Raw genomic sequence first — 55,320 nt, forward strand, 5'->3', positions numbered from 1 at the left:
CGGCATCGTTCAAGCGGTAGGTCTGCGCCATCAGGTCGCTGGTCTGCTGGTAGAAACCGGCCCACGGCGCGTCAAGGCTCTCGGCCACTACCACCTGGTCCTCGAACAGGGTCGCCGCCTGCTTGACGGTGGCCTGGCTGGCCTGGGCGCTGCTGGCGAGCGCAAGCTTGAGCCCGGCATCGGTTGCCAGGGCGTCATCCAGGCGAATGGCGTAATCGGCGGACAAGCGCTCCAGGCGCTGCAGCAGGTCTTCGAAACGCGCGCTGCCCGAGGAGTCCATGAAGCCACGTCCCAGGGCCACCGCGCCCATTGCCCGACCCTCACCGATGGCCTGGGTCACCTGGGCCGTGGCATTGCCGAGCAGCTCGCTCAACTGACGCACCGAGGCCTGGCTGTCCTGACTGAGGCCCGACTGACTGGCCACCAGCTTGCCCAGCACCTGGGCCTGGGCCAGCAACTTGTCGAACAGCGCCGCCTTGTTCTGCAGCGAACTTTCGTCACGGGCACTGGCGAAGGCCTCGGCCAGCTCGACACGCTTGGCCTCGAACGCAGGGTCGCTACCCTTGAGGCCATCGAGCCGGGCCTGGACCTTGTCCTGCAGCGCCGCGATACGGCTTTCCACATCGCCGGCCTGGCCCGACTGGCCCAGCACGGCGTTGATCTGCAGCAGGTTGCCAAGGGTCTCCAGGTCGCCGCGCAATGTCAGGCTCTCGGACAACGGCGCCAGCCCCTGCAATTCGCCACGGGTGGCCTGGAGCTGGTTGTAGGCGTCGCGTACCAGATAAAAGCTGGTGACCAGCATGGGCAGGAAGAACAGGACGCTGATCAGGCTGAACTTCATGCCGAAGCTCAGCCGGTTCATCAGTGCGATGGCCGGATAGAGCAGACGCTTCACAGGTCACCTCCTTGAATTCTTGTTGTTCTGCGGGGTAGCACTAGGCCATCTAGGGCCAGTGGCTTTGTATAGCGCAGATTGGAATCAAGGTTTGTAACTTATGGTTAAGCGCGGTTCGGTAGGAGCGGCTTTAGCCGCGATGCAGGCACCGCGGAGCCTCGCATTCAGACCAGCACGGTCCACAGGGCAAAGCAGGCATACCACAACACCGCGCAGCGCAGCAGCAACTCCCACAGGCTGTCCAGCCGCTCCAGCCCGCGCTGGCGGTCCTCTTCCTCGGGGATATCGTCGGCCACCCGGCCAACCTTGGCCACCAGGTGTCCGGCGCTGACATGCCAGTCGAGCAGTTCGTGCAGCATCACGCGGGTCACCGCGACGAAGTTACCGACCAGGGCGAAGCTCACCGTCATCACCCGTACCGGCAGCCAGTCCATGGCGTGGCGCAGTTGCCCGGCCAGGCTCTGCAAGGCCGGTTGGCGGCTGTTGTCCATGGTCAGCGCCAGCAGGCGGTAGGCCAACGCCGCCGCCGGACCGAGCAGGAAGTACCAGAAGATCACCGCGAAGAAGCTCTGGTAGGCCTGCCACAGCAGGTGGCCCTGAACCCGCTTGATCAAGCTCTGGGCATCGTCGGCGGCCAGCCCCAGGTCGCGCTCGGCCACATGCAGCGCGGCCTGTTCGTCACCCCGGCGCCAGGCGTCGCGAAACGGCCCCAACGCCGCCTTCACATCGCCGCGCCCCAGGCTGTAGACCAACACCAGCAAATGCACCGGCAGCGCCAGCAAGCCGTAGGCCACCGGCTCCAGCACATGCAAAAGCAGCACGAGCAGCGCCACCGGCGCCAGGATCAGGATGCTCAGCGTCCACCACGGGTGGACCTTGCCGCTGCGCTCCAGGCGCACCAGCTCGCCCAGATAGAAGCCGTCGCGCTGCAACCGCTGGCGCAGGGCCGAGAACTTCTCGACCCACAGCGCCAGCACCAACACCAGAAAACTCATGCCTTGTCCTCGTTGCGTTGCAGCGCGGCCCGATAGCGCGGCCAGTCGAAGGCCGGGCCCGGGTCGGTCTTGCGCTGCGGGGCGATATCGTTGTGGCCACAGATGCGCTGGGCGTCGATCACCGGCCAAACCGCGCGGATCTCGCGGGTCAGCCGCTCCAGCGTGGCGTACTGGGCATCGGTGTAGGGCAGCTCGTCGGTGCCCTCCAGCTCGATGCCGATGGAAAAATCATTGCAGCCCTCGCGCTCGCCGAAGCGCGACACGCCGGCATGCCAGGCACGATCGAGCAACGAGACGAACTGGGTCACCGCGCCATCGCGCTCGACGAACAGGTGCGCCGAGACGGTCAGGTGGTTGATGGTCGCGAAATACGGGTGCTCGTCCGGGTCCAGGCGGTTCTGGAAGAACTGTTGCACCTTGCCGGTGCCGAAGCAGGCCGGAGGCAGGCTGATGTTGTGGATGACCAGCAGCGCAATGGCCTCACCTTCGGGGCGGGCGTTGAAGTTCGGCGAGGGGCAGTGGCTGACGCCGGTGAACCAGCCGGTCGCGCGGTCCAATTGCATGGTGCAGATCCTGAAATGACGCCCGAGACAGATGGTCAGTATGCCGTGGGTGGCCAGTGCTTGCATGTAAATGATTGTGCAGGAAGCTTCAGCTTTGCTGCGCCTGCTGCCCACGCAATTGCTCCAGCACCGCCTCCAGCGCCCGCTCGAACAGCAGGCCATCGTCCAGCAAGCGTACCTCGCCACGGCGCAGGGCCATGGCCAGGCCCATGCGGTTCCATTCGCGTACCTTCATGCCGGTGCGGTTGCTGAAGACCAGCCGGTCGTTGCTGTCGATACGTGCCACCAGCTTGCAGCGCATCGCCTCGTCGTCGTCCATCACCTCGACCCAGGTGCCGACCTGCAACCGCTGTACCTGATGAACGGCAGGGTCATGCTCGTCGAGCGGCAGGCCAGCGTCCAACTCGGACTCATCGCTGACGACCAGCACGATATCGTCCTCCACCCACACTTCGTCCAGCGCGGCATCCGCCTCCGGCGTGCCGCCACAGGCGCGCTGGTGCAGCTTCTCCAGTTGCAGGAAGAAATCACGGGTGGCGGCGGAGTCCAGCGCCACCCCCGCCAGGCCGTCGCGCAGCGCCTTGAGCAGGCCCGGCACCTGCTCCAGCAGGCGCTGCGGCTCACGGTACGGGGCAATGCTGACCAGCAGGTCGTCCACCGTCGCCAGGGCCTCGGCCCAGGCTGGCGAAGCCTCACCCTGCTTCAGCCAGGCCAGCAGCAGCACCTGGCTCCAGGATTGCACCAGCATCTGCACCACCACCTGCGGCAGCACGCGGCCATGCAGGCGGTCGTTCAACTCCTGCTGCACACGCTGGCGGGCCAGCAGCGTACGGGCACGGCCCTCCTCGGCGTCACGGGTGCGCTGCTCGAGCAGTTCGTTGCGCCGACGTTCATCCTGGCTGAAAGCGAGAAACTCATCGAGCAGCTCGTCGAACAGGGCGCAATCGTCGGAAAAGTCATTGAGCAGGCGCTGCACGATACGTTCGACGCGCAGGTGCAGGCTGTCGCGCAGCCCCTCGGCCTCAGTCTCCCAGCCAATGGCCGCGGCGGCGATTTCGTTGAGCAGGCGGCGCGCCGGGTGGCTGCCACGGCTGAACATGCCCTTGTCGATCAGCGCCACCTTGAGCACCGGGATATGCAGGCGCACGATCAACGCGCGCAGGCTGGCCGGCAGGTTGTGGTCACCCTGGATGAAGGCGAACAGCAGGTCGACCAGGTTGATCGTGTCTTCGTCGTCGGTGGCAATGCGCCGCCGCGTGCCGCTGCGCACGCTGACCCGCAACAGCAGTTGCTCCAGCTGCTGGCCGAGGTTGAAGTCATCCGGCTCGCCAGGGGCCGGCACATAGTGCTGCAAGTGGGTGAGCAGGCGCAGCAGGTCGCCGGTACTGGTCGGCTGGGCCGCACCGGCCGCCTGCAAACGCGGCGTGACCCGCCCGCGCACCGGCGCCAGCAGTGCCTGCACCGAGGCGAAGAACGCCTGGCCGGCGGAGTCGGGCAGGCCGCCCGGCATGACGCTGGCCGTCACGCGCCTGGCAATGCCGCGCCGGTCCTCGGCACGGCGCCGTGGCGCGGGCAGCAGCTCCGGCAGCACGCCGGCACTGGCGAGCAACTGGCTGGCCTCGCCGTAGAGCAGGTCGAGGTCGCGCAGCACATAACGCTCGTACAGCTTGAGCAGCACCATCTTGACGTTGGCGCCAACCCCCAGGTTGCGCCCGGCATCCAGAAAGTAACCGCAGAGGTTGCCTGGGCCGAGTGGGTTGTGCGCGGTTTCCAGCGGCACTTCCAGCAACGTGGTGAAGCGCAGGTTCAGTTGATCGAGCAGAAACCCATCACGCGACAGCACCCGATCGACCATGGCCTGCACGGCCACGGTGCGCTCCAGCGCCGACCGGTCCTGGGTCTGTGACCTGACCAGGGCCTCGAGCCCACCGCCCTGGCCGATACGGGCAAAGGCGTCGTAGAAGGTGTCGAGGAACCCGCGCTCGATGCTCTTGCGCTTCAGGCGCAGGTCACGCATGGCTTCGAAGTACAGGTTTTGGTCGAGGCGGCCACTGGCCTTGTCGGCCATTTCGAAAAGGGTGTCGTCGGCATTGTCGAACAGCGCCTGCAAGCCCTGGCGCAATTGCAGCGCGGCCTTGTCGCGCACCTGCAGGAGCAGGACTGGAAGGCATGGCGAGGGCGCGCGCGCACCCCGGTCGATGGCAGCCGCCAAGGGCACCACCTTGCCTTCATCATGCATCCCGGACTCCTTGCTGGATGTTGCGTTGTTCGACTGGAAGAGAAATCGTCAAAGCTATGACGCCAATTACAAGGCGCTATTATCGGTGAAAATTCTGACAGCTGCTAGCACGCCTTTCGCACGCCTCAACGGACAATGCATTTGCCCAATTGCTCAAACCGCCTGACCAAAGGTCATCGGCACGGCAGCTGTACACACCGCCCCCCTGCCCTATAATCGCCGGCACCTAGCTTGTGGAGCCGACCATGCCGAACCTACGCCTCGCCGACCTGACCGCCGAAATCGAAGCCAACGTGCGCCGCGCGCTGCTCGAGGACATCGGCAGCGGCGACATCACCGCCCAGCTGATCCCGGCAGAGCGCCTGGCCAAGGCGACCATCATCACCCGCGAGGACTGCGTGATCGCAGGCACCGCCTGGGTCGATGCGGTGTTCCGCCAGCTCGACCCGCGGGTGGCGGTGCACTGGCAGGTGGCCGATGGCGAGCGCGCCACCGCCAACCAGGCGCTGTTCCACCTCGAAGGCCCGGCACGCTCGCTGCTCAGTGGTGAACGCTCGGCCTTGAACTTCCTGCAACTGCTCTCGGGGGTGGCAACCCGCGCACGCTTCCTGGCCGACCTGGTCGAGGGCACCCAGGTACGCCTGCTCGATACCCGAAAGACCCTGCCGGGCCTGCGCCTGGCGCAGAAGTACGCGGTTACCTGCGGCGGCTGCCACAACCACCGCATCGGCCTGTACGACGCGTTCCTGATCAAGGAAAACCACATCGCCGCCAGTGGTGGCGTGACCGAGGCCGTGGCGGCGGCGCACCGCATCGCCCCGGGCAAGCCGGTGGAGATCGAGGTGGAAAGCCTGGACGAGCTGCGCCAGGCGCTGGCGGCGGGCGCCGATATCGTCATGCTCGACGAACTGAGCCTGGATGAAATGCGCGAAGCGGTACGCATCACCGCGGGCAAGGCCAAGCTCGAGGCCAGCGGCGGGGTCAACGAGACCACCCTGCGGGTGATCGCCGACACCGGTGTGGACTACATCTCGATCGGTGCGATGACCAAGGATGTGAAGGCGGTGGACCTGTCGATGCGGCTCAGCCTGTAAGCTGAATCGCAGGCACAAAAAACCGGCCAGATGGCCGGTTTTTTTATCGCGGGGCCAGCCCGCTCCCACGTTCTGTGCAGGAGCGGGCCGGCCCGCAAAGGCTGGATCAGTGCGCGGCGTTGGCCAGGCCGTCCAGGTAACGCTCGACGTCCAGGGCCGCCATGCAGCCGGCGCCGGCCGAGGTGATGGCCTGGCGGTAGACGTGGTCGGCCACGTCGCCGGCGGCGAACACGCCCTCGACGTTGGTGGCGGTGGCGTTGCCTTCACGGCCGCCGTGGACCACCAGATAGCCGTCCTTCAGGGTCAGCTGGCCTTCGAACAGCGAGGTGTTCGGGGTGTGGCCGATGGCGATGAACACACCGTCGACCTTGAGTTCGTCGAAGCTGCCGTCGTTGTTCTTCAGGCGCGCACCGGTCACGCCCATGTTGTCACCCAGTACTTCGTCCAGGGTGGCGTTGAGCTTGAGTTCGATCTTGCCTTCGGCGACACGGGCGTGCAGCTTGTCGATCAGGATCTTCTCGGCGCGGAAGGTGTCGCGACGGTGTACCAGGGTCACCTTGCTGGCGATGTTGGCCAGGTACAGCGCCTCTTCCACGGCGGTGTTGCCGCCGCCGACGACCGCCACCGGCTTGTTGCGGTAGAAGAAGCCGTCGCAGGTGGCGCAGGCCGACACGCCCTTGCCCATGAAGGTTTCTTCCGACGGCAGGCCCAGGTAGCGGGCGCTGGCGCCAGTGGCAATGATCAGCGCGTCGCAGGTGTAGGTGCCGCTGTCACCGCGCAGGGTGAACGGCTTGTTGGCCAGGTCAACGGCGTTGATGTGGTCGAAGACGATCTCGGTCTCGAAGCGCTCGGCGTGTTCCTGCATGCGCTGCATCAGGGCCGGGCCGGTCAGGCCGTGGGGGTCGCCCGGCCAGTTGTCGACTTCGGTGGTGGTGGTCAGCTGGCCGCCCGCCTGCATGCCGGTGATCAGCAGCGGCTTGAGGTTGGCGCGGGCGGCATACACCGCGGCGCTGTAACCGGCAGGGCCGGAACCGAGAATGATGACGCGCGAATGACGTACTTCGGACATGTCGAACTCCTGTCGAGCGGGCCGCACGGGGCCGGCGTCGGTGCGCCGGTTGCGCCAGCTGGAATTAAAAGGGACCCACGCAGCACTTGGGGAAGGCTACAACGCGTTGGTCCAAAACCAAAAAAGTTGAGCGCACTGTAGCGAGGCCGCAGAGATTAAGGAAATATCCTTCGACAATCCACCTTATAGACAGTCTCTATTCGCCAAGGAAACCGATAGGCATTGTGCCGGCGCTTTGTTACACGCCGTTTCCCGAAGGCGCGGCGCCTTTCGTCGGCGCGCCAAACTCGGTAAGGTCAGCGCGTTTTCCTCAAGCGGAGCATTCCGATGCAAGCCCCCGTCCTGTCCGGCCCGCAGTACCTGCGCGAAGGCCTGAAACTGGTCCTGAGCCCCAGCCTGCGCCTGTTCGTGCTGTTGCCCCTGGCGGTCAACCTGCTGCTGTTCGGCGGCCTGATCTACTTTGCCGGCCACCAGTTCAGCCTGTGGGTCGATGCGCTGATGCCCACCCTGCCCGACTGGCTGGGCTTTCTCACCTACATCCTGTGGCCGCTGTTCGTCGCCCTGGTGCTGTTGATGGTGTTCTTCACCTTCACCCTGCTGGCCAACGTCATCGCCGCGCCGTTCAACGGTTTCCTGGCGGAAAAGGTCGAAGTGGTGGTACGCGGCCAGGACAACTTCCCGCCCTTCAGCTGGAGCGAGCTGATGGCCATGGTGCCACGCACCCTGAGCCGCGAGATGCGCAAGCTCGGCTACTTCCTGCCACGGGCCATCGGCTTGTTCATCCTGTCGTTCATCCCGGTGGTGAACGTGATCGCCGCGCCGCTGTGGCTGGTGTTCGGTATCTGGATGATGGCCATCCAGTACATCGACTACCCAGCGGACAACAACAAGATGAGCTGGCAGGACATGCTCGCCTGGCTGCGCGCCAAGCGCTGGCAATCGATGGGCTTTGGCGGGATCACCTACCTGGCGCTGATGATTCCGGGAGTCAACGTGCTGATGATGCCGGCGGCGGTGGCCGGGGCGACGTTGTTCTGGGTGCGGGAACGCACTTGAAAGGACCGGGGGCGCGTTGCGCCCCTTTCGCCGGCAAGCCGGCTCCCACAGGCACAGCGCAACCCTCTGTAGCAGCCGTCTCGCCGCAGCAGCTAAAGCAAGACGCTGAACGGATCAGTGGCTCAACTGGCTGGAAAACTGCCCCACCGCATCCACCACCTTCTTCGCTCCTTCCTGGATCTCGACGATCACCCCGCCGGTATCGGCGGCCAAGGCCAAGCCTTGCTCGGCCTGGCGCTTGCTGGTGTCGATGATGTCCACTGCGGCCTGGGCCAGCTGTTCGTTCTGCTGCACTACCTTGGCGATTTCCTCGGTGGCGCTGCTGGTGCGCGAGGCCAGTTGGCGCACTTCGTCGGCGACCACGGCGAAACCACGGCCCTGTTCGCCGGCGCGGGCGGCTTCGATGGCGGCGTTGAGCGCCAGCAGGTTGGTCTGCCCGGCGATGTCACTGATGGTCTTGATGATCGCGCCGATCACCTTCGACTGCTTGTCCAGTGCCTGGATACCCTCGGCGGCGTCCTGCATCGAGCCCTCCAGCCCACGCATCACCTCGACGGTCTGGGTTACCACGTCGGTGGCCTTGCGCGCGCTGTCGTCAGTTTCCAGCGAGGTGGTGTAGGCGATGTCGGCGGCCTGGGCCACGGCCAGTTCCTGGTTGACCTGGTCGGTGATCACGGTGGCGAACTTGACCACTTTGTAGAGCACGTCATGGGCGTCGATGATCGGGTTGTACGAGGCCTCCAGCCACACCACACGGCCATGGGCATCGATGCGCTTGAAGCGCTCGGCAACGAATTCGCCGCGGCGCAGCCTGTTCCAGAACTCCTGGTAGCCCGCCGAGTTGGCTTCTTCCGGCTCGCAGAACATGCGGTGCGACTTGCCACGGATCTGTTCGAGGGTGTAGCCCATGGTCTGCAGGAAGCGGTCGTTGGCGGTCAGCACCTGGCCTTCGAGGTTGAACTCGATCACCGCGGTGGAGCGCATCAGGGCCTTGATCAGGCTCTCATGCTCGCGGGACGTCTCGATGGTGCGGGTCAGGTCGCTGGAATGCAGAGAGAAGTACTTGATGCGCCCGTCACTGTCCTTGACCGGTTGCAGGATCGAGCGCAGCCAGGCCTCTTCGCCGTTGCCACGCAGCAGGCGGAAGGCGCCGTTGAGGTGCTCGCCCCGGGTGATGGCGTGCTTCATGCGCTGATAGAAATCGAGCTTCTTCACATGGGCCGGGACGATCTCCTCGATATTGCGCCCGATGAGCTGCTCGGCGCGGTAGCCCATTTCGGCCTCGAAGTTGCCGTTGACCGACTCGATGCGCCCCTGTGGGTCGAGCTGGAGCACCAGCATCTCGCTGTCGAGGCTGTTCTTGACCTGCTCGATGGACATCAGTTCTTCGCGCAGTTGCTGGATTTCTTTCTTCAGTTTGCTGTTGAACATGGCCGCTCTCCCGGAGCGAATTCCCGTAGTCGAATGCATCTGCATCGGCTGCGTCCCGAGAGTTCTTGAGTGCGTTGCAAGGAAATATTCATACGGATGGAACTGCCGGAAATCAGGCGTCATCCGCACGTCACAAAGGCGTCATATGGCCGCAATGGGGGCGTCGGACACTTTTTGCCATGAACACACCGTCCTTGCGCATCACCCTGGTCAGCGAAACATTCCCACCCGAGATCAATGGCGTGGCCAACACCCTCGGCCGCCTCAGCGAGGGGCTGCGCCAGCGCGGGCATCAGGTCGAACTGATCCGCCCGCGACAGGCCGCCGACAGCGCAACGGGCAACGATGACGAACTGCTGCTGTGCCGTGGCTGGCCATTGCCCGGCTACCCCGGCCTGCAGTGGGGCGAAGTGTCGATGCACAAGCTTTGGCGCCGCTGGCGTCGGCAGCGTCCGGACGTGCTGTACATCGCCACCGAAGGTCCCTTGGGCCTGAGCGCCCTGCGCGCCGCCCGGCGCTTGGGCGTGGCGGTGGTCAGTGGTTTTCACACCAACTTTGCGCAGTATTCGGGGCAGTATGGCCTGGGGCTGCTGTCGCGACTGCTCACCCACTACCTGCGCTGGTTCCATCGGCGTACCGCCATCACCCTGGTGCCCAGCATCAGCCAGCGCCTGGAACTGCAACGCCGCGGCTTCGAACGTCTTGGCCTGATGGCCCGCGGGGTCGATGCCGGCCTGTTCAACCCGACGCGGCGCAGCCAGGCCCTGCGCGAGCAGTGGGGGCTGGGCGTGGATGACCTGGCCGTGCTGCACGTCGGGCGCCTGGCCGCGGAGAAGAACCTGGCCTTGCTGCGCCCCTGCATGGAAGCCCTGCGCAGGGCCTACCCACACAGGCGGCTGCGCCTGGTGATCGTCGGCGATGGCCCACTGCGCGGCCAGCTCGAACAGCAGTTGCCCGATGCGGTGTTCTGCGGTGCGCAGCGCGGCGAGGTGCTGGCCGAGCACTATGCCAGCGGCGACCTGTTCCTGTTCCCAAGCCTGACCGAGACCTTCGGCAACGTGGTGCTCGAGGCGCTTGCCTCGGGCCTTGCCGTGGTCGCCTACGATGAAGCCGCCGCCGCCCAGCACATCCGCCACGGCCACAGCGGCGCGCTGGCCATGCCGGGTGATCAGGCGGCGTTCATCGACGCCGCCTGCTGGTTGCTGGAGGAAAGCGAAACCCTGCGCCGGGTGCGCCTCAATGCCCGCCAGCACGCCAGCCGCCAGGGCTGGCCGGCGATCATCGAACAGTTCGAGGGCTACCTGTACGATGCCTGCCGCGGGTTGCAGGCTACCCGCGAACAGTCGCCGCCGCTGGTGATCAAGCCAGGGTCGTCAGCGCCTCACGGCTGAACGGCAGCACGTCCGCCTCACGCCCCTCGCGAACCTTGCGCGCCCATTCGGCATCCACCAGCAAGGCGCGGCCCACGGCCACCAGGTCGAACTCCTGGTCCTGCAAGCGTTGCAGCAAGCCTTCGAGGCTGGCCGGCTTGGCCACCTTGTCGGTGGCGACCATGAACTGCAGGAACTCGCCATCCAGGCCGACACTGCCCACGGTGATGGTCGGCTTGCCGGTGAGCTGGCGGGTCCAGCCGGCCAGGTTCAGCTCGCTGCCCTCGAATTCCGGCTCCCAGAAGCGCCGGGTAGAGCAGTGGAAGATATCCACACCCGCGTCGCACAAGGGCTTGAGGAATGCCGCCAGGGCCTCCGGGGTCTGTACCAGGCGTGCGTTGTAGTCCTGCTGCTTCCACTGCGAGAAGCGCAGGATGATCGGGAAGTCCGGGCCGACGGCTGCGCGCACGGCCTGGATCAGTTCGATGGCGAAACGCGAGCGTCCGGCCAGGTCACCGCCGTATTCGTCGTCGCGACGGTTGCTGGCCTCCCAGAAAAACTGGTCGATCAGGTAACCGTGGGCACCGTGGATTTCCACACCGTCCATGCCGATGGCCTGGGCATCGCGCGCGGCCTGGGCGAAGGCGGCGATCACCTCGCGAATGTCGTCGTGGCTCATCTCCTGGACCAGTACCTGGCCATCCTTCTCCTTGCCGCTCGGGCCGTAACCCGGCACCTCGGCATCCGGCTCGGTGCCCAGGCGGCGCACACTGCCCACGTGCCACAGTTGCGGCACGATGCGCCCGCCTTCGGCATGGACCGCGTCGACCACACGCTTCCAACCGGCCAGGGCATCTTCGCCATGGAAGCGCGGCACATTGGGGTAGCCATTGGCGGCCTTGTGCCCGACCGTGGTGCCTTCGGTGATGATCAACCCGACACCGGCGGCGGCGCGGCGACGGTAATAGTCGACCACTGCGTCATGGGGTACGCCACGGGGGCAGAAGGTGCGGGTCATCGGTGCCATGACCACGCGGGTCGGCAGATCGAGGGTGCCGAGGGTGAAGGGCTGGAACAGAGGGTTGCTGGACATGCGGCGCTCCCGACGGGTGAGGAAATGCGCCTGAGCTTAGGGGCCGCCTGGCGGATGGCCCAGCATTATTGATTGCAGTGATCGGCCGTCATCGTTGTGAGCGGAGCGAATTGCAACAGGAAATTTATTTTCAGAAAGGGCTTGAATTCGTCCGGCGCTTGCCTGACTTTAGAGTCAAGAGGCGCAGGAAAACCAACGTCCTCAGTGGCCTAGGCGCGCCTCTCGCGAGCAAGCTGAATAAGGATTGAATCATGCAAATCCAGGTCAACAGCAGCAACCATATCGAAGGCAACATCCGTCTCGACCAATGGGTCCGCAGTACTCTGCAAAGCAGCCTCGAACGTTACGAGGACGACCTCACCCGCATTGAAGTCCACCTGCGTGACGAAAACGGCGCCAAGCCCGGTCCCCACGACAAACGCTGCCAGATGGAGGCTCGCCCGAAGGGTCACCAACCGATTTCCGTGACCCACACCGCCACTTCGCTGGAACATGCCGTCGATGGCGCCGCCAGCAAACTGAACCACGCCCTGGAACACTTCTACGGCAAGCTGCGCAGCAAGCGCGGCGCCCTGGAACTGAGTGATCCAGACGCCTGACCGGCAACGGGTCAGACGAAAACGCCCGGCCTTGCGCCGGGCGTTTTCGTTGTTCACCGATCAGCGGGCCTGAACCAACCTCGGCCGAGTCCGGTCAACTTCTGCAATCATTCACTGCAGAACCCGACCATGAACAATCCCTTTGATCAGATCAGCGCCGCCTTCGCCCCGGAGTACCGGGTCAACCTGAGCATCGAGCGCCTGGACGGCAGCATCATGCTGACCCTCTCCGACGACAGCGGCGTGGTTGCCAAGCGCCTGATCAGCCAGGCCCAGCGCAACGACCCGGTGCGCCTGCAACGGGTCATCGACAGCATCCGCCTGGGCCTGGCCATCGAGCTGGGGCAGAACCCGCTGGAAGTGCTTGCCGCCCTGACCCGCCCCGCGCAGGGCGAGCGCCGCTTTCCTGCCGCCGGCCTGGCCAACTGAGGGCTATTTGCCCTCGTCCACTTCCTTGCCGCTGGCATCCAGCGCCTTGGTCGACGGGTAGCGGTACGATGCATAGCGCACCACCAGGATGGCGAAGGCCAGCAGCAGGATACCGCCACACACGTACAGCAAGCCGACATCCGGCGCCTTGTGGTGCGAGACATCGCCGATCAGCAAACGCGTGAGCGCGGTGATCGCCACGTAGAGCAGGAAGCGGATCGGCATGTGGTTGGTCTTGAAGTAGATCCCCACCATCGCCCCCAGCTCCAGGTAGATGAACAGCAGCAGGATGTCATCGACGCTCACCCCGCCCTTGCCCAGCATGTCCAGGAAGGTCACCACCGCCGCATAGGCGGTGATCGCGCCGATACCGAACAGCGCCAGGTAGTGGAAGGCCTCCACACACAGGTTGCCCAGCGAGTCGGCGGAGCCGTGCAGGCCCTTGCGCAGCTTTTCTGCCCATTTGATGTTCACGATGTTCGATTCCTGATACTGAAGGTCTGGTGCCATGCAGTTAAAGGGCCATGGCTCCTGTCTTGGAAGGCGGTCGATTGCCGCAGGGCACCTGTGGGCTACGCTGATTTTCAGTTTGCCTGGCCATCATTGCGGTTGCACGGTGATGGCCTGGCGATGTACTGTATAAAAGTACAGTTGTCCGCAACCCAATCAGCAAAAAGGCACAGAGGTGATGAATGGCCGTCGAAGTGGTGTACCGCAGCAGCCGCGACCCGGAGCGCTTGTTCATGGATAAGGCCGAAGCAGACCGTCACGACAAGATGCTCGAGCTGGCCGAACGCCTGGCCGAGGTACTGCACAAGGCCGTGCCTTCGATGAGCGAGCAGCAGGTAGAGGAAGCCGGCATCTACATGGCCAAGAACCGCGATGTGTTCGCCCGGGCATTCAAGAGCCAGCCCGATGCGCTGGCGGAGCTGCTCGAAGGCGGCGCGGTGGAATGACGCCATCGCGGGGCAAGCCCGCACGGCCCGCATCCATGGAAAATCTCGTGGGTGCGGGCTTGCCCCGCGAAATGGCTTTCAGCCGTACAGCAACCTTTCCGCCAGCATCTGCGCCACCCGCGCCGGCGAACGTTTCTCCGCCTGGGCATGGGCGAATACTTCGGTCAGCCGCGACGGTATCCGCGCCAGGTGCGCGGTAATGGTCCCCAGCCCCTCGCCCCGATGGGTCAGCGCCACATAAATCAGCCCACCGGCATTGATCACGTAATCCGGCGCATACAGGATGCCCCGGTTCTCCAACTGGTCGGCCACCTGCAGCGTGGTCAACTGGTTGTTCGCCGACCCCGCCACTGCCGCGCAACGCAGTTGCATCACGCTCTGCCCGTTCAACACCGGCCCGACGCCACACGGCGCGAAGATATCGCACGGCGTGCTGATCAAGGCCTCATGGGCCACCGGGTGCGCATTGAGCTGCTCCACCGCCAGGCGCACCTTGCCGGCATCCAGGTCGCTGACCAGCAATTCGGCACCCGCCGCATGCAGTTGCTCGGCCAGCGCATAGCCGACGTTGCCCAACCCTTGCACCGCCACTCGCAGCCCCTCCAGGTTGTCACTGCCAAGCCTTGCCATCGAGGTGGCGCGGATGCCGGCGAACACGCCCAGCGCCGCATGGGGCGAAGGATCGCCCGAGGCGGTGGTACTGGTGACATAGGGGGTGGCCTGGGCAATGCAGTCCATGTCGAGGGTCGAGGTGCCGCTGTCCACGGCGGTGATGAAACGCCCCTGAAGCGTGTCGACGAAGCGCCCGAACGCCTCGAACAGCGCTGCACGGTTTTCCACATGCGGATTGCGCACGATCACCGCCTTGCCACCGCCCATCGGCAGGCCAGCCAAGGCCGCCTTGTAGCTCATGCCCTGGGCCAGGCGAATGGCATCGGTCATGGCGCTCTCGTCGTCGGCATAGGGCAGGTAGCGACAGCCGCCCATGGCCGGGCCCAGTTGTTCGCTGTGAATCGCCACCACGGCCTTCAAACCCGTGGGCGGGTCGATGAACAGGTGCAGTGACTGGGTGCGGGTGCTTTGCATGAGCGCGAACATCGACGGGCTCCCCCGAGAGGTGCTCCTACCAGTATAAACAGGTCAAGGCCGCACACCGCGCGGGCGGACCACTGGACGAAAAGCCGCGCCAGGGCTACAAGTTAAGCGTGATGGAGAAGCCCCATGAACCCACGCCAAGCCTGCCTGGCCTGCCTGGAACGCGAGCCGGTCGCCCTGCTGGAAGCCGCGCTGTGGATCGCCGCCGAGCATGACCGCACTGTCGAGCCCGCGGCCAGCCTGGCCAGGCTGCATGAGCTGCAACGCGAAGTCAGCACCAGCCTGCCGATGCTGCCGGTCAACGAACTGGCCCAGCCCTTGCTGCGTCAGCTCAACGCACTGGGCTACCAGCAGGACGAGTACCACCCGTTGCGCCCACACGTGGCCTTGATGGACAAAGTGCTGCAACGCCGGCGTGGCCAACCTCTGTTGCTGGCGATCCTTGCTCTGGAGCTGGCTAGCCGCCTGTCGATCCCCCTGGAGGGCGTGAACTTTCCCGGCCACTTCCTGCTGCGGGTGCCCGGTGCCGATCACCTGCTCGACCCTTGCGGCGGCCGGCGCCTGTACCCCAACGACTGCCGCGAGCTGCTCGCCCGCCAGTTCGGCCCACAGCTGCCGCTGACCGCCGAGCACCTGCGCAGCGCCTCGCCGATGCAGATGCTCCAGCGCCTGTCGCGCAACCTTCGCCAGTTGCATATCAGCAACGACAACGACCTCGCGGCGCTTATCGACGCCGAGCGGGTCATGCAACTGGGCCCGGTGCAGGTCGGCGACTACCTGGCGCGGGCCACGTTGTACCAGCACCTGGATTGCCCCCAGGCAGAGCGCTTCGACCTGGAGCACGCCCTGCTGCTGACCGACGACCCGGTGCAGCGCCTGAAACTCACCGAACGCCTCGGCCAACTGCCCAACGGCAAACGCTCAATCCACTAATGCCTCGCCCTTGACCGTCGCTTCGCGCGGCTGCGGTGCGCGTACCCGGCTGATCAGCAGCGCGCCGAGCAGCGCCGGCACGGCGCAGAAGAAGAAGATCTGCTCCACTGGCATGTGCAACGTCAGCAGCAGGCTGCCAAGCAACGGTCCGAGGATCGAGCCGAAGCGCCCGACGCCCAGGGCCCAGCCGGTACCGGTGGCGCGCACCTGGGCCGGGTAGAAGTTGCTGACGAAGGCATTGAGCGTCAACTGCCCACCGATGATGCAGAACCCTGCGGCGAACACACTGGGCACCAGCCAGCGCGGGTCGTCATGGTTGAGGCCGACCAGCACGCTGAACAGCGCCGCCCCCAGCAGCACGCCCGCCAACAAGTGGGCCTTGTTCGCCATGCGGTCGGCGCACCAGGCCAGGCACACCGCGCCGAAGGTGCCGGCGAACAGGAACAGCGAAGTCACCAGGTTGGCCTGGTTCAGCGCCAGCCCGCTTTCCTGCAGCAGCGACGGCAGCCAACTGATCATGAAGTACAAGAGGATCAGGCTGACAAAGAAGGTGCTCCACAGCAGCAGCGTGGGCCGGGCGAACCCCTCGCGAAACAACGCCACCACGGTGAGCTTGCTGTCCGCCGGCTCGTCGGTGGCGATGCGCGCCGCCGGTACCTGCCAGCCCGGCAGCAGGCGAGCGCTGACCCGCTGCAGCCGCGCATAGGGCGGGGCGTCGCGCAGCAGGCGCGGCAGCGACTCGGGCAGGAACAGCGCCAGGAACGGGAACAGCAGCAAGGGCGCCACGCCGCCGGCAAGGAACACTGCCTGCCAGCCGTAATGATCGATGAAGCCCGCGGCGACGAAGCCCCCAGCAGCGCCACCCAGCGAGAAACCGCAGGCCGCCAGGGTGACCATCAAGGTGCGCAGTCGGGGCGGCGCGTAGTCGGCCATCAGCGCCATGGCGCTGGGCATCGCGCCGCCCATGCCGATACCGCAGAGAAAGCGCGCCAGCATCAGGCTGTCGAGGGAAGTGGCGAACACCATCAGCAGCGTCAGGCTGGCATACAGCAGCACGCAGCACAGCAGCACCCGGCGCACGCCGAAGCGGTCGGCCAGTGGCGTCACCGCCAGCGAACCGACCGTCAGCCCCAGCAGGTTGGCGCTGAACACCGGCCCGAAAGCGGCCTTTTCCAGGCCCCAGTCCTGGGCCAGCGCGGGGATCACATAGCCCAGCACCTGGGCGTCATAACCATCGGTGACCAACAGCAGGATCAACAGCAGCAGCAGGCGCCACTGGTAGGGTGACACCGGGCGCACGTCGAGCGCCGCGCGAAAGCTGGCTATCTGGTTGTGCATCGCAAGGTCCCTGTCTTTTGTTGTTATGGGTGCAGGTGCGGGCGGTGGCGATCAGTCGGGCGTGTCGGGCTGCCTCGCCGGGTGGGCCTGATGGAAGGCCGGGTGCTGCTCGGCCAAGGCGGCCACCCGGCGAATGCGCGGGTAGCCACCGAGGTCGATGTTGAAACGCTCGGCCGCGTACAGCTGCGGGATCAGGTAGACGTCGGCCAGGCCGGGTGTCGCCCCGAAGCAGAAGCCGTCATCGCCGATCAGTTGCTCCACCGCCGCCAGCCCCTGGCTGATCCAGTGGCCGATCCACTGGTTGACCTGGCCCTCGTCGTGCCCCAACTGACGCAGCTGGTTGAGCACGCTGACGTTGTGCAGCGGGTGGATATCGCAACCGATGATCGCCGCCACGCCGCGCACCCTGGCCCGGGCTTCGGGCGCACGGGGCAGCAGTGGCGTTTGCGGGAAGGCTTCCTCCAGGTATTCGATGATCGCCGGCGACTGCACCAGCAACTCGCCAGCGTCAGTACGCAGGGCCGGCACCCGCCCTTGCGGATTGAGCGCCAGGTAGTCCGCGCCGCGCTGCTCGCCCTTGAGCAGGTTCACAGGCTCGGCCTGGTACTCCAGGCCCTTGAGCGCCAGGGCGATGCGCACCCGATACGAAGAGGTGGAGCGGTAGTAGGTGAACAGTTCCATCGCCCTGCCCTCCTCAGCCGGCCGCGACGATGGTGCCACGGCATTCGCCGAAGCCGATGCTGGCCACGCCATCGCGCACGCAACGGGCGCGCAGGATGATCTCGTCGCCGTCCTCGAGGAACTTGCGCACTTCGCCGCTGGCCAGTTCAACTGGGTGCTTGCCGCCTTCGGTGATCTCCAGCAGGCTGCCGAACGAGCCTGGCGCCGCGCCCGACAGGGTGCCCGAGCCGAACAGGTCGCCCGGTTGCAGCTGGCAGCCGTTGACGCTGTGGTGGGCGACCATCTGTGCCACGGTCCAGTACATGCTGCGGGTGCTGCTCAACGTGAGGCGATGCGCCGGCAGGTTCTGCTCGCGCATGCGTTCGGTCAGCAGCAGCACTTCCAGTTCGATGTCGAAGGCGCCGGCGGCCTGGTCGCGCTTGTCCAGCAGGTACGACAGCGGCTGCGGGTCACCCTCCGGACGGGCTGGCTGGGCGCAGCGGAACGGCTCCAAGGCCTCGGCGGTGACCACCCACGGCGACACCGTGGTGATGAAGCTCTTGGACAGGAACGGGCCCAGCGGCTGGTATTCCCAGGCCTGGATATCGCGTGCCGACCAGTCGTTGAGCAGGCAGTAGCCGGCCACGTGTTCGGCGGCGTCACCGATCGGGATTGGCTGGCCCATGTCGTTGCCCTGGCCAATCCAGATGCCCAGTTCCAGCTCGTAGTCCAGGCGCGCGCAAGGGCCGAAGCTCGGTTCGGTCTGGCCCGCCGGCAGGGTCTGGCCCTTGGGGCGGCGCACGTCGGTGCCGGACGGGCGGATGGTCGAGGCGCGGCCGTGGTAGCCGATCGGCACGTGCTTGTAGTTGGGCAGCAGCGGATTGTCCGGGCGGAACAGCTTGCCGACGTTCTTGGCGTGCTCGATGCCGACGTAGAAGTCGGTGTAGTCACCGATCTTCGCCGGCAGGTGCAGCTGGCATTCATCAGCCGGGTACAGCGCGGCCTTCAGGGCCGCCTGGTGCTCGCTGCCCTCGCCCAGCAGTGCCAGCAGGCGCTCGCGCAAGGCGACACGGGCCTCGCGGCCAAGGGCGAAGAAGGCATTCAGCGCACCACCGACGGTGGCTTCGACCGCAGCCTTGGCCGCCCCCTCGAACAACCCGGCGGCCAGCACGGCCTCGAGGTCGAGGATCGCGTCGCCGATGGCCACGCCGCAACGTGGCGCCTGCCCTGGGCGGCTGAAGATGCCCAGGGGCAGGTTCTGCAACGGGAAGTCGCGGTGCCCGTTGGCGTGCTCGACCCAGCTACGGGCAATGGCGGTGTGGTTCATCGGTTATCTCCGGTTCGGGTTGAAGGTGCTCGGCAAGGTGGCCCAGCAACTATCGTAGTCGGCCTGCAACTGCGGGCTTTCGAGGGCCTGGCGGCTCGGGCGCAGCACCTGGCTGGTCTCGAACATGAAGGCCATGGTGTTGTCGATCTTGTGCGGCGCCAGGTCCACCGAGATGGCCTTGTCGCAGGTCTCGGCGTCGGGGCCGTGGGCGCTCATCACCCCATGCAGCGAAGCGCCGCCGGGCAGGAAGCCTTCGGCCTTGGCGTCGTAGGCGCCCTGGATCAGGCCCATGAACTCGTTCATCAGGTTGCGGTGGAACCATGGTGGACGGAAGGTGTTCTCGGCCACCATCCAGCGCGGCGGGAAGATCACGAAGTCCATGTTGGCCATGCCATGCACGCTGGTGGGCGAGGTCAGCACGGTGAAGATCGACGGGTCGGGGTGGTCGAAGCTGACCGTGCCGATGGTGTTGAAGCGGCGCAGGTCGTATTTGTACGGCACGTTGCTGCCGTGCCAGGCGACCACGTCCAGGGGCGAGTGCTGCAGCTCGCAGGCCCAGTGTTCGCCGAGGAACTTCTGCACCAGCTGCACCGGGCCGGTGCTCTCTTCGTAATGGGCGACCGGGGTGAGGAAGTCACGCGGGTTGGCCAGGCCATTGCTGCCGATCGGGCCAAGGTCCGGGATGCGCAGCGGCGCGCCGTGGTTCTCGGCAATGTAGCCACGGGCCTGGGCATCGAGCAGTTCGACCCGGAACTTCATGCCCCGCGGGATCACCGCAATCTCCAGCGGCTCGACCTCAAGCACGCCCAGTTCGGTGGCGATGCGCAGACGGCCTTGCTCGGGCACCAGCAGCAACTCGCCGTCGGCGTTGAAGAACACCCGCTCCATGGAACGGTTGGCGCGGTAGATGTAAATGCTCACGCCGGCCGGTTTTTCCGATGCCGAGTTGGCCACCATCGGCAGCCAGCCGTCGATGAAGTCGGTCGGTTCGGAAGGAATCGGTTGCGGGCTCCAACGCAGGCGGTTGGGGTTGATGGCGCCCAGCGCGCCGGTCAGCGGCTGGCGCTCCAGGCGCTCGAAGCGCGGGTGCAGGGCCGAGGGGCGAATGCGGTACAGCCAGGTACGGCGCAGCTCGCTGCGGGTCATGGTAAACGCGGTGCCCGACAGCAGCTCGGCGTACAGGCCATAGGGAGCCTTCTGCGGCGAGTTCTGCCCGACCGGCAGGGCGCCGGGCAGGGCTTCACTGGCGAATTCGTTGCCGAAGCCGCTCAGGTACTCGAGTTCAGGGGATGTGTCGCGGGTCATCGGTGCCTCCGGGCTGCTGGGAGCCGTTTCGGGCAGCTGGCTGCGGAGCCCGATCCTGAAACCGGCACCAAGGGCGGCAGCGCGTCTGCATTGTTTTTATCGTAATCAGATTACGAATAACGTAATTTGCCCGCGCGCAGGCGTCAAGCTATAAAGGCGCCACCCCATGAAATCTGCATAGAAGTCCCCCATGGCCAAAGCCAGCAGCACCGACAACGGCAAACAGAAGGTCCGCTCGGCGGAAGTCGGCACCGACATCCTCAAGGCCCTGGCCGAACTTTCCCCCTCCACCTCGCTGTCGCGCCTGGCCGAGCATGTCGACATGCCTGCGAGCAAGGTGCACCGCTACCTGCAGGCGCTGATCGCCAGCGGCTTCGCCGAACAGGACCCGGCCACCAACCACTACGGGCTGGGGCGCGAGGCGTTGCGGGTGGGCATGGCGGCCCTGGGTAGCATCGATGTGCTGAAGGTGGCGGCGCTGCCACTGTCGCAATTGCGCGACGAGTTGAACGAAAGCTGCTTTATCGCCGTGTGGGGCAACCAGGGCGCGACCGTGGTGAGCATCGAGCCAGCGGTGCGGGCGGTCACGGTGGTGACCCAGATCGGCTCGGTGCTGCCGTTGCTCAGCTCGTCCACCGGGCTGGTGTTCGCCGCGCACCTGCCCGAGCGCGAGACCGTGGAGCTGCGCGACCGGGAACTGACAGCGCTCGGCCAGTCGGCTGACGACTATGCCGCCCTGCTCGAACAGATCCGCCAGCGCGGCCTGCACCATGTGCACGGTTTGCTGATGCCGGGGGTGGACGCGCTGTCTGCGCCGGTGTTCAACGCCATGGGCCAGGTCGCCGCAGTGATGACCGTGGTCGGTCCGACCTCGATCTTCCACGCCGACGAGCACGGCCCGGCCGCCCGGCGCCTGCTCGCCGCCACCCAGGCCACCAGCTGGCGAATGGGATACGGCGCGGATCAGTGAAAGGGCTTACAAAGCATTACGGACTTTTCCTGCGAGAGCGGCCTATAGTCCGCCTCGCACTTTTACTCGAAACGTAAAGGTGAATGTCATAAGCGGCTATTTTTCCCACGGGATCATGCGCTTATTCTGATCTCACTGGCCGGCACGAAGGGCTCTCCCCCCTGCTTTTCGCGCCCGCCCAGGTTCACCGACGTTGATTTTGAAGCTCCTTGATCTAACGTCTCGATTGGCCGCTGCGATTGCAGCGGCCTTTTTTATTTCTGCAAGAATCGCAAGATCGGCGCCAGGCTCATCACCGGCAAGCCGACCACAAGCTGGTGCGATCCCCGTGGGAGCCGGCTTGCCGGCGAAAGGGCCGCAGCGCGGCCCCGGCATTGTTCAACCCAACGGATACTTCTGCAGGTTCGCCATCATCTGCTGCAACGCCTGCAGGCTGTCCTGCGGGTGCCCCGCCCCCTCGAAATCACCAATCCGCGCCCAGTTGTCCGCCACCTGCTCGGGGGTGAACCCTTCACGCGGATCGAAGCCCACGCCCTGGCTACGCTCCCAGCGCACCTTGCCCACCCAGCCGCCGCCCACCTCGAACAGCTCGCCGCTGTCCTGGCACTGCTCGCTGCCCAGGTACACCACCAACGGGCTGATCAGCTCGGGCTGCAGCCGCTCGAAAACCTGCGGCGGGATCAGCCCTTCGGTCATGCGCGTGCCACCGGTCGGGGCGATGGCGTTGACCAGGATACCGTGCTTGCGGCCCTCGATGGCCAGGGTCCGGGTCAGCCCGTAGAGGCCAAGCTTGGCCATGCCGTAGTTGGCCTGGCCGAAATTGCCGTAGATGCCCGAGGTGGACGAAGTGAAGATCACCCGCCCCCAGTTCTGCGCCCGCAGATGCGGCCAGGCCGCGTGGGTGACCTTGTAGGCGCCTTCGACGTGCACGCGGTAGACCAGCTCCCAGTCGCTGTCCTCCATCTTGTGGAAGGTCTTGTCACGCAGGATGCCGGCGTTGTTCACCAGCACATCGACCCGGCCGAAGGTGTCCAGGGCCTGCTCGACGATGTGCGCGCCATCGGTGACCGAGTCATGGTTGGCGATCGCCGAACCGCCCGCGGCGCGGATCTCCTCCACCACGCGGTCGGCCGCCGAGGCGTTGGCGCCTTCACCATGTGTAGACCCACCCAGATCGTTGACCACCACGTGGGCGCCGCGCGCGGCGAACAGCAGCGCATGGGCCCGGCCCAGGCCGCCACCGGCCCCCGTGACGATCACCACTCGATCCTGCAGACGTACTGGTTCGCTCATGCTCAAGGCTCCTGGCAATGAAGGGATGCAACGCAGTCTCCGCCAGCCGCCGGGGCCGGGCAATCAAGCGCACCGTGGCGAATGCCGCTTGATAACGCCCGGCGATGATCGCCCGGTCAGGACCAGGCGACCTTCAGTGGTACATAGCTCATCGGTTGTTCACGAAAGGCCAGGTAGTGGCGCAACACCTGCACCGGCGCCTCGGTGTGCGGGTAATGGCCGATGCCCTGCAACACCACGGTGTCCGGATCCGGGACGATTTCCCGGTAGCGCTCGACCATGTGCGCGCCGGACAAAGGATCGACCGCGCCATTGATGAAGCGCAGCGGCACGCCCGGGCGTTGCAGCGCGGCGACCCAGCGTTCGCGCTGGGCCCTGCGCTCCGGCAGGAAGCTGACCAGCTTGTGCAGGATCCGTGGGCCACGATTGGAAGCTATCAGGCTCCAGTAGTCATCCAGGGCGCTCTCGCTGGGATGGGTGCACGGGCCATAGACCTGGGTGACGTTGCGCACCAGGTCGTCGCGCCCGAACGAGCGCCCGACCAGCCAGCCCAGGCGGCTGAGCAGCAGCTTCTGGACCAGCAGCACCCGGCAGCTCTCGGGGAACAGCCCGCTGTTGAGGAATACGCAACTGGCCACCTGGAGCCGCTGTTCGTGGTGCCGGGCCAGCAGCTCCTGGGCAACGCTGCCGCCGTAGTCGTGGGCCAGCAGGTGCACCGGCTGGTCGATATGCAGGTGCGCCAGCAAGGCCTGCTGCAGGTCGGCCTGCTCGAGCAGGCTGTAGTCGTGGTCCGCAGGCTTGGCCGAATCGCCGAAGCCAAGCATGTCGCAGGCCACCACGCGAAAACGCTGGGTAAGGGGTGCCCACAGGTAGTGCCAATCCCAGCTGGCCGTGGGGAAACCGTGAAGCAATAGCAGGGGCTCTCCTTGCCCTGCCGTCCAGTAGCGGATGCTCTGGCCCCGGAAAGTGAAACCCTGGCTCCGGGTGCGCCAGACGCACAATGGAATTTCGGCCAGTGGCATCACGGTCGTCCCGGTGGATAAGTGTCGGAAGAGGGCAAGGCTGCGTTCATTGCATGTCACCTCGGCACATACATGTGCTCTCTATGTCGAGGCTCAGTCTAGAGGCCTATACGAAGGTGATAAGTCGCCTTGGCAGCCAGCCTGATGACCGTGCGAGTCAGTGGCACGAACGGTCAGACCAGCATCACCAGCAACGGCGCGGCCAACAGGTTGAGAAGCCCGGTCAGGACCATGACCAGGCCAGCCACCGAGCCTTCCTCGCGCCCGACTTCCTGGGCGCGGCTCACCCCCGCGCCATGGGCGCCGACCCCGAACAGAGCGCCCCGTGCCAGCGGTGTGCGCAAGGGCAGCCAACGCAGGAGAATGCCGCCGAACATCGCCCCGAGCACCCCGGTAAACATCACGAACACCGCCGTCAGCTCCGGCACGCCGCCCAGGTCCTGGGCCACGGGCATGGCGAACGGTGTGGTGATCGAGCGCGGCAGCAACGACAGGCTGACCGCATCGTCCAGCGCGAGCAGGTGCGCCAGCGCCCAGGAGCTGCCGATGGACGCTACGCTGCCGGCAAGCATGCCGACCAGCAGCGCCGGCCAGTGCCGCGCCAGCAGTGCCCGTTGTTGCCAGATCGGCACCGCGAAGGCGACGGTGACCGGGCCGAGGACGCCCATCAGCCAATGCGTGTTGCGGGCGTACTCGGCGTAGGCGGTGTGCAGCGGCACGGCCACCGCCAGCAGCAAGGCCGGCACCAGGATCAGCGGCGACAGCAGGTAGCGTCCGCTGCGCCGGTACAGCCAGCGGCTGCCCAGGTAGGCGCCCAGGGTCAGGGCCAGCCAGAACAGCGGCATGGGTTCAAGGCTCATGGCGCAACCTCCAACGGCACACCAGCTCGACGGTGACCGCGGTGACCACCATCACCAGCACGGTGCTCAACGCGATCACCAACAGGATGCGCCAGCCCTCGCTGCGCAGCAGGCTGCCGTAGTCCAGCAGGCTCATCAGCGCGGGAATGAAGAACAGCAGCATCTCGGCCATCAGCCAGCCGGCACCCAATTGCAGCGTGGCGGGTTTGAGCAGGCCGGTGGCGAACAGGGCCAGCAGCAGCGCCAGGCCCATCACGCCACCAGGAATCGGCCAGCCAAGCCAGGCGGCCAACTGGCCACCGATCAGGAACAGCGCCAGCAACACCGTCAGCTCGGCGAGCAGGCGCAAGGTCTTTTTCAATAATGCAGGATTCATGGGCGGGAGTTCCTCGACAACGGGCCCATTGTAAAAGTCGGCCCCCTAGGCCAGAAGCGAATTGTTAGACTGACAGCCATTCCAAAACGGAATCCGGCATACATGGAATTCAAACAGCTGCGCAGTTTCATCGAAGTCGTCCACAAAGGCGGCTTCACCCAGGCGGCGGGTACCCTGCACGTCAGCCAGTCGGCGGTGAGCAAGCAGGTCGCCCAGTTGGAACAGGACATCGGCCAGCCGCTGCTGGAACGCCAAGGCTCACAGCTGCTGCTGACTGCCGCCGGGCGCATCGTCCTGGAACGCGGCGAAGCGCTGTTGCGCCAGCGCCAGGAACTGCTGAGCGAACTGGACGACCTCAGCCAGATGGCCCGCGGCGAATTGCGTCTGGGCCTGCCGCTGCTGGGCAGTGATGCGCTGTTCGCCGGATTGTTCGCCGAGTACCGGCGACGCCATCCGAATATCTCGATCCAGCTGCTCGAAGGCGGCAGCCGCATGGTCGAGCAAGCCGTCAAGAGTGGCGAGTTGGAGCTGGGCGGCAGCCTCACCCCGAGCGACCCGGCGTTCGACTACCAGCCGTTCTGCAATGAACCACTGGAAGCCTTGCTGCCCGCCGACCACCCGCTGGCCGGGCAGGTCGACGTCGCCCTGGCACAGCTGGCCGACACGCCGTTTCTGCTGTACCAGCGCAGTTTCGTGCTCAACGATCGATTGCTCAGCGCCTGCCAGCAGGAAGGCTTCACGCCCAAGGAGGGTGGGCGCAGCGGCCAGGCAGACTTTCTTGCCGCATTGGTGGCGGCCGGGCAAGGCGTGGTGCTGCTGCCGGCGATCGTCGCACGGGCGCTGGAACGGCCCGGGGTGGTGCGCTTGCCGTTGCGGGCGCCGGAATACCTGCGTTGGGACATCGCTTTCATCTGGCGGCGCGGGGCGTATCTGTCACGGGCGGCGCAGGCGTGGCTGGCATTGTTGCGTGAGGACTCAGCCATGCATTGAGGCGACCGGCCCTGTCGCGGGGCCGGCCCAGGCAATATCAGCCTTTCAGCACAGCCGCAAACTCCGCCAGCCACGGCTCGGCATCGGCCTCTGGTGTCACGGTCTCACTGGCATCGAGTCGCAGCATCGGCAGCACTTCGTTCACCCCCAGCTCGGCAAACAACTCGCGCATCTGCTCGCCGCCGCCACAATAGGTATCGCCGTAGCTGGAATCGCCCAGGCCGATCACCGCCCCTGGCAAGCCGCGCCAGGCCGCCGGCAGCACATCGCGGATCGTGCTGTACAGCGGCATCAGGCTATCGGGCAGCTCGCCCATGCCGGTGGTCGAGGTCACCGCCAGCAACGCGTCGGGGCCAAAGCCCTCAATGTCCTGCAGGGTGGCGCGTGCCGCGTGCCAGGCTTCAAGGCCGGCGGCCTTGAGCAGCGACTCGGCGTGGCGGGCGACTTCGTCGGCGGTGCCGTACACCGAACCGGAAATAATGGCGACTTTCATCGGGTGAGGATTCCGAAACTGAGTGAAAACGTAGGATACTAGCACTCGACAGTGGCAAAAGGCCGCCTCCGGCTAAAGTCACAGGCTTCAGGATTATCCGACGAATGACCGGAACGAAGCGGATTGACCACTGTCCACCGCCGTGAAGAAATCGCCGTTACCGATCGCCCCTTCGAGTCAGACCATGCAAGCAGACGCCCTACTCTCCCAGGACGAACTGGATTTCATCCAGGACATGCAGCATTCGCCCCAACTGAACCTGGCCGACCCCATGTCGAGCCTGCTGGTCAATGGCGACCGTCGTCTCAAGGACCTGCTCACCCGCCTGGTGGCCAACGAGCAAGTAACGCTGCAGGCCAGCTTCAACAACCAGCAATTGAGCTTCCCCCTGCAACTGGTCGAGGATGAATTCCACGCCCTGCACCTGCAACTGGGCTCGCCGGACATCTACGAGGACGGCCCCATGCTGAGGCCCTGGCGCCTTTCGTTGCAGCAGCCGACCGCGTTGCTGGACGATCACGGCCAGGCCAGCGACCTGTGGGTACGCGACATTTCCTTCAAAGGTGTGCTGCTGGAAGTACGCGGTGGGGCTGAAGCCCCTGCGCAATTCAACCTGCGCTTTGCCGCCGAGGACATCCCGCCGATCGGCCTGCACGGCGCATTGCGCCGGCGCATCGGCCCGCGCCTCGCCGCCTACGACCTGACCCACACTCCGGCCGAAGAGGTCGAGCGCCTGCGCGAGTACATCCTCCAGGCCCACCGCAAGGCCCACCCCGAGCTGCACGCCCAGGCACCCAACACCTTCTGACGACCGTCCAGCCATTGAAACTGACCGGTCATGATTGATCGGCGATAATCCGTGCCCGATTCTTGCAAGCCCGCCTGCGCCGCCCATCACCCCGGGCCGCAAGCCAGGGGCCGGCTACCCGCCAGCCCCGTCGTCAGGAGATACACGATGTCTACCCCACCCGTCACCTTGATGGTGTCGCGCCGCGCCGCCTGCGGCCGCTACCAGGACCTGCTGGCCTGGCTGCACGAAGGCGAGCAGTTGGCCACCGACTTTCCCGGCTACCTGGGCTCGGGCATCCTCGCCCCGCCGAGCGAGGGTGACGAATTCCAGATCATCTTCCGCTTCGCCAGCGAACAGACCATGCACGCCTGGGAGCATTCCGCCTCGCGCAGGGCCTGGCTGGAACGCGGCAACGGCCTGTTCGAGCGCCCCAAAGAGAGGCGCGTGAGCGGTATCGACGACTGGTTCGGCACCAATACAGTGCAAAAACCACCACGCTGGAAGCAGGCAACGGCCATCTGGCTGGCGTTTTTTCCGGTTTCGCTACTGTTCAACCTGCTGTTCGGCCACTGGCTGGCGCCGCTCGACCTGGTGCCTCGGGTGCTGCTCAGTACCCTGGCCCTGACGCCATTGATGGTGTACCTGTTCATCCCGCTGTCCACCCGGTTGCTGGCCGGCTGGCTCAACGCCACGCCACGCGCCGCCACCGCGCGCTCCCAGGGGCTGCGCAGCCGCTGAGGCACGGGCTCGCAAGGCCGCGCAGTTCGGGTATGCTGGGGCATCACGCACGGACAGACGAACAGACCGCCCGAACATGAACAGCCCAATCCTCATCACCGGCGCCAGCCAGCGCGTCGGCCTGGCCCTGGCCATGGAGCTGGCCCAGGCCGGCCATTCGGTGGTCAGCGCCAGCCGCACCTTGCAGGGGCAGGCTGCCCACCCGAACATCCGGCAGTTCCAGGCCGACCTGACCCGCAGCGAAGACCGCCAGGCCCTGATCGAGTACCTGCAACGTGAGTACGACGGCCTGCGTGCGATCATCCATAACGCCTCGCTTTGGCTCGACGATGGCCTGGACAACCTCGACACCATGTTCCGCCTGCACGTCGAGGCGCCCTACCACCTCAACGTCGCCCTCGGCGAGCTGCTGAACAAGGTGGACAAGGCCGACATCATCCACATCTGCGACGAGACCTCCTCGCGCGGCAGCAAGAGCCACATCGGCTATGCCGCGACCAAGGCCGCGCTGCAGAACATGGTGCTGTCGTTCGCCGAAAAGTACGCGCCCAAGGTGCGGGTCAACGGTATCCTGCCTGGCCTGCTGATCCTCAAGGAAGGCGGCGACGAGCAGTACCGCGAGCAGACCCTGAAAAAGGCACTGCTCGAATTCGAACCCGGCGCCCGCCCACTGATCGACGCCGTGCTGTTCCTGCTGCAAAGCCAGTACAGCACCGGCAGCCAGGTGGTCATCAACGGTGGCCGCCATCTGAAGAACCGCATGACCTGAAGAGATCGCCCATGACCCCGCAACAACAGCTCGAACTCGAAGCCGCCGCGTTCCGGCGCCTGGTCGACCACCTGCAAAAACGTACCGACGTGCAGAACATCGACCTGATGAACCTTTCCGGCTTCTGCCGCAACTGCCTGTCCAAGTGGCTCAAGGCCGCCGCCGATGATCGCCAGATCGAGCTGAGCCTGGACGATGCCCGTGAGCAGGTATACGGCATGCCCTATGCCGAATGGAAAGCCCAATACCAGAACGAAGCCAGCGCCGAGCAGAAAGCGGCGTTCGAACAAGGAAAACCGCGTGACTGACCTGAATACCCTGCGCAGCAGCCTAGCCAGCGGCGAACACGTTTTTGCCGACACCCTGGCCTTCATCGCCGCGAACTACAGCTACCAGCCCCAGGCCTTCGACAATGGCGACGTGCACAACGCCGCCGGGCAGAACGAAGGTTCGTGCAAGACCCTGGGCCTGGCGCAGCTCGAAGGGTTGAGCGACCAAGAGGCACTGCTGGCCTTCGGTGAGCACTACCGCAGCGTGGTCGCCACGCCCGAGGGCAGCGACCATGGCAATATCCGTGCGCTGATCAAGCATGGGCTGGCCGGGGTGAAGTTCACCGCCCAGCCACTTGCGCGCCTGGGCTGATAGCAGATGGGGCCGCTGTGTGGCCCCAACCGGACATCAACTGATGAACCGGCCTGGTGTTCCAGCCTCAAGGCGCCCCTTCTGCAACCACTCCAGCGCAATCGGCCACAGACTTTCACGAAACCGATCGTGAAAGAACGCGAAGTGCCCGATCTCCCCGACCGAGATATCCACAGGCGCCACCCGCAGATGCCGCCGCTCGCCCGTTTGCAGGTACCCCAACAATCGTTCAGTGGCCGCCACCGTGCCGAACGGATCGTCAGTCAGGCTGATGGCCAGGGTCGCCGCCTGTACCTGGGCAAATGGCGTAGCCGACAGTAGACGCCCACTGGGCCGCTGCTCATAACGCGGCGTACGGGCAACCCAATCGCGCACCACGCCGGCCGGGGTATCCTCCAGCCAGCCCAGGCGTTTGCCGGGAAAATAGCCGAACATCCGGGTCAACAGCGGCATCACCACGTGCCATTTGCCGAACAGCTGCCAACGCTGCTCCGGCGCATAGTCGCGCCAGTAGGCGAACTGCGCGCCCACCAGCAGCGCATGGCGCACCTGCCCCGCCGACGGCGCCAGCCCGAGCGCCCAGCCGCCGAAGCTGTGGCCGACCACATGCATCGGCTGGCCCGGATGCTCGGCGGCGGCCAGTTGCAACATCGCCTCGAAGTCCAGCCGGCCCCAATCGCTCCAGGACGCCTGGAAACCGCGCAGCGTGGCCGGGCGCGACTCGCCGATGCCGCGATAATCGTAGGTGAGCACGTCAAAGCCCTGGGCGAACAGGTAGTCGGCGAAACGCGAGTAGTAGCGGCAACGTACCGAGGTGGCGGCGTTGATGATCACCAGGGGACGCAGGGGGTCGGGCTCGGCGTGGCGCCAGCGAAATCCGCCGAGGCCATAGCCGTCGGCGGCGACATGACGAAAGGCACAGGCGGGTTGGGTAAGGCTGCTCATGGCGCGCTCCCTGCGGCGTCGCGCCATGCTGGCGGACGGGCTGTTGTCGTGCGCCAACGCTAGCAAAAAAATTCCCGAACAGCTCAAGTTCCTTGTAGGAGCGGCTTCAGCCGCGATCACCAGCGAAGCTGGTGCCATACACCACGTTGGCTTCATCGCGGCTGAAGCCGCTCCTACAGGTCCTGTGCCCTCAGGTAGTGGGCAGCGCCCGCGCCACGCCCGGCTTGCGCAGCACCGCCAGGCGCGAGCCGTGGTAGCGGGTTTCGCGGAACAGCTTCCAGCGACCGAACAGGCCGTACACATGCATCACCCGGCCCTGCTCGTGGTAGCCCATGCGCAGGTGCAGTTTCATTGCTGGCACGTTGTGGGTCTCCACCACGTCCACCACCTTGTGGCAGCCCTTCTCGCGCATGGTGTTCCACAGCTCGACCTGGGCTGTCACCGACAACTCGCTGCCAAAGTACGGCCGGGTCATCTCGCCGCCGAACTCGAAGAACTCGCCGGGTTTCACCGGGAAGGTGCAACCGTAGTAATGCTTGTCGTGGTAATCCACCACGCTGGCCCAGATGAATGCCACGGCATCGCCCTGCTCATCCAGGTACATGTGCCCGGTATGGCCCTCGGCGGCCAGCTCGCGCATGGTCTCGACACGGTCGCCGAAATGTCGGGCAAAGGCATCGGCATTGGCCGTGGTGATCTGCACCAGGGTGACCGGCGCATGCGCCTTGAGGCTGTGCGGCGGCACCGGACTGATCAGGTCGCGCTCCATCCACAGCAGTTCCCAATGGAAAAACACGTAGCGCTCGAAAAAAGTCTTGAAGGTGCGCTTGAGGCCCTTCTGGCGGATGCGTTCTTGTAGTTTTTGCAGTACGCCCATTGCTCCCTCCTCGGCGCCAGCGAAATTGCCAGGCCAATAGCTGGGGTATAGATCAGGCAGAGGGTGGCCATGGCAAAGGGCCAGCGAGGGATTTGTTTCAGAATATTAACAAGTCGTCGGCGGGAACCGCGCAGCCGTCATGAACGGCTGCGCGGTCAAGGACTTGCTTACAGCTCGACGCAGTCGAACCGTACGTCGGTGGCCACGTCTTCGTCGTAGTTGACGTCAGCGCGCTCGAAGCCGAACAGGTTGAGGAACTGCTTCTTGTAACCGGCGTAGTCGGTCAGCTCGAACAGGTTCTCGGTGGTCACTTTAGGCCACATCTCACGGCAGGCGTTCTGCACGTCATCACGCAGCTCCCAGTCGTCCAGACGCAGACGGCCCTTCTCGTCCAGCGCCGCCGGGGCGCCATCGGCGCGGTACATGCGGTCACGGAACATGCGGTCCAGCTGGTGCTGGGTACCTTCGTGGATACCCTTCTCCTGCATGATCTTGAACACCATCGACAGGTACAGCGGCATCACCGGGATCGCCGAGCTGGCCTGGGTAACTACCGACTTCAGCACCGCAACGTTGGCACTGCCACCGACTTTGTTGCCCAGGCGCTGGGCAGTTTCGTCCAGGTCCTGTTTGGCCTTGCCCAGCGCGCCGTCCCAGTAGATCGGCCAGGTGATGTCGGAGCCGATGTAGCTGAAGGCCACGGTACGGGCCTGTGGCGCCAGAACACCGGCGGCATTCAGGGCGTCGATCCACAGTTCCCAGTCCTGGCCACCCATCACGGTGACGGTATCGGCGATTTCCTGCTCGGTGGCCGGCTCGATGCTGGCCTCGATGATGGTGTCCTTGTTGGTGTCGATGGCGGTCGACTTGTACGGCTGGCCGATCGGCTTCAGGGCCGAGCGGATCACTTCACCGGTCTGCGGCAGCTTGCGCACCGGCGAGGCCAGGGAGTAGATGACCAGGTCGACCTGGCCGCCCATTTCGTTCTTGATCAGCTCGATGACCTTGGCGCGGGCTTCGTCGGAGAAGGCATCACCGTTGATCGACTTGCTGTACAGGCCTTCGGCCTTGGCGAACTTGTCGAAGGCGGCGGCGTTGTACCAGCCGGCGGTGCCGGCCTTGGTCTCGGTGCCCGGCTTTTCGAAGAACACGCCCAGGGTGTCGGCCTTGAAGCCGAACGCCGCGGTGATGCGGGCAGCCAGGCCGTAGCCGCTGGAGGCACCGATCACCAGGACTTTCTTCGGACCATCCTCGCGCACGCCCAGCTTGCGGGTGGCTTCGATCTGGTCACGGACGTTGAGCTCGCAGCCCTTGGGGTGAGTCGTGGTGCAGATGAAACCGCGAACCTTGGGATGAATGATGGCCAATGTCTGTACCTCGTCAGGTTTAGGCTGGGGCAGCGCCCGGATTCGGGGTGCTGCCGTTTGATCTAGAGGGTGAGACTACCCTCGCAAGTCATCCGACACATATTACGGGGTGATCGGAGCAATGAAAAATCGCAGCGGCTCTGACAAACGCTATACCTGCGCCAGCGCCGCCTTCAACCATCCCAGGAACTGCCGCGCCAACGGATCCTCCTGGCTTTCCCAATGCACCAGGCAGCTCCACACGGGTCCGCGCACACGCTGCTCAGACAAGGGCCGCAAGCGCCCCTCATCGACCATCCGCTGCGCCAGCAACTGGCTGACCAAGGCAATCCCCAGCCCCTCGCCCGCCGCCTCCAGCAGCAGCCCCGGGTCAGAGAAATTCAGCCCCTTGCCCTGCTGCCCCACCTCCTCGCCGCCCTCCAGCTGCCAGTGACTCCAGTCCATCTCGCGCTCACCGTGCAAGGTCGTGCGCCCGGTCTCGGGCAACGTCGGGTGACAGGCCGGATACAGCGTGTCCTGGTGTAGCACAGTGAAGCTGCATTCAGCCTGCGGCCCGATATCGTCGCGGATCGCCAGGTCGATGGTCTCGCTGGCCATGTCCGGCACCTCGAAGCTGGTGAACAGCCACAGGTCCACTTCCGGGCAGCGTTGGTGGAAGTCCGCCAGGCGCGGCAGCAACCAGTGCCGGGCGAACGCCGGGGTGGTGTTGACCACCAGTTGGTTGGGCTTGCGGTACTGCTCCAGGCGGCGGATGCCCACCGCCAGTTGTTGCAACAAGGCCTGAGTGGTGCTGAGCAGATCGTGCCCGGCGTCGGTCAGGCTGACGCTACGGCCACTGCGGTGGAACAGCGGCTGTTCCAGGTAGCCCTCCAGGCTGCGGATCTGCTGGCTGATTGCCGACTGGGTGAGGTTCAGGGCCTCGGCGGCCTTGTGGAAGCTGCCCAGCCGGGCAGCGGCTTCGAAGCCGCGCAGGGCGTTGAGCGGGGGCCAATGCTTGAGCATGCTGATAAGCCTGACTGATCAGAAGTACGCTAAATCTATCGTTTGTCGCCCCGGATTCCCAGTCATAACATGGACGACAACACCCGCGACGGCGGGCTTCGTTGATAACAATCCCTAATAGATCGGAGTTCACTATGACCCTGTCCCTCGACAGCGGCTGGCGCATGCCCGCCGAATGGGCCCGCCACGCCGCCACCTGGATGATCTGGCCGCACAACCAACCGCTGTGGGAGTCGGGCTGGGGCGTGACCCTGGCCGACGTGCAGCGCGACTACGCCCGGGTGGCCGCCGCCATCGCCCGCTTCGAGCCGGTGAAGATGGTGGTCGATCCGTCGGCCATGGCCATCGCCCGCGAACTGTGCGGCGCCGGTATCGAGCTGGTCGAGCTGGCCGTGGACGACAGCTGGTGCCGCGACAGCGGCCCGACCTTCCTGACCCACCCGCAACACGGCGTGGCGGGCCTGAGCTGGCGCTTCAACGCCTGGGGCGGCAAGTCCGAGCACGGCAAGGACCGCAGCCTGGCCCGGCGCATCCTCGACCACCTTGGCCTGGAAGGCCTGAGCACTTCGCTGTGCAACGAAGGCGGCGCCATCCATGTGGACGGCGAAGGCACCCTGATCACCACCGAATCGGTGCTGCTCAACCCCAACCGCAACCCGGGCCTGAGCAAGGACGACTTCGAGGATTGCTTCGCCCGCCTGCTGGGCATCCGCAAGACCATCTGGCTGCCGGGCGACCCGCAGTACGTCACCGGCGACATGACCGACGGCCATGTCGATGGCGTGTGCGCCTTCGCCCGTCCTGGCGTACTGCTGGTCGACGCCACCCACGACCAGGGCTCGGTGTATGCCGAAGTGGCCCGCGAAAACCGCCGCGCGCTGGAACTGGCCACGGACGCCCAGGGCCGTTCGTTCGAACTGCTCGACCTGTTCGAGGCCACCGCGGCCGTGGACACCGAAGCCGAAGTGTTCTGCGCCTCGTACACCAACTTCTACCTGGCCAACGGCGCGGTGATCATGCCGGCCTATGGCATCGACGCCGACCAGGCCGCCGCGCAGCAACTGGCCCTGGCCTTCCCCGGTCGCGAAGTGGTACCGGTGCGCATCGACCATATCGCCCACGGCGGTGGCGGCATCCACTGCATCACCCAGCAGCAGCCGGCCTGGCAGGGAGCGCGCCCATGAGCACGCTGCGCATCGCCACCACGCAGATGGCCTGCAGCTGGGACCTGCCCGCCAACCTCGACCACGCCGAACGACTGGTGCGCCAGGCCGCTGCCAAGGGTGCCCAGGTGATCCTGTTGCAGGAGCTGTTCGCCACCCCGTACTTCTGCATCGAGCAGTGCCACAGCCACCAGGCCCTGGCCCAGGACTACCACGACAGCCCGCTGCTCAAGCGCTTCGCCGCGCTGGCCAAGGAACTGGGCGTGGTCCTACCGCTCAGCTGGTATGAACGGGCCGGCAACGCCTTCTTCAACTCGCTGACCGTGGCCGATGCCGACGGGCGCCTGCTGGGCGTGTACCGCAAGACCCACATTCCCAACGCCATCGGCTACCAGGAAAAGGAATACTTCAGCCCCGGTGACACCGGCTTCAAGGTCTGGGACACCGCCTTCGGTCGCCTGGGCATCGGCATCTGCTGGGACCAGTGGTTCCCCGAGACCGCCCGCTGCCTGGCGCTGATGGGTGCCGAAGTGCTGCTGTTCCCCACTGCCATCGGCTCGGAGCCTGGCGCCGCCGAACTGGATTCACGCGACCATTGGCAGATGGCCATGCGTGGCCATGCCGCCGCCAACCTGCTGCCAGTGGTGGCCGCCAACCGCGTCGGCCATGAGGTGGCGCGCAGCGACGACAGCCTGAGCATGCGCTTCTACGGCTCGTCGTTCATCTGCGACCACAAGGGCGCGATGCTGCAAGAGGCCGACCGCGACAGCAGCGGCGTCTGGCTGCACGACCTGGACCTGGCGCGCATGCGCGAAGACCGCCTGAGCTGGGGCATCTACCGTGACCGCCGCCCCGACATGTATGCGCCGCTGCTGACCCTTGACGGCCGTACCCCACAGACCGCGAGGGCCTGAACCATGCCAAGCCGTCCATCGAAACTGCTCGCCATCGCTGCCCTGCTGGCCTGCGCCGGTGTTGCCCAGGCCGAACAGGACGCCCTGCGCCTGTATAACTGGGCCGACTATTTTGCCGAGGACACCCTCAAGCGCTTTACCGCCGAAACCAGCATCCCGGTGATCTACGACGTCATGGATGGCAGCGAGGTGCTCGAGGCCAAGTTGATGTCCGGGCGCAGCGGCTACGACCTGGTCTTCCCTGGCGACACCGTGGCCGAACGGCTGATGCGCGCCGGCAGCCTGCGGACACTGGATCGCAAGCAGCTGACCGCACTCGATGATATCGAGCCCGGCCTGCGCCAATTGCACGACCGCTACCCCAAGGCCAGCCAAGCCACCGTGCCCTACACCTGGGGCACCATCGGCCTGACCATGGACGCGAAGAAGATCCGCGAGCGCATGCCCGACGCCCCGCTCGACAGCCTCGACCTGCTGTTCAAGCCGGAGCTGGCGGCCAAGTTCGCCGACTGTGGCATCTCGATGATCGACTCGCCCGACGAAGTGCTGGCCGTGGTGCTTCACTACCTGGGCCGCGAGCCGCGCAGCGCCAAACGTGAAGACCTGGCCGCCGCCAGCGAGCTGCTCAAGGGCATCCGCCCGTACGTGCGCAAGCTGCAGTCGCAACCGGTCACCGAGCTGGTCAATGGCAACACCTGCCTGTCGCTGGGCTACAGCGGCGACGTGATCCAGGCCCAGCGCACCGCCGAAGCCGCGGGCAAGGCCATCGACTTCCAGTACCGCGTGCCTCGCGAAGGCACCACGGTGTGGATGGACACCATGGCCATCCCCGCCGATGCCAAGCACCCGGAGTACGCCTATCGTTTCATCAACTTCGTCATGCGCCCGGAGAACATGGCCGCGATCAGCAACTTCACCGGCTACCCCACTGCCAGTGCCAAGGCCCGGTCGCAGGTGGACGCGCGCCTGCGTGACAACCCGGACATCTACCTCAGCGATGCCACCTTCACCCGCTTGATCCCGGGCAAGGACATCCCCCAGGCCGACATGCGTGCGCGCATGCGCGTCTGGACCCGTTTCAAGACCGCACAGGACTGACCCCATGCCCACTCGCCGCACTTTCCTCCAACACATGAGCGTCGTCGCCGGCCTCGGTGCCGCCGCCGGCTTCGGCCTGCCCTTCGGCAGCGGCAGCGCCCGCGCCAGCGAAGCAGGCCGCTGGTTCATGCCCGACGAGGGTGAGCCGCACCAGCGCGCCTACATCGCCTTCGGCGCCCAGGACGCCATCTGGGAAGACTTCACCGAAGACGTCCAGGCCGCCCTCGGGCGCATCGCCCGCGCCATCGCTGCCTACCAGCCGGTGACAGTGTTCTGCCGCGCCAGCGAACGCGACATTGCCGAGGAGGAATGCGGCAGCCACAACATCACCTACGTCGAGACCGAGCTGGACGACATCTGGATGCGCGACATCGGCGCCAACTTCGTGGTCGATGACGATGGCACCCTGGGTGCCGTGGACTTCAACTTCAATGGCTGGGGCGGCAAGCAGCAACACCGCCATGACGCCAAGCTCGCGGCCCGTGTTGCAAAGTTGGGTGGCGCCCAGTACCAGCGCAGCGAGCTGGTGGGCGAAGGCGGCGGTATCGAAGTGGACGGCCATGGCACCGGGATCATGACCGAGAGCAGCTGGATCAACAGCAACCGCAACCCCAGCTGGAGCAAGGTCCAGGTCGAGGCGGAACTGAAGGAGCGGCTGGGGCTGCGCAAGATCATCTGGCTGCCGGGCATCAAGGGCAAGGACATCACTGATGCCCACGTGGACTTCTATGCCCGCTTTGCCGCGCCCGGCGTGGTGGTGGCGAACCTGGACAACGATCCGGCCTCCTACGACCACGAGGTGACACTCAAGCACCTCGAGATCCTGCGCAACGCCACCGATGCCGATGGGCGCAAGCTACAGGTACACACAATGTCGCCGCCCTTAAAACCAAGGCGCAGCAAGTTCAGCGAGGGCAATTCGGATTTCGCGGCGGGGTATATCAATTACTTCGTGATCAATGGAGCGGTGATCGCACCACAGTTCGGGGACCGCAGTGCCGATGAGCAGGCGCGGGCGTTGTTGGTGAAGCTGTACCCAGGGCGCAAGGTGGTGCAATTGGACATCGACGCCATTGCGGCGGGAGGGGGCGGGATTCACTGCGTGACCAACCAGTGCCCGGCGATCTAGCGCGGTTGCCGGGGCTGGCGCTCATCCCCGGCATCGCCAATCCGGCGCTTACGGATACTGCTGCACGGTCCCTTGCTGGTCATACTGCTGGCCCGGGATCGGCTTCAGGTTGACCTCGACCCGACGGTTCTGCGCACGGCCGTTGGCGTCGGCGTTGCTGGCGATCGGCTGGTCCGGGCCCATGCCACGCACGCTGACCCGTGACGAGTCCACGCCCTGGGAGGTCAGGTAGGTGCTGACCGCCTGGGCGCGGCGCTGCGACAGGTCCATGTTGTGCTGGCGGCTGCCGGTGCTGTCGGTGAAGCCCACCACTTCGATGGTGTTCTGGTTGAACTGCTTGAACGAGTTGGCCAGGTTGTTCAGCGGCGAGTAGAAGCTTGGGGCAATGTTCGCCGAATCGGTGGCGAAGGTGATGTTGCCCGGCATGATCAGTTTGATCTGGTCACCCTGGCGCTGCACTTCGACGCCGGTATTGGCCATCTGCGCCCGCAGCTCGGCTTCCTGCTTGTCGGCATAGTAGCCGTAACCGGCAGCGGCGGCACCGACCGCGGCGGCGCCGATCAACGCCCCCTTGCCACGGTTGTTGTGGTCGATGGCGGCACCGGCGATGGCACCGGCCAGCGCGCCCAGGCCACCATATTTGGCGGTCTTGCTCATCCCTGTGGAGCCCTGCGCCTGGCCCTGGCTGTCATACGGGTTGGGGCTGGCACAACCAGACATCAGCGCGGCGGCGGTAGCGACGATAATCAGACGACGCATGGTGAACATGGACAAGCTCCTACTGAAATTCGAAAGTGCAGCGGATCGACTACGGATCTATGCCAGCCTTGGATTGCAGCGCAGCGGAAAAATTCCATGAAACCTCAGGCGCGCACGAAGGGGTTCTCGCGCATCTCGTCGCCGAGGCGGGTGTCCGGGCCATGGCCGGTCACCACGATGGCGTCCTCATCCAGGCGGTACAGCCGTTCCTTGATGGAACGAACGATAGCCCGCTGATCGCCTCCCCACAAATCGGTGCGCCCGACACCACGGCGGAACAAGGTATCGCCGGCGATCAGCAACTTGTGCTCGGCGAACCAGAAACTCATCGAGCCCGGCGTGTGCCCGGGGGTGTGCAACGCCACGCCGCAGCCGCAGGCCAGCGCCTCGTCGTCGCTCAGCCAGCGGTCCGGCGACGGTACCGGCGTATAGGGCACGCCGAACATCTGGCACTGCATTTCCAGGTTTTCCCACAGCGGCTGGTCGGCCTTGTGCAGGTGCAGCGTGGCGCCGGTCAGCTCCTTGAGCCTGCCCGAGGCGAGGAAATGGTCGAAGTGCGCGTGAGTGTGGATGATGCTCACCAGGGTCAGGCCATGGTGCTGCAGGCGGGCGAGGATCTTCTGCTCGTCCCCGCCCGGGTCGACGACGATGGCGTGCTTGCTGACCGGGTCACCGATCAAGGTGCAGTTGCACTGCAAGGGGCCGACGGGGAAGGTTTCGCGGATGAGGCTAACGGGCAATGGGTTCATCGTTCTGGAACTCGGTACAGTCGATAGAGAGAGCAAATATGACCATGGTCCAGCTTGCCTCTCACCAAATCAAGGCAGATACAACCGGAACAACCCGCCCCCCAGCGTCCCGCCATTGGCGATCTCGATCCGCCCGCGCACGCCATTGCGCTCGTGCAACGCGGCAATCCGCGCCGCGAAATACAGCCCCAATCCAGTACTGCCACTCTGCGAATCGATGCCCTGCACGTAGTCATGCTGGCGTTCGAGCATGCGCTGTGGATAACCGGCGCCGTCGTCGTTGACGCTGATCACCAGCTGCTCGCCCTCTTCCTCGATGCTGATCAACAAGGCGTGGCCGGCATAGCGGATGGCGTTGGTAAGGACATTGGCCACCACCGAGGCGACCAGTTCACGGTCGAAGAAACCCAACGGGCTTTCGGTCTCGATGCGCCAGGTGGCGAGGATGTCGCGATGCTTGATCACGTCTTCCTGGGCCGCCAGCTGGGCCTCGATGAAGTCGTCCAGCTCGTGGTAGTCCGGGCAGATGGGCAACTGGTTGACGCCCAGCTTGTACAGCCCAAGCAACTGCACCAGCATGCCATTCAGGTGGCTGAGTTCGTGCTCCACCACGCCCTGCTCGGTACCGCCGCGCAGCTCTTCGGGCAGGCGCGCCAGCCATTGGCTGTGGGCGTGGGTCAGCGCCGAGAGGGAGTTCTTCAGATCGTGCACGGTGGAGGCGATCACCGTGGAAAAATCCAGCCCCTGGTTGTCCTGGTTCATGCGCCAAAGACCCGGATGTGCAGTTTGCGGTAACGGTCGTAGCGGCTGTCGCTGGCGGGAATGCCGGCCACGCTGGTAAGACAGTCGCGGCACTCCTGCATCAACGCCGGCGGTGGCGTCTCGCCGCCGATGCGCAGCAGCGCCTGGGCGGTGTTCAGGGCGATGCTGATGTTCTTCGGCTGCAGCGACAGCGCCTTGCGGAACATGCCCAGCGCCTCGTTGAGCTGGCCACCCTGGTAGCTGCGCACGCCCTGGCGATTGAGGTCCACGGCTTCGGTCACCGCCCCCAGCACCAGCGGGTCGTCGGTGAGTTTGGCGACGCTCTGCATGACCTTGGGGTCGTCCCCGTAGGTTTCCACGCAGCCCTTGAGGATAGAGGTGCCCGCCGCGTCCTGACCAAGTTGCTGCAATTGCTTGGCCACCGTCAGCGCCGCCTCGACGGAGAAGAACTGATCCATCTTTTCCAGGCGCAGCATGGCCTGCTCGGTGAGCTTGGCGGCGGTGTCCGGGTCACCGGCCTGCTGCAGGCTGGCAGCCTTCATCAAGCGGGCACGCACCTGCAGGCCCTGGTCCTCGACGTTCTCCTTGGCCACCTCACTGAGCACGGTGTTGATTTCCACCCGGGTGCGCGCATCGAGACCGTTGCCGGTGTTCTTGCTCATCAGCGCCTGGACCAGGCCGAGATTGCTTTCGGCGTCCTTGTAGCGCGAGCTCTGCCCTTGGTTGACCGCATGGCGATAGGCCTTGGACGCGCTTTCGAAGTCGGCGTTGTCCAGCGCCAGCTTGCCCAGCGCGGCCTGGCGGCGCACGGCGAGCGGCGACAGGCGCACAGCCTCCTCGAGCATGTGCTGGGCGCGCTTGGTTTCGCCCTGGGCCACCAGCACGTCGGCCATGCCATCGTACAGGTTGGGCATGATCGGGAAGGCCTTGAGGGCCTGCTCGTAGACGCCCTGGGCCTGGGCGTTCTGGCCACGCTTGTGCAACAGGCTGCCGAGCGCCGCGTAGGCCCAGGGCTGCGGGCGGCTGGCCAGGATGTTCTTGAGGAACTTCTCCAGCTCGTCGAAACGATTGAGGTCGCGCAAGGCATCGGCGCGATAGCGCAGGCACAACGGGGCGAACCGCGGGTCTTTCTTGCACAGCTCGGCGCAGGCGGCGAGCACCTCGGCCGGGCGGCTGCGGTCCAGGGCCTGGAGGATGGGCTTGAGCAAGGTCTTGCGCTGGGTCAGTTTCTCCAGACGCTGGGCCAGGCCCACGCGGTTGAAGGGCTTGGTCAGGTAGGCGTCGGGTTCGTGCTCGATAGCGCTGAGCACGATGGCCTGGCTGCTCTCGGCGGTGACCATGATGAACACGCATTCATGGCTGATGAGCTTGTCGAGAATCAGGTCCTCGAGCACCTGCTGGCCATTCTTCTTGCCATCGCCCAGGTGGAAATCCTGGAGGATGAAGTCGTAGCGTTTCTGCCCGCACATGCGCAGCGCCTGTTCGCCACTGTCGGCGGTGTCCACGTCGCGTACGCCCAGCTCGCGAAGCATCGAGCGGGTCGAGGTGCGGAAGTCGGTAAAGTCGTCGACGATCAGAAAGCTTTTTTGCCCGTACTGCAGCATCAACACGACCTGTATTGAAAGATGTGGGGAAGTGGCGATGCATGCCGCCGAAATGTTTATCGGCAGAAGATCGGGAAAGATGAGCCCGCAACGGCGATAGCCTGGTGCCGCTATCTTAACGGCCGCCCCTGCCGCGAACCACTAGACTAGCAACCCGAGGGACTTGGCCCTGGCCACCGCCTGGGTACGCCGCTCCACACCCAGCTTGCTGTTGATATGACTGGCGTGGGTCTTGACCGTATGCAGGGAAATGAACAGCCGCTCGCTGATCTGCTGGTTCGAGCAACCCTGGGCGATAAGTTCGAGCACGGCGAACTCGCGGCTGCTCAGGGCCTCGGTGGTGCAGGTACTGGCAACGAGGGATTGCGGCAGGTACGTCAGCAGATCGCGCTGCACGGGGCAGGCGGCACGGCCGGCCAACTGCTCACGCAGCCATTGTGGCTGCTCCTCGATCAAGCGCTGGAATGCCTGCAAGGCACCGCCCTGCGCGGCCTCCAGTGCCTGCGCAAGCAACTTGGCCGCCTCGGGTTCACGCCCCTGGGCCAACAGCAACGCGATCAACTGGCATTGCGCGCTGACCATCAGCGTCATGCCAGCGCTGGCCTGCCCGCGCTCGATCAGCCTGTGCAGCCTCGCTTCGGCATCGTCGACACGGGCCAGCACCCGCTCCAGCAACGCTTGCTGCAACTCGATATGCAGCGGCAACAAGGGGTGGAACTCCGGCGCGGCGGCAGGCTGCTCGCCACCATAGGTCTGCCCCAGGCGCAACAGCCACGACTCCGCCAGGTCCGTACGGCCCTGGGCCAACCAGAGCTCGCATTTCACCAGGGTAATCATGGCCAGGTAGAAGATCGGCGGCACATCCCAGATATGCATCAGCCGCTCGGCCTCGGCCAGCTCGGAGAATGCCTCGGCGAACCGCCCTTCGCGCCCATCGAGCGAAGCGATCACACAGTGCCCGATCAGGACACTGATATCGCGACAGCTCCGCGCCTCGCTGAGCCCAGCGCGCAAACGCGCACGGCCCGGGGCACAGTGCAGGCGGGTGGCCAACAGGTAGCCCTCGTACAAGGTGAGGCGGGCGCGCACCGCATACAGGCGTTGCCCCGACAGGCCCTGCAACCGTTGCAGCCCCTGACGCACTTCATCCAGTGCCCGCAATATCTCGCCTCGAGCGTGCAGCACCCGCGCCCGGTCGTAATGGGCCAGTGCCTCGAACAGCGGGTTGCCGACCCGTTGCGCCAGCTCGAGCGCCTCTCGGTTCCAGCCCCGCGCGCGCCAGAAATCGCCATCGGCGATGGCCAGGTTCGACAAGGTCGACAGGCACACCAAGCGCTGCCCATAACGTTTGCTCGGCAAGCTCTGCAGCGCCTCGCCACAGTAGGCGAGGGTTCGCTCGCGATCACCACGGCCGCGGGCGATGACCCCGCTCAAGGCCAGCCACTGGGCGAGCATCGATTTTTGCGCCGTGGCCGAAGGCGCGGGCAGGAAACGGCTCAGGTAGGCCGCCAGTTCCTCGGCGGCGTCCAACTGGCAGGCAAGCCCCAGGGCCCAGCTGTACAGGACAATCAACCTGGGCGTACTGATCAGCAGGCTGTCGGGCAAATCCATTTTCCAGCGCAGCAGCATGCCCACATTCTGCTCGGCGAGCAGTTGCTCCTCCGACAGGCTTTGCACCAGGTCCGCCGCCACATCCAGGTGGCCGGCCCGCAGGGCCTGCTCCACCGCTTCGTCCAGCAGGCCCTGCCCCTCGAACCAGCGGCAGGCACGCAAGTGCAACCCCGCCTGGGGGCCACTGGCCTGCCGGCTGCGCAACAGATCGGAAAACAGATGGTGATAGCGGAACCACAGGCCATGCTCATCCAGCGGCACCAGGAACACCTGGTGGGCCTGCAGGTAACGCAGGATCTCGGCACTGTCGTGCCGCTCGCGCAGGGCATCACACAGTTCGGCGCAGAAACGCTCCTGGCAGGCGGTGTCGTAGAGAAACGCCTGCACGGGCGCCGGCAGTATCTCGATCACTTCCTCGAGCAGGTAGTCGCGAATCAGTCCCTCGCCGCCATGCAGTGCCTGGGGCAAGGCGTTGTCATCGCCGGATTCGCTGGCCGCCAGCTGCCAGAAGCGCAGCCCGGCCACCCAGCCGTCGCTGCGCTGGATCAGGTTGTCCAGGGCCTGACCACGCAGGCCGGTGGGCTGGCGACCAATCACCGCCAACGCTTCATCGGCAGTCAGGCGCAAGTCCTGCTCGTTGAGCTCGACCAGCTGGCGCGACAAGCGCAGGCGTGCCAGGTGCCAGTCGGGCCGCTGACGGCTGGTGACCAGCAGGACCAGCCCGGCAGGCAGGTGATTGAGGAAGAACTGCAAACATCGATCGAGCACCGGGCCCTGGGCCAGATGGTAGTCATCCAGGACCAGCAGCAGGGGTGTATCCGGCTGCAGATAGAGCGCGAGCTCATCGAGCAGCCCATCGAGCCATTCCTCGAAGGCGAAGGGCTGATGACGCTGGCGCATCTTCAACAGGCCCATGGCCTGCCCGCCGAGCGCCGGGCAGAACTGCTGCAGCCCTTCGAGCAGGCGCTCGAGAAAGCGGCCCGGGTCAGCATCGCGCTGGCTCAACCCTAGCCAGAGGCTGCGCCAATGGCCGGGCAACTCCTGGCAGAACTCGATGGCGAGCGAGCTCTTGCCGAACCCGGCCGGTGCGTTCACCAACAGCAGACGCCCGCCCAGCCCGCCTTGCAAGCGCTGGCACAAGCGAGCTCGGGGGACGTGGGCCTCCGGCAGGGGTGGACGGAAGAAACGCCCGTCCAGCAGGCCCAGGGCCTGGCTGGCGACTCCATGCGTACGGGACAAATCTGTCATGGCCGGCTCGTTCTGATTGGAGTAATGCGGCAGTACGGATGGTTGCGAGACTAGCGGCAAACGCGGCGCATTTGAAGATGATGGAAACGCATCGAGCGAAAAAGACTACAACAAAAAGAAACAATGCTGACCGGCGGACACCTCTGGAACAGAAACGCCCCGGCAAGCCGGGGCGTTCTGGGAGATCAAACGGAGTTTGCGTTTAACGGTTCAACGGACACCTGACTGACGCAGCGCTGCCGGCTGGAACTCAGCCTTGCTGGCGCTGAAGCCGAAGTTGTAGGCACTTTTCTCTTCGTTCTTCATGCCCAGCGCCAGGTAGCGGCCCGATTGCAGGTCGTAGATGGCTTCCAGGGTGTACCACGGCACCTGCACGTTGTAGTACGGCTGGGCGTGAGCCTCGGAAACACGCCACAGCTGGTTGCGGCCGTCATACTGGTCGATCACCGCGGCCTGCCAGGTGTCCTCGTCGATATAGAAGTCACGCTTGGCATAGATATGGCGCTGGCCCGGCTTGAGCGTGGCGACCACGTGCCAGACACGACGCAGCTCGTAACGCGACAGGTCCTGGTTGATATGCCCGGCCTTGATGATGTCGCTGTACTTGAGCTTCGGATCGTCCAGCTTGTAGGCGTTGGAGGCGATGTACATCTCCTTCTTGCCTTCGAGCTTCCAGTCGTAACGGTCTGGCGCGCCGTTGTACATGTCCAGGTTGTCGGAGGTGCGCAGGCCGTCGGCGGCGGTACCCGGGCCGTCGTACGACACTTGCGGCGCCTGGCGCACACGGCGCTGGCCGGCGTTGTAGATCCAGGCCTTGCGCGGTTCCTTGACCTGGTCGAGGGTTTCGTGGACCAGCAGCACGGTCCCGGCCAGACGGGCCGGAGCGGTCACTTCCTGCTTGAAGTAGAACAGGATGTTGCCGGGGTTGGCCGGATCGTAGTCCTTCATCTTGTCGCGGAAGACGAACTGGTCCTGGAAGTACACCAGACTGTAGGAGCCGTTCTGCTGCGGGGTGGCCTGGGTGACCAGGCGGGTCACGCTGCCGCCACGGTAGCGGGTGATGTGGTTCCAGATCACCTCCAGGCCGTCCTTGGGAATCGGGAACGGCACGGCGGTCTTGAAGTTCTCCAGGCCGTTGCCACCGGCGACCAGGGTGGTCTTGCTGGCGTTTTCCTTGATGGCGGCGAAGACATCGTCCGGCACCGTGGAGCCGCGGTGGGTCTTGTACACCGGAATCTTGTAGCTATCCGGGTAACGCTTGAACATCGCCACCTGGCCAGGCGAAAGCTTGTCCTTGTACTGGTCGACGTTCTGCGCGGTGATGGTGAACAGCGGTTTTTCGCTGGCGTAAGGGTCGGAGAGGAAGCCCTTGGCGTCGGCACTGCCGGCGCTCTTGGACAGCGGCTCCCACGGGCCGATGGAACCATCGGCGTTACCGGCCTTCTCGGCGCCCATCGGGGTGAGCGACGCGCCCAGCTTGGCGGCCTCGTCAGCGGAAACCGCAGCCATGACGCTGGTTGCCAGCAGGGACATGCCCAGTACACCGGCTTGCAGCAGACGTGTGGTCATTTTCATTCTTTGTCGTCCTGGATCAATGTTCTTAGAAGTTCACGCCGAAGCTGAGCGCGACGAAGTCGCGGTCATCCACGGTGGTGTACTTGCCATCGAAGAAGTTGGTGTACGACAGGCTCGCCGTGTAGGTGTTCTGGTACTCGGCGTCCAGGCCCAGGCTGATGGCCTTGCGCCCTTCCTCGAAGTTGCCGCCAGGGCCCGGGGAGTAGCCGTCGACGTCGTGGGACCAGGCCACGCTCGGGCGCAGGTTCACACCGGCGAAGACGTTGTTGTAGTCCCAGATGGCGCGAACGCGATAACCCCAGGAGTCGGAGGTAGTGAAACCGTCGTTTTCGCAATAGCGCGACAGGTTGTTCTGCTCGACACCCGCCAGCGTCGTGGCGTTGAGGCTCTGGCAGCGGCCGTTGGGCAGCGGGCCAGGGCCGTAGACCGGGTCGCGGCCATAGCGGGCCTTGGAGGTGCTTTCCAGGCCACCGACGTGAGTCCAGCCTACCTCGCCGACCATGGTCAGACGCTCGGCGCCCATGACTTGGTCGAAGAAGTGGGTGAACGTGGTTTGCAGCTGGGTGATTTCCTTGCGGCGATAGCCAGGCTGGTCAGTGTTAGGCGTGCCCTTGAGGACGGATGCATTGGGGTCCAGCGGCGTCAGCCCTGAATAGAGGATGTCGGTGGTGTTCAACTGCACCGGCGCATTCGGCCGGTAGCTGATCTCACCGCTCCAGGCCGTGCCGGTGGGCAAGGTGGTGGAGAAGCTCAGGCCGTAGAGGCGGATGTCTTCCGGGTACTCGACGTAGTAGCTGGAGTTACCCGCCACGTACAACGGCATCAGGGCCTGGAGCAGCGCCGGGTTGGTGGCGGCGGCCCCCGGAACACCTGCCCTGACCAGTGCCCCAGCCAGGTTGGCCGGGTTGTAGAAGCCGGCGGCGGCGCCGCGGCCGCTGAAGATTGGCGCCCGGCTGTGGTAGTTCATGAAGTAGCCACCGAACTCGGTATTCAGAGGCTCGTACATGTAGCGCAAGGCCACACCGAACTGGCCGCTGTCACGGGCATCACGGTCGGGGCCGCGGCGCACGATCACGCCTTCGTCCGGCGAGCCCCAGGACACGCCCTGCCCGGTCAATGCGTTCATGGCAGGCCCGGCAAACGGGCCGATCCGTGCAGCAAGGCTGTTAGCGACGTTGGCCTGCTTGGCCAACACCGCCAGGTTGTTGTTGCAGCCGTCGGCGATCACGTCAGGCTGGGAGAAGAAGGTCCCGCAGTTGTCGACGACGGTCTGGTCCCACTCGATCTGGTAGAAGCCCTCTGCGGTGAGGTTGTCAGTCACGCTCTGCGACACGTAGAACATGTTGACGGGGATCAGGCCTTCCTTGATCTCCGCGCCAGGGCGACGGAACGCCGAGACATCGATGGGGTTGATGGCGTTGATACCGCCGCCGATGAAGGTACTCTCACCCCAGCTCACCACCTGCTTGCCCAAGCGCACGTTGCCCGGCAGGTCGCCGATGCTGTAGTTGTGGTAGACGAAGGCGTCGAGCAGTTCCGCGCCCGAGGACTTGGCGCCCTCCTTGCGGTTCGAATCGCTGATGTCCTTGAACTGGCGGTTTTCATCCTTGAGCTCGAAGTCGTACCAGTACTTGCCGCGGACGAATACGCCCGTGTCGCCGTACTTGAGCTCCAGGTCGTGGATGCCCTTGAAGATCTTCGAGAACGTCTCGCCTTTCTTGAAGTTCAGGTGGCCATCGTCGGAGGTCTGCGACAGCCCCCTGCCGCCGTTGTTGGCCCCGATGAGGTTCTTGTTGGGGTTGGCTGTCGACCAGCTGGCGCCAACGGAGAGCGACGAGTCGAACTGGCCTTCGATTTCACCGATGTTGAAGCTGACCGCGAAAGCAGGACTTGCGAGCGTGGAAGCGAGGCTGACGGCCAGGGGCAGTTTCGCCCGGCGCCAGAACGGGTTTGCAGATGTCATCGACGCTACTCCATGTACTTTTTTGTTATGGCAGTGAGTCCTTTCAGAAACGGCTCGAGCGCCTGGTGAAGCAGGCTCCTGCCCGTGACGCCGCGCGTTGCCGTGCGGCGCCCTCCCCCATTCCTGAAAATCCCCTGACCCGACTATAGCCAGCGGTCACAGGTGCTTGATCCCTCTAAAGTGTGATTTGCGCGTCCTGCTTGCGGCCCACCCCGATCGGCCGGCCTGCGCGCTGGCAGTGCTCAAGCATGGCTCAATTCTGCTGTTTGACAAGGCGGCATACTGTCTAGTCTGCGGGGTCGCGCTGAAAGAAGCACGACCCGCGCCTGGGTTACAGAGTGGAAAGGAAAGCGCTGTTACTGGCCTGCCACTGGCTGATGTCCACGCGGATGCGCTTCTTGTCCAGCTTGCCGACGCTGGTCTTGGGAATTTCAGTAACAAGGGCGATCTGGCTGGGAATCGCCCACTTGTTGATGTGCCCCTGCTCGACGAAAGGCTTGAGGTGCTCCTTGAGCGCACGTGCATCGATACTCTGCCCCTCGCGCACCACCAGCAACGCGAACGGGCGCTCGCCCCATTGCGGATCGGGCACCCCGACCACCGCGACCTCGCGCACCGCAGGGTGGCGACTGATCAGGTCTTCCAGGTCGAGCGACGAGATCCATTCGCCACCGGTCTTGATCACATCCTTGATGCGGTCGCGAATATCGATGAAGCCCATGCCATCGAGCGTGGCGACATCGCCGGTGTGCAGCCAGCCACCCTGCCAGAGTTCCTCGCCCTTCTCCGGCTCGCGGAAGTAGCCCATGGTCAGCCAGGGCGCGCGCAGCACCAGCTCGCCCTGGGTTTCGCCATCGGCGGGCAGGAAATTGCCATTGCCATCGACGATGGCGGCTTCGACCAACGGCACCGGCACGCCAGCCTTGATCCGGTAGCTGGTACGCTCATCCTCGCTGCCGGCCTGCAACTCGTCATTCAGGTGCGCGGCGCTGATCAGCGGGCAGGTTTCGGACATGCCGTAGGCGGCGGTGAGCTGGATACCACGGGCCAGTGCGGCCTGGTACAGGGCGCGGTTGAGCGCGCTGCCGCCGATGATGATCTTCCAGCCACCGAAATCCTGGCCGGCTGCCGACGGACAGTTGAGCAGCATCTGCAGGATGGTCGGCACGCAATGGGAGAAGGTCACTTTCTCCTCACGCCACAGCCTGATCAGCATGTCCGGCTCATAACGCCCGGGGTAGACCTGCTTGATGCCCATCATGGTCGCCGCGTAGGGGATGCCCCAGGCATGCACATGGAACATCGGCGTGATCGGCATGTAGACATCGTTGCTGCTCAGCAGCCTCACGCTGTCGAGGCTGCCGAGGACCGAGGTTTCGGCCAAGGTATGCAGCACCAGCTGGCGATGGGTGAAGTAGACGCCCTTGGGGTTGCCCGTGGTGCCGGTGGTGTAGAAGGTGGTAGCCACCGAGTTTTCATCGAAATCGGGGAAGTCATAATGCGGGCTCGCCGCTGCCAGCAGTTGCTCGTACTCGCCTTGCAAGCCCGGCAGGTCGGCAGACTTGTCCGGCCCGTCGGTCAGCAACACGGTACCTTGCACCGTGGTCAGCTGCCCGGCGATGGCCTGGTAGAGGCCGATGAAATCACTGTTGACCAGCACGAAGCGGTCTTCGGCGTGGTTCATGGTGTAGAGGATCTGCTCCGGCGACAGGCGCACGTTGATGGTGTGCACCACGGCGCCGATCATCGGGATGGCGAACATGCATTCCAGGTAGCGGTGGCTGTCCCAGTCCATCACCGCCACGGTGTCGCCGGCCTTCACGCCAGCCTCGGTCAATACGTTGGCCAGGCGGGCGATACGCTCGTTCAACTGCGGGTAAGTGAGGCGGATCTGGTCGCGGTAGACGATCTCGCGGGTCTTTTCGTAGCGGCTGCCGGACATCAGCAGGCGCTTGATCAACAGTGGGTACTGGTAGGCGCCCTCGGCGGGCTTGATGATGCGTGTCTGCAACATGGGTATCCCTTTTCTTCAAAGCGGGCAGGACAGTTCAGGCAACAACTGTAGTTCGGTGACGCAGCGGTCAAATCAGCCGAAGGAATGATTTGTGCCGTGCGGGTATGAGCGCAGGCGCTACCGTTGACGAGCGGCGGCGCCGGGCCGGACACTGCGCCGAGCCCATCCTGCCCTGCCACCGGAGCCCCTGATGTCCAGCCCACGTCGCGCCGTGTTTCTCGATCACCAGTCACTGGACCTGGGTGACCTCGACCTTTCGCCCTTGCATGCCCAGTTCGACACGCTGCAACTGCATGCCACGACCCGCCCGGAGCAGGTCGCCGAACGCCTGCAAGGTGCCGTGGCCGTCATCAGCAACAAAGTGATGCTCGATGCCGCCACGCTGGCCGCCAACCCGCAACTCAAGCTGATCCTGGTGGCCGCCACCGGCACCAACAATGTCGACCTGGCCGCCGCCCGCGCCCAGGGCGTCACCGTAAGCAACTGCCAGGGCTACGGCACGCCGTCGGTGGCCCAGCACACCCTGGCCCTGCTGCTGGCCCTGGCCACGCGCCTGTGCGACTACGAGCAAGCGGTGAAGGCCGGGCAATGGGCCAAGGCCAACCAGTTCTGCCTGCTGGATTTCCCCATCGTCGAGCTGGAGGGCAAGACCCTCGGCCTGCTCGGCCATGGCGAACTGGGCGGCGCGGTGGCGCGCCTGGCCGAGGCCTTCGGCATGCGCGTGCTGAGCGGGCAGATCCCCGGCCGGCCACCCCGGGCCGATCGCCTGCCACTGCACGAATTGCTGCCACAGGTCGATGCCCTGACCCTGCACTGCCCGCTCAACGAGCAGACCCGGCACATGATCGGTGCCCGTGAGCTGGCGCTGCTCAAGCCCGACGCGCTGGTGGTCAACACCGCCCGCGGCGGGCTGATCGACGAACAGGCCCTGGCCGACGCCCTGCGCAGCGGCCACCTGGGTGGCGCAGCTACCGATGTGCTGAGCGTCGAACCGCCGGTCAACGGCAACCCGCTGCTGGCGGCGGACATCCCCCGCCTGATCATCACCCCGCACAGTGCCTGGGGCGCGGTGGAGTCGCGCCAGCGCATCGTCGGCCAGCTGGCCGAGAACGCCCAGGCCTACTTCGCCGGGCAGCCGCGACGCGTGGTCGGCTGACCCGCCTCTGGTACACTGCGCCACTTTTTCAGGAGGCGTCGTCCATGGACCCGCGCAGTGAAGTGTTGCTCCGCCAGGCAGAGCTGTTCCAAGGCCCGCTGCTGGTCGCCGGCGCCCAGGCCGATGGCCTGCTCGGCCAGTTGCCTGGGGCCCACGGCTGGACCTGGCATGCCGGTGACCAGGCCGTGCTCGAGAGCCGCTTCGCCGGGCGCAGTCACTACGGTGTCGAGGTTCCCGAGGTAGCCTTCGACGCCGCCGTGCTGTTCCTGCCCAAGTCACGCGAGCTGGCGGCCTACCTGCTCAACGCCCTGGCCTCGCGCCTTGCCGGTCGCACGCTGTACCTGGTGGGGGAGAAACGCGGTGGCGTCGAGGGCGCGGCCAAGCAATTGCAGGCCTTCGGCCGGCCGCGCAAGCTCGACAGCGCCCGCCACTGCCAGCTATGGCAGGTGACCGTGGACAACGCGCCCGAGGCCAAGTCGCTGGAAAGCCTGGCCGAGCGCTTCGAACTGCCACTCGAAGATGGCCCGCTGCAGGTGATCAGCCTGCCCGGCGTGTTCAGCCACGGACGCCTGGACAAAGGCACGGCCCTGCTCCTGGAACACCTCGACGGCCTGCCGAACGGCCATGTCCTGGACTTCGGCTGTGGTGCCGGTGTGCTCGGGGCCACGATCAAGCGTCGCTATCCGCAGAGCCAGGTCACCTTGCTCGATGTCGACGCCTTCGCGGTCGCGGCCAGTCGCCTGACCCTGGCCGCCAATGGTCTGGAAGGCGAGGTGATCAGCGGTGACGGGATCGATGCGGCCCCCAGCGGGTTGGATGTCATCCTGAGCAATCCGCCGTTCCATACCGGTGTACACACCGACTATCACGCCTCGGAAAACCTGCTGAAAAAATCCAGGGAACATCTGCGAAAAAGCGGTGAAATCCGTTTGGTAGCCAACAGTTTCCTTCGTTACCAACCGCTCATCGAAGGCGCCCTGGGCAACTGTGAGATCCGTGCCGAAGCACAAGGTTTTCGCATCTACCGCGCAACACATGGATAAAAACAGGGCTTGCCGAAAGCGATTCGCCTAGGCAGAATCCGCTCCGTCCTAGGGGAGTAGTCTCCCGCGAGCACCCTGCTCGCCCGGTACGCGTCAACACACTTGGCCCACAGGCCATGGCGCGTGCGACCCACGATCTGCGCAGACAGGTCCAGGGTTTGACAAGACCTATGACACGCACACCTTACCCGGGGCGGGGAGGTCGTACGTGTCATAGCCGTGTCGACCCGCCCCCGTAGGAATCCTGATGCTGGAATCATTGCTCGTCCCTACCGCGATCGTCGCGCTTGCCGAAATCGGCGACAAGACGCAATTGCTCGCGCTCATCCTCGCCGCCCGTTTCCGCAAGCCCTGGCCGATCATTGCCGGGATCGTCGCCGCGACGCTGGCCAACCATGCCGCCGCTGGCGCGGTCGGTGCCTGGGTCAGCAGCTTCTTCACCGAGTCGGTACTGCACTGGATCCTCGCCGCGAGCTTCACCGCCACCGCGTTGTGGACCCTGGTGCCGGACAAGATGGACGATGAAGAAACCAGCAATGCACGACGGTTCGGGCCATTCGTGACCACGCTGATCGCGTTCTTCCTCGCCGAAATCGGCGACAAGACCCAAGTGGCCACGGTGATGCTGGCCGCCCAGTATCCGCACCTGATCATGGTGATCATCGGCACCACCCTGGGCATGCTGATCGCCAACGTGCCGGTGGTGCTGGCGGGCAACTTCGCGGCGGAGAAACTGCCGCTGACGCTGATCCGTCGCCTGGCGGCGACCGCGTTCATCGTGCTGGCCATCGTCGCGGTGTACTCGGCGATGAAGACCAGTGGCTGGATAGGCTGACCGTAGATGCGGGCTTGCTTTCGCTCTGAAGATGCTGGGCTTTACACCTTCATCGCGGGGCAAGCCCGCTCCCACGCCTTGCATATCCCCGAAGGATTACTTCTTGGCCGCCTGATACAGCGGCATCACCTTCGGAATCGCCGCCTGCAACGAGGCGATACGGCTGCTCGAAGCCGGGTGGGTGCTCATGAACTCTGGCGGCGCGCCTTCGGACGCCTTGCTCATCTTGTTCCACAGGGTGATCGCGGCGTTCGGGTCATAGCCGGCACGGGCCGACAGTTCAAGGCCGATCAGGTCGGCTTCGTTCTCGTTGGACCGGCTGTTGGGCAGGGTCATGGCGTAGTTCACCACAGTGTCGGCCATGGCCATGCTGTCCTGGCCCAGGCCGAAGATCGCGCCGGCACCCTGGCGGGCCATCTCCACGCCGTAGGCCTTGGACATCGCTTCACGGCTGTGCTCGCGCAGGGCGTGGGCGATTTCATGGCCCACCACCGCGGCGATCTCGGCGTCGGTCAGCTGCAACTGATCGATCAGCCCGGTGTAGACAATGATCTTGCCGCCCGGGCCGCAGTTGGCGTTGAGCTCGTCGCTCTTGATCACGTTGACTTCCCAGTTCCACTGCGCGGCATCCGGCCGGAACTGTGGCGCCTGGGCGATCAGGCGCTTGGCGATGGCCTGCACGCGCTTGGCATCATTGCTGCTCTTGTCCAGCACGCCCTTGCTCGACGCCTCGCCGAGGGTCTGCTGGTAGGACTGGGCGTACATCTTGTTGACCTCATCGGTCGAAAGCATGCTGAACATGTATTGCTGGCGCTGGACGCCCACGGCACCACCACTGGTGGTATTGACCGCCTGGCAGCCGCCGAGCAGGACGCCGACCGTCAGCATGCTGACAACGAATGACTTACGCATGAAAACACTCCCTTTTTACGTGCCGCGTATCCTAGGCCCAGACGCCCGCCCCTGCCAGAGCCGCAGGTAAGATTTCTGACAAGGTCCTCATGCTTTGGTATTAGCCCGCCGATAACATTCGGTAACGACCTCCTTGCGCGCGGAGCTTTGCCATGAAGTTCAAGTCGATCCAGTTTTCCGTGGCCGCCCTGGCCGGTGCCATCGTGCTGAGCATTGTCGCGGCACTGGTGCTGTACGCCGTCTACTCCGGGCAACGCACCCAGGCCCTGGTGCAACAGCGCACCCAGCAACAGTTCGAAAACGTCATCGAGCAGCGCCTCACCGCCCTGGCGCGTACCCAGGTCAGCGAGATCCAGCGCGGCCTCGAAGCCCCGTTGTCGATCGCCCGCAGCCTGGCCACCGGCAACGCCATGCTCGGCATGCAGGGAAGCGACGGCCAAGCGCTGATGCGGGTCGACCGCGAGCACCTGATCAACCAGCTCAAGCGCACCGTGGAGGTCAACCCGAGCGTGCTCGGCGCTTACCTTGGCTGGGAGCCGAACGCCCTCGACCATGCCGATGCCCGCTATGTCGGCAGCAGCCTGGTGGGTATCGACAGCGCCAACGGCCGCTTCCTGCCCTGGTGGTTCCGCAATGGCGATGGCAGCCTTGGCCAGGACAAGCTGGCCGATGTCGACGACCGCACGGTGCTCGCCACCGGCGTGCGCGCCAGCGAGTACTACCTGTGCCCCAAGGAGTCGAAGAAGGCCTGCGTGATCGACCCCGCGCCTTATAAAGTGGGCGACAAGATGGTCATGCTGGCGTCGTTCGTCGAACCGATCATGGTCGATGGCCAGTTCCAGGGCATGGCCGGTGCCGACCTGTCGGTGAACTTCATCCAGGACCTGCTCAATGCCGCCGATCGCCAGCTGTACGACGGCGCCGGCGAGCTGGCGCTGGTTTCCAGCAACGGCCGCCTGGTGGCCTATACCCGTGACCCGGCAAAGTTCGGCGAGAAGGCCAGCGATGTGCTGGACAGCGACGAAGCCGGCACCCTCAAGAGCCTGAGCGGCGAAACCCTGCACTACGAAGTGGACGCCGGCAAGGATCGCATCGAGCTGTACCTGCCGTTCAAGGTCGCCAACACCGACGCGCGCTGGACACTGCTGCTGGAGCTACCGCTGAGCGCCGTGATGGCTGAGGTCAACCAGCTGCAGAAGGACCT

53 protein-coding genes and 1 riboswitch (2 of these 54 cut by a window edge) are annotated in these 55,320 nt (G+C 65.2%); of the genes, 22 read left to right on the top strand and 31 right to left on the bottom strand.

Annotated features, from left to right (window positions below; genetic code table 11):
• From AAHK21_RS09370 to AAHK21_RS09385, 4 genes are all read right to left on the bottom strand, one after another.
• On the bottom strand, positions 1-895 hold the 5' portion of the coding sequence (locus AAHK21_RS09370; RefSeq protein WP_367857077.1) for a methyl-accepting chemotaxis protein. It extends 1,118 nt beyond the left edge of the window; 895 of the gene's 2,013 nt are visible here — the first part of the coding sequence; its start codon is at positions 893-895; the stop codon falls past the left edge of the window.
• A gap of 164 nt (positions 896-1,059) precedes the next feature.
• Positions 1,060-1,890, bottom strand: coding sequence for a regulatory signaling modulator protein AmpE (ampE, locus tag AAHK21_RS09375; RefSeq protein WP_046857076.1), 831 nt, complete (start codon positions 1,888-1,890; stop codon positions 1,060-1,062).
• Positions 1,887-2,453, bottom strand: a complete 567-nt coding sequence (gene ampD, locus AAHK21_RS09380; protein ID WP_367857078.1) for a 1,6-anhydro-N-acetylmuramyl-L-alanine amidase AmpD — start codon at positions 2,451-2,453, stop codon at positions 1,887-1,889. The genes ampE and ampD overlap by 4 nt, the downstream gene beginning before the upstream one ends.
• Before the next feature lie 88 nt (positions 2,454-2,541).
• On the bottom strand, positions 2,542-4,692 hold the full coding sequence (locus tag AAHK21_RS09385) for a DUF1631 domain-containing protein (RefSeq protein WP_367857079.1): 2,151 nt from the start codon (positions 4,690-4,692) through the stop codon (positions 2,542-2,544).
• Between the two features lie 245 nt (positions 4,693-4,937).
• Between AAHK21_RS09385 and nadC the strand changes: the two genes are divergently transcribed.
• Positions 4,938-5,786, top strand: a complete 849-nt coding sequence (nadC, locus tag AAHK21_RS09390; protein WP_367857080.1) for a carboxylating nicotinate-nucleotide diphosphorylase — start codon at positions 4,938-4,940, stop codon at positions 5,784-5,786.
• Positions 5,787-5,892: 106 nt separating this feature from the next.
• Here the strand turns inward: nadC and trxB are convergent, their stop codons facing one another.
• Complete coding sequence (gene trxB, locus AAHK21_RS09395; protein WP_367857081.1) at positions 5,893-6,855, bottom strand: thioredoxin-disulfide reductase; 963 nt, start codon at positions 6,853-6,855, stop codon at positions 5,893-5,895.
• Positions 6,856-7,182: 327 nt separating this feature from the next.
• Here trxB and cysZ point away from each other — a divergent pair, with 327 nt between their 5' ends.
• Positions 7,183-7,911, top strand: a complete 729-nt coding sequence (gene cysZ, locus AAHK21_RS09400; protein ID WP_111531689.1) for a sulfate transporter CysZ — start codon at positions 7,183-7,185, stop codon at positions 7,909-7,911.
• A 114-nt stretch (positions 7,912-8,025) separates the two neighbouring features.
• Here cysZ and AAHK21_RS09405 read toward each other — a convergent pair whose 3' ends face one another.
• Positions 8,026-9,342, bottom strand: a complete 1,317-nt coding sequence (locus AAHK21_RS09405; protein WP_046857080.1) for a PAS domain-containing methyl-accepting chemotaxis protein — start codon at positions 9,340-9,342, stop codon at positions 8,026-8,028.
• Positions 9,343-9,521: 179 nt separating this feature from the next.
• Here AAHK21_RS09405 and AAHK21_RS09410 point away from each other — a divergent pair, with 179 nt between their 5' ends.
• Positions 9,522-10,733, top strand: a complete 1,212-nt coding sequence (locus AAHK21_RS09410) for a glycosyltransferase family 4 protein (protein ID WP_367857082.1) — start codon at positions 9,522-9,524, stop codon at positions 10,731-10,733.
• On the opposite strand, the gene AAHK21_RS09415 is transcribed toward AAHK21_RS09410, so the two are convergent.
• Positions 10,702-11,805, bottom strand: a complete 1,104-nt coding sequence (locus AAHK21_RS09415) for an NADH:flavin oxidoreductase (protein WP_367857083.1) — start codon at positions 11,803-11,805, stop codon at positions 10,702-10,704. The two genes, AAHK21_RS09410 and AAHK21_RS09415, sit on opposite strands and share 32 nt — an antisense overlap.
• A 251-nt stretch (positions 11,806-12,056) precedes the next feature.
• Here AAHK21_RS09415 and AAHK21_RS09420 point away from each other — a divergent pair, with 251 nt between their 5' ends.
• Both AAHK21_RS09420 and AAHK21_RS09425 read left to right on the top strand, forming a co-directional pair.
• Positions 12,057-12,404 (top strand): HPF/RaiA family ribosome-associated protein, encoded by a 348-nt coding sequence (locus tag AAHK21_RS09420; protein ID WP_023630676.1) that lies wholly within the window; start codon positions 12,057-12,059, stop codon positions 12,402-12,404.
• A 129-nt stretch (positions 12,405-12,533) separates the two neighbouring features.
• Positions 12,534-12,833: a DUF3509 domain-containing protein gene (locus tag AAHK21_RS09425; protein ID WP_046857083.1), complete on the top strand. Its 300-nt coding sequence runs from the start codon at positions 12,534-12,536 to the stop codon at positions 12,831-12,833.
• Positions 12,834-12,836: 3 nt separating this feature from the next.
• On the opposite strand, the gene AAHK21_RS09430 is transcribed toward AAHK21_RS09425, so the two are convergent.
• On the bottom strand, positions 12,837-13,307 hold the full coding sequence (locus AAHK21_RS09430; protein ID WP_031315617.1) for a phosphate-starvation-inducible protein PsiE: 471 nt from the start codon (positions 13,305-13,307) through the stop codon (positions 12,837-12,839).
• A gap of 218 nt (positions 13,308-13,525) precedes the next feature.
• Here AAHK21_RS09430 and AAHK21_RS09435 point away from each other — a divergent pair, with 218 nt between their 5' ends.
• Entirely contained in the window at positions 13,526-13,789 is a 264-nt protein-coding gene (locus tag AAHK21_RS09435) for a YebG family protein (RefSeq protein ID WP_023631474.1), read from the top strand.
• 78 nt (positions 13,790-13,867) lie between these two features.
• Here the strand turns inward: AAHK21_RS09435 and AAHK21_RS09440 are convergent, their stop codons facing one another.
• A complete protein-coding gene (locus AAHK21_RS09440; RefSeq protein ID WP_023631473.1) occupies positions 13,868-14,887 on the bottom strand; it encodes a Glu/Leu/Phe/Val dehydrogenase dimerization domain-containing protein in 1,020 nt (339 codons plus the stop codon).
• A 123-nt stretch (positions 14,888-15,010) separates the two neighbouring features.
• On the opposite strand from AAHK21_RS09440, the gene AAHK21_RS09445 reads away from it, so the two are divergent.
• On the top strand, positions 15,011-15,817 hold the full coding sequence (locus AAHK21_RS09445; protein WP_367857084.1) for a SirB1 family protein: 807 nt from the start codon (positions 15,011-15,013) through the stop codon (positions 15,815-15,817).
• Here the strand turns inward: AAHK21_RS09445 and AAHK21_RS09450 are convergent.
• Genes AAHK21_RS09450 through hmgA form a run of 4 tightly spaced genes read right to left on the bottom strand, consistent with a single transcriptional unit; the run spans position 15,806 to position 20,447 of the window.
• A complete protein-coding gene (locus AAHK21_RS09450; protein WP_367857085.1) occupies positions 15,806-17,155 on the bottom strand; it encodes an MFS transporter in 1,350 nt (449 codons plus the stop codon). The genes AAHK21_RS09445 and AAHK21_RS09450 overlap by 12 nt on opposite strands.
• 51 nt (positions 17,156-17,206) lie before the next feature.
• A complete protein-coding gene (gene maiA, locus AAHK21_RS09455) occupies positions 17,207-17,836 on the bottom strand; it encodes a maleylacetoacetate isomerase (protein ID WP_367857086.1) in 630 nt (209 codons plus the stop codon).
• A gap of 13 nt (positions 17,837-17,849) precedes the next feature.
• Positions 17,850-19,142, bottom strand: coding sequence for a fumarylacetoacetase (gene fahA / locus AAHK21_RS09460; RefSeq protein WP_367857087.1), 1,293 nt, complete (start codon positions 19,140-19,142; stop codon positions 17,850-17,852).
• A gap of 3 nt (positions 19,143-19,145) precedes the next feature.
• Positions 19,146-20,447, bottom strand: coding sequence for a homogentisate 1,2-dioxygenase (gene hmgA, locus AAHK21_RS09465; protein ID WP_367857088.1), 1,302 nt, complete (start codon positions 20,445-20,447; stop codon positions 19,146-19,148).
• A 190-nt stretch (positions 20,448-20,637) separates the two neighbouring features.
• On the opposite strand from hmgA, the gene AAHK21_RS09470 reads away from it, so the two are divergent.
• Positions 20,638-21,417, top strand: a complete 780-nt coding sequence (locus AAHK21_RS09470; RefSeq protein WP_367857089.1) for an IclR family transcriptional regulator — start codon at positions 20,638-20,640, stop codon at positions 21,415-21,417.
• A gap of 378 nt (positions 21,418-21,795) precedes the next feature.
• Here AAHK21_RS09470 and AAHK21_RS09475 read toward each other — a convergent pair whose 3' ends face one another.
• The 4 genes from AAHK21_RS09475 to AAHK21_RS09490 all read right to left on the bottom strand — a co-directional run bounded on the left by AAHK21_RS09475 (position 21,796) and on the right by AAHK21_RS09490 (position 24,968).
• Positions 21,796-22,710 carry an SDR family oxidoreductase gene (locus AAHK21_RS09475; RefSeq protein ID WP_367857090.1) on the bottom strand — a complete coding sequence of 305 codons (915 nt, stop codon included), beginning with the start codon at positions 22,708-22,710 and terminating at the stop codon, positions 21,796-21,798.
• A gap of 116 nt (positions 22,711-22,826) precedes the next feature.
• Entirely contained in the window at positions 22,827-23,732 is a 906-nt protein-coding gene (locus tag AAHK21_RS09480; protein WP_046857091.1) for an alpha/beta fold hydrolase, read from the bottom strand.
• 173 nt (positions 23,733-23,905) lie between these two features.
• The gene (locus tag AAHK21_RS09485) at positions 23,906-24,592 is read right to left on the bottom strand and encodes an LrgB family protein (protein ID WP_046857092.1); all 687 of its coding nucleotides are present in this window, start codon (positions 24,590-24,592) and stop codon (positions 23,906-23,908) included.
• Positions 24,582-24,968 (bottom strand): CidA/LrgA family protein, encoded by a 387-nt coding sequence (locus AAHK21_RS09490; RefSeq protein ID WP_367857091.1) that lies wholly within the window; start codon positions 24,966-24,968, stop codon positions 24,582-24,584. The genes AAHK21_RS09485 and AAHK21_RS09490 overlap by 11 nt, the downstream gene beginning before the upstream one ends.
• Before the next feature lie 102 nt (positions 24,969-25,070).
• Between AAHK21_RS09490 and AAHK21_RS09495 the strand changes: the two genes are divergently transcribed.
• Positions 25,071-25,958, top strand: a complete 888-nt coding sequence (locus tag AAHK21_RS09495; protein WP_367857092.1) for a LysR substrate-binding domain-containing protein — start codon at positions 25,071-25,073, stop codon at positions 25,956-25,958.
• A gap of 37 nt (positions 25,959-25,995) precedes the next feature.
• Here AAHK21_RS09495 and AAHK21_RS09500 read toward each other — a convergent pair whose 3' ends face one another.
• Positions 25,996-26,451: a flavodoxin gene (locus AAHK21_RS09500; RefSeq protein WP_046857095.1), complete on the bottom strand. Its 456-nt coding sequence runs from the start codon at positions 26,449-26,451 to the stop codon at positions 25,996-25,998.
• A gap of 184 nt (positions 26,452-26,635) precedes the next feature.
• Here AAHK21_RS09500 and AAHK21_RS09505 point away from each other — a divergent pair, with 184 nt between their 5' ends.
• The 5 genes from AAHK21_RS09505 to AAHK21_RS09525 all read left to right on the top strand — a co-directional run bounded on the left by AAHK21_RS09505 (position 26,636) and on the right by AAHK21_RS09525 (position 29,390).
• On the top strand, positions 26,636-27,259 hold the full coding sequence (locus AAHK21_RS09505; protein WP_046857096.1) for a hypothetical protein: 624 nt from the start codon (positions 26,636-26,638) through the stop codon (positions 27,257-27,259).
• Between the two features lie 147 nt (positions 27,260-27,406).
• Complete coding sequence (locus AAHK21_RS09510; protein ID WP_367857093.1) at positions 27,407-27,979, top strand: antibiotic biosynthesis monooxygenase; 573 nt, start codon at positions 27,407-27,409, stop codon at positions 27,977-27,979.
• A 76-nt stretch (positions 27,980-28,055) separates the two neighbouring features.
• Positions 28,056-28,748 (top strand): dihydromonapterin reductase, encoded by a 693-nt coding sequence (gene folM, locus AAHK21_RS09515; protein WP_367857094.1) that lies wholly within the window; start codon positions 28,056-28,058, stop codon positions 28,746-28,748.
• A gap of 11 nt (positions 28,749-28,759) precedes the next feature.
• Positions 28,760-29,056 (top strand): DUF1244 domain-containing protein, encoded by a 297-nt coding sequence (locus AAHK21_RS09520; RefSeq protein ID WP_102682537.1) that lies wholly within the window; start codon positions 28,760-28,762, stop codon positions 29,054-29,056.
• Complete coding sequence (locus AAHK21_RS09525) at positions 29,049-29,390, top strand: HopJ type III effector protein (protein ID WP_367857095.1); 342 nt, start codon at positions 29,049-29,051, stop codon at positions 29,388-29,390. The genes AAHK21_RS09520 and AAHK21_RS09525 overlap by 8 nt, the downstream gene beginning before the upstream one ends.
• 36 nt (positions 29,391-29,426) lie before the next feature.
• Here the strand turns inward: AAHK21_RS09525 and AAHK21_RS09530 are convergent, their stop codons facing one another.
• The 4 genes from AAHK21_RS09530 to AAHK21_RS09545 all read right to left on the bottom strand — a co-directional run bounded on the left by AAHK21_RS09530 (position 29,427) and on the right by AAHK21_RS09545 (position 33,581).
• Positions 29,427-30,335 (bottom strand): alpha/beta fold hydrolase, encoded by a 909-nt coding sequence (locus AAHK21_RS09530; protein ID WP_367857096.1) that lies wholly within the window; start codon positions 30,333-30,335, stop codon positions 29,427-29,429.
• 190 nt (positions 30,336-30,525) lie between these two features.
• On the bottom strand, positions 30,526-31,212 hold the full coding sequence (locus tag AAHK21_RS09535) for a GNAT family N-acetyltransferase (RefSeq protein ID WP_277502929.1): 687 nt from the start codon (positions 31,210-31,212) through the stop codon (positions 30,526-30,528).
• Positions 31,213-31,379: 167 nt separating this feature from the next.
• Positions 31,380-32,579 carry an enoyl-ACP reductase FabV gene (fabV, locus tag AAHK21_RS09540; protein WP_367857097.1) on the bottom strand — a complete coding sequence of 400 codons (1,200 nt, stop codon included), beginning with the start codon at positions 32,577-32,579 and terminating at the stop codon, positions 31,380-31,382.
• A 150-nt stretch (positions 32,580-32,729) separates the two neighbouring features.
• Entirely contained in the window at positions 32,730-33,581 is an 852-nt protein-coding gene (locus AAHK21_RS09545) for a LysR substrate-binding domain-containing protein (RefSeq protein ID WP_367857098.1), read from the bottom strand.
• A 134-nt stretch (positions 33,582-33,715) separates the two neighbouring features.
• Between AAHK21_RS09545 and AAHK21_RS09550 the strand changes: the two genes are divergently transcribed.
• The 4 genes from AAHK21_RS09550 to AAHK21_RS09565 are packed head-to-tail and all read left to right on the top strand — an operon-like array spanning position 33,716 to position 37,885.
• Positions 33,716-34,765 carry an agmatine/peptidylarginine deiminase gene (locus tag AAHK21_RS09550; RefSeq protein ID WP_367857099.1) on the top strand — a complete coding sequence of 350 codons (1,050 nt, stop codon included), beginning with the start codon at positions 33,716-33,718 and terminating at the stop codon, positions 34,763-34,765.
• On the top strand, positions 34,762-35,658 hold the full coding sequence (aguB, locus tag AAHK21_RS09555) for an N-carbamoylputrescine amidase (RefSeq protein ID WP_367857100.1): 897 nt from the start codon (positions 34,762-34,764) through the stop codon (positions 35,656-35,658). Before AAHK21_RS09550 ends, aguB begins: the two co-directional genes overlap by 4 nt.
• A gap of 3 nt (positions 35,659-35,661) precedes the next feature.
• On the top strand, positions 35,662-36,756 hold the full coding sequence (locus tag AAHK21_RS09560; protein ID WP_367857101.1) for an extracellular solute-binding protein: 1,095 nt from the start codon (positions 35,662-35,664) through the stop codon (positions 36,754-36,756).
• 4 nt (positions 36,757-36,760) lie between these two features.
• Positions 36,761-37,885, top strand: coding sequence for an agmatine/peptidylarginine deiminase (locus tag AAHK21_RS09565; protein ID WP_367857102.1), 1,125 nt, complete (start codon positions 36,761-36,763; stop codon positions 37,883-37,885).
• 48 nt (positions 37,886-37,933) lie between these two features.
• Here the strand turns inward: AAHK21_RS09565 and AAHK21_RS09570 are convergent, their stop codons facing one another.
• The 8 genes from AAHK21_RS09570 to AAHK21_RS09605 form a co-directional block, all read right to left on the bottom strand.
• Complete coding sequence (locus AAHK21_RS09570) at positions 37,934-38,653, bottom strand: OmpA family protein (protein WP_023631281.1); 720 nt, start codon at positions 38,651-38,653, stop codon at positions 37,934-37,936.
• A 95-nt stretch (positions 38,654-38,748) separates the two neighbouring features.
• Positions 38,749-39,393, bottom strand: a complete 645-nt coding sequence (locus tag AAHK21_RS09575) for an MBL fold metallo-hydrolase (RefSeq protein WP_046857107.1) — start codon at positions 39,391-39,393, stop codon at positions 38,749-38,751.
• 69 nt (positions 39,394-39,462) lie between these two features.
• The gene (locus AAHK21_RS09580) at positions 39,463-40,155 is read right to left on the bottom strand and encodes a sensor histidine kinase KdpD (protein WP_023631285.1); all 693 of its coding nucleotides are present in this window, start codon (positions 40,153-40,155) and stop codon (positions 39,463-39,465) included.
• On the bottom strand, positions 40,152-41,759 hold the full coding sequence (locus AAHK21_RS09585; RefSeq protein WP_038707358.1) for a tetratricopeptide repeat-containing response regulator: 1,608 nt from the start codon (positions 41,757-41,759) through the stop codon (positions 40,152-40,154). Before AAHK21_RS09585 ends, AAHK21_RS09580 begins: the two co-directional genes overlap by 4 nt.
• Before the next feature lie 141 nt (positions 41,760-41,900).
• Positions 41,901-44,618, bottom strand: coding sequence for a LuxR C-terminal-related transcriptional regulator (locus tag AAHK21_RS09590; protein ID WP_367857103.1), 2,718 nt, complete (start codon positions 44,616-44,618; stop codon positions 41,901-41,903).
• A gap of 210 nt (positions 44,619-44,828) precedes the next feature.
• Positions 44,829-46,193: a DUF1329 domain-containing protein gene (locus tag AAHK21_RS09595; RefSeq protein WP_367857104.1), complete on the bottom strand. Its 1,365-nt coding sequence runs from the start codon at positions 46,191-46,193 to the stop codon at positions 44,829-44,831.
• Between the two features lie 25 nt (positions 46,194-46,218).
• Positions 46,219-48,156 (bottom strand): DUF1302 domain-containing protein, encoded by a 1,938-nt coding sequence (locus AAHK21_RS09600; RefSeq protein ID WP_367857105.1) that lies wholly within the window; start codon positions 48,154-48,156, stop codon positions 46,219-46,221.
• Between the two features lie 331 nt (positions 48,157-48,487).
• Positions 48,488-50,170, bottom strand: coding sequence for a fatty acid--CoA ligase (locus tag AAHK21_RS09605; RefSeq protein ID WP_367857106.1), 1,683 nt, complete (start codon positions 50,168-50,170; stop codon positions 48,488-48,490).
• A 190-nt stretch (positions 50,171-50,360) separates the two neighbouring features.
• Here AAHK21_RS09605 and AAHK21_RS09610 point away from each other — a divergent pair, with 190 nt between their 5' ends.
• The 3 genes from AAHK21_RS09610 (at position 50,361) to AAHK21_RS09620 (ending at position 53,204) form a co-directional block, all read left to right on the top strand.
• Entirely contained in the window at positions 50,361-51,326 is a 966-nt protein-coding gene (locus AAHK21_RS09610; RefSeq protein WP_367857107.1) for a 2-hydroxyacid dehydrogenase, read from the top strand.
• Between the two features lie 44 nt (positions 51,327-51,370).
• Complete coding sequence (locus AAHK21_RS09615; protein WP_367857108.1) at positions 51,371-52,369, top strand: methyltransferase; 999 nt, start codon at positions 51,371-51,373, stop codon at positions 52,367-52,369.
• 39 nt (positions 52,370-52,408) lie between these two features.
• Positions 52,409-52,528, top strand: a riboswitch (yybP-ykoY riboswitch).
• A gap of 91 nt (positions 52,529-52,619) precedes the next feature.
• Complete coding sequence (locus tag AAHK21_RS09620; protein WP_172670939.1) at positions 52,620-53,204, top strand: TMEM165/GDT1 family protein; 585 nt, start codon at positions 52,620-52,622, stop codon at positions 53,202-53,204.
• 96 nt (positions 53,205-53,300) lie between these two features.
• Here AAHK21_RS09620 and AAHK21_RS09625 read toward each other — a convergent pair whose 3' ends face one another.
• The gene (locus AAHK21_RS09625) at positions 53,301-54,116 is read right to left on the bottom strand and encodes a M48 family metallopeptidase (protein ID WP_046857116.1); all 816 of its coding nucleotides are present in this window, start codon (positions 54,114-54,116) and stop codon (positions 53,301-53,303) included.
• A 152-nt stretch (positions 54,117-54,268) separates the two neighbouring features.
• Between AAHK21_RS09625 and AAHK21_RS09630 the strand changes: the two genes are divergently transcribed.
• A protein-coding gene (locus AAHK21_RS09630) for a methyl-accepting chemotaxis protein (protein ID WP_367857109.1) crosses the window boundary here: on the top strand, positions 54,269-55,320 show its 5' end (the start). It continues 1,090 nt past the right edge of the window; only the first 1,052 of its 2,142 coding nucleotides appear in the window; the start codon lies at positions 54,269-54,271; its stop codon lies beyond the right edge, outside the window.

It is taken from the genome of Pseudomonas sp. TE50-2 (assembly GCF_040813665.1).
GTDB classification, from domain to species: Bacteria; Pseudomonadota; Gammaproteobacteria; order Pseudomonadales; family Pseudomonadaceae; genus Aquipseudomonas; species Aquipseudomonas soli.

Bases quoted from the DNA above. Each gene is read 5' to 3' on its own strand.
- AAHK21_RS09535 (WP_277502929.1), bottom strand. From the start codon at position 31,212: ATGGGCGTACTGCAAAAACTACAAGAACGCATCCGCCAGAAGGGCCTC.
- AAHK21_RS09510 (WP_367857093.1), top strand. From the start codon at position 27,407: ATGTCTACCCCACCCGTCACCTTGATGGTGTCGCGCCGCGCCGCCTGC.
- AAHK21_RS09520 (WP_102682537.1), top strand. From the start codon at position 28,760: ATGACCCCGCAACAACAGCTCGAACTCGAAGCCGCCGCGTTCCGGCGC.
- AAHK21_RS09420 (WP_023630676.1), top strand. From the start codon at position 12,057: ATGCAAATCCAGGTCAACAGCAGCAACCATATCGAAGGCAACATCCGT.
- AAHK21_RS09445 (WP_367857084.1), top strand. From the start codon at position 15,011: ATGAACCCACGCCAAGCCTGCCTGGCCTGCCTGGAACGCGAGCCGGTC.
- AAHK21_RS09385 (WP_367857079.1), bottom strand. From the start codon at position 4,692: ATGCATGATGAAGGCAAGGTGGTGCCCTTGGCGGCTGCCATCGACCGG.
- AAHK21_RS09610 (WP_367857107.1), top strand. From the start codon at position 50,361: ATGTCCAGCCCACGTCGCGCCGTGTTTCTCGATCACCAGTCACTGGAC.
- AAHK21_RS09530 (WP_367857096.1), bottom strand. From the start codon at position 30,335: ATGAGCAGCCTTACCCAACCCGCCTGTGCCTTTCGTCATGTCGCCGCC.
- AAHK21_RS09440 (WP_023631473.1), bottom strand. From the start codon at position 14,887: ATGTTCGCGCTCATGCAAAGCACCCGCACCCAGTCACTGCACCTGTTC.
- cysZ (WP_111531689.1), top strand. From the start codon at position 7,183: ATGCAAGCCCCCGTCCTGTCCGGCCCGCAGTACCTGCGCGAAGGCCTG.
- aguB (WP_367857100.1), top strand. From the start codon at position 34,762: ATGAGCACGCTGCGCATCGCCACCACGCAGATGGCCTGCAGCTGGGAC.
- maiA (WP_367857086.1), bottom strand. From the start codon at position 17,836: ATGGAACTGTTCACCTACTACCGCTCCACCTCTTCGTATCGGGTGCGC.
- trxB (WP_367857081.1), bottom strand. From the start codon at position 6,855: ATGTCCGAAGTACGTCATTCGCGCGTCATCATTCTCGGTTCCGGCCCT.
- AAHK21_RS09405 (WP_046857080.1), bottom strand. From the start codon at position 9,342: ATGTTCAACAGCAAACTGAAGAAAGAAATCCAGCAACTGCGCGAAGAA.
- AAHK21_RS09410 (WP_367857082.1), top strand. From the start codon at position 9,522: ATGAACACACCGTCCTTGCGCATCACCCTGGTCAGCGAAACATTCCCA.
- AAHK21_RS09565 (WP_367857102.1), top strand. From the start codon at position 36,761: ATGCCCACTCGCCGCACTTTCCTCCAACACATGAGCGTCGTCGCCGGC.
- ampE (WP_046857076.1), bottom strand. From the start codon at position 1,890: ATGAGTTTTCTGGTGTTGGTGCTGGCGCTGTGGGTCGAGAAGTTCTCG.
- AAHK21_RS09415 (WP_367857083.1), bottom strand. From the start codon at position 11,805: ATGTCCAGCAACCCTCTGTTCCAGCCCTTCACCCTCGGCACCCTCGAT.
- AAHK21_RS09490 (WP_367857091.1), bottom strand. From the start codon at position 24,968: ATGAATCCTGCATTATTGAAAAAGACCTTGCGCCTGCTCGCCGAGCTG.
- AAHK21_RS09550 (WP_367857099.1), top strand. From the start codon at position 33,716: ATGACCCTGTCCCTCGACAGCGGCTGGCGCATGCCCGCCGAATGGGCC.
- AAHK21_RS09595 (WP_367857104.1), bottom strand. From the start codon at position 46,193: ATGAAAATGACCACACGTCTGCTGCAAGCCGGTGTACTGGGCATGTCC.
- AAHK21_RS09480 (WP_046857091.1), bottom strand. From the start codon at position 23,732: ATGCCACTGGCCGAAATTCCATTGTGCGTCTGGCGCACCCGGAGCCAG.
- AAHK21_RS09625 (WP_046857116.1), bottom strand. From the start codon at position 54,116: ATGCGTAAGTCATTCGTTGTCAGCATGCTGACGGTCGGCGTCCTGCTC.
- ampD (WP_367857078.1), bottom strand. From the start codon at position 2,453: ATGCAATTGGACCGCGCGACCGGCTGGTTCACCGGCGTCAGCCACTGC.
- AAHK21_RS09505 (WP_046857096.1), top strand. From the start codon at position 26,636: ATGCAAGCAGACGCCCTACTCTCCCAGGACGAACTGGATTTCATCCAG.
- AAHK21_RS09615 (WP_367857108.1), top strand. From the start codon at position 51,371: ATGGACCCGCGCAGTGAAGTGTTGCTCCGCCAGGCAGAGCTGTTCCAA.
- AAHK21_RS09500 (WP_046857095.1), bottom strand. From the start codon at position 26,451: ATGAAAGTCGCCATTATTTCCGGTTCGGTGTACGGCACCGCCGACGAA.
- AAHK21_RS09470 (WP_367857089.1), top strand. From the start codon at position 20,638: ATGGCCAAAGCCAGCAGCACCGACAACGGCAAACAGAAGGTCCGCTCG.
- fahA (WP_367857087.1), bottom strand. From the start codon at position 19,142: ATGAACCACACCGCCATTGCCCGTAGCTGGGTCGAGCACGCCAACGGG.
- AAHK21_RS09580 (WP_023631285.1), bottom strand. From the start codon at position 40,155: ATGAACCAGGACAACCAGGGGCTGGATTTTTCCACGGTGATCGCCTCC.
- AAHK21_RS09560 (WP_367857101.1), top strand. From the start codon at position 35,662: ATGCCAAGCCGTCCATCGAAACTGCTCGCCATCGCTGCCCTGCTGGCC.
- AAHK21_RS09495 (WP_367857092.1), top strand. From the start codon at position 25,071: ATGGAATTCAAACAGCTGCGCAGTTTCATCGAAGTCGTCCACAAAGGC.
- AAHK21_RS09600 (WP_367857105.1), bottom strand. From the start codon at position 48,156: ATGACATCTGCAAACCCGTTCTGGCGCCGGGCGAAACTGCCCCTGGCC.
- AAHK21_RS09485 (WP_046857092.1), bottom strand. From the start codon at position 24,592: ATGAGCCTTGAACCCATGCCGCTGTTCTGGCTGGCCCTGACCCTGGGC.
- nadC (WP_367857080.1), top strand. From the start codon at position 4,938: ATGCCGAACCTACGCCTCGCCGACCTGACCGCCGAAATCGAAGCCAAC.
- AAHK21_RS09575 (WP_046857107.1), bottom strand. From the start codon at position 39,393: ATGAACCCATTGCCCGTTAGCCTCATCCGCGAAACCTTCCCCGTCGGC.
- AAHK21_RS09435 (WP_023631474.1), top strand. From the start codon at position 13,526: ATGGCCGTCGAAGTGGTGTACCGCAGCAGCCGCGACCCGGAGCGCTTG.
- AAHK21_RS09475 (WP_367857090.1), bottom strand. From the start codon at position 22,710: ATGAGCGAACCAGTACGTCTGCAGGATCGAGTGGTGATCGTCACGGGG.
- hmgA (WP_367857088.1), bottom strand. From the start codon at position 20,447: ATGACCCGCGACACATCCCCTGAACTCGAGTACCTGAGCGGCTTCGGC.
- AAHK21_RS09450 (WP_367857085.1), bottom strand. From the start codon at position 17,155: ATGCACAACCAGATAGCCAGCTTTCGCGCGGCGCTCGACGTGCGCCCG.
- AAHK21_RS09605 (WP_367857106.1), bottom strand. From the start codon at position 50,170: ATGTTGCAGACACGCATCATCAAGCCCGCCGAGGGCGCCTACCAGTAC.
- AAHK21_RS09570 (WP_023631281.1), bottom strand. From the start codon at position 38,653: ATGTTCACCATGCGTCGTCTGATTATCGTCGCTACCGCCGCCGCGCTG.
- AAHK21_RS09545 (WP_367857098.1), bottom strand. From the start codon at position 33,581: ATGCTCAAGCATTGGCCCCCGCTCAACGCCCTGCGCGGCTTCGAAGCC.
- AAHK21_RS09585 (WP_038707358.1), bottom strand. From the start codon at position 41,759: ATGCTGCAGTACGGGCAAAAAAGCTTTCTGATCGTCGACGACTTTACC.
- AAHK21_RS09425 (WP_046857083.1), top strand. From the start codon at position 12,534: ATGAACAATCCCTTTGATCAGATCAGCGCCGCCTTCGCCCCGGAGTAC.
- AAHK21_RS09590 (WP_367857103.1), bottom strand. From the start codon at position 44,618: ATGACAGATTTGTCCCGTACGCATGGAGTCGCCAGCCAGGCCCTGGGC.
- folM (WP_367857094.1), top strand. From the start codon at position 28,056: ATGAACAGCCCAATCCTCATCACCGGCGCCAGCCAGCGCGTCGGCCTG.